General features: G+C 58.8%; 39 protein-coding genes (1 of these 39 running past the window's edge). 22 read left to right on the top strand and 17 right to left on the bottom strand.

The annotated features are described in order from the left end of the window. Positions 1-308 precede the first annotated feature (308 nt). Entirely contained in the window at positions 309-1001 is a 693-nt protein-coding gene (rplA, locus tag GBCGDNIH1_RS15145) for a 50S ribosomal protein L1 (RefSeq protein ID WP_011631252.1), read from the bottom strand. Between the two features lie 4 nt (positions 1002-1005). Further along, positions 1006-1440 (bottom strand): 50S ribosomal protein L11, encoded by a 435-nt coding sequence (gene rplK / locus GBCGDNIH1_RS15140; RefSeq protein ID WP_011631251.1) that lies wholly within the window; start codon positions 1438-1440, stop codon positions 1006-1008. Positions 1441-1880: 440 nt separating this feature from the next. Here rplK and GBCGDNIH1_RS15135 point away from each other — a divergent pair, with 440 nt between their 5' ends. Next, a complete protein-coding gene (locus GBCGDNIH1_RS15135; RefSeq protein WP_011631249.1) occupies positions 1881-7577 on the top strand; it encodes an AIDA repeat-containing protein in 5697 nt (1898 codons plus the stop codon). A gap of 77 nt (positions 7578-7654) precedes the next feature. On the opposite strand, the gene GBCGDNIH1_RS15130 is transcribed toward GBCGDNIH1_RS15135, so the two are convergent. Beyond that, the gene (locus GBCGDNIH1_RS15130; RefSeq protein WP_050748518.1) at positions 7655-9262 is read right to left on the bottom strand and encodes an electron transfer flavoprotein-ubiquinone oxidoreductase; all 1608 of its coding nucleotides are present in this window, start codon (positions 9260-9262) and stop codon (positions 7655-7657) included. Positions 9263-9633: 371 nt separating this feature from the next. Here GBCGDNIH1_RS15130 and GBCGDNIH1_RS15125 point away from each other — a divergent pair, with 371 nt between their 5' ends. The 3 genes from GBCGDNIH1_RS15125 (at position 9634) to GBCGDNIH1_RS15115 (ending at position 12009) form a co-directional block, all read left to right on the top strand. Next, positions 9634-10440 carry an ABC transporter permease gene (locus GBCGDNIH1_RS15125; protein ID WP_155760947.1) on the top strand — a complete coding sequence of 269 codons (807 nt, stop codon included), beginning with the start codon at positions 9634-9636 and terminating at the stop codon, positions 10438-10440. Positions 10441-10443: 3 nt separating this feature from the next. Then, entirely contained in the window at positions 10444-11160 is a 717-nt protein-coding gene (locus GBCGDNIH1_RS15120; protein ID WP_011631246.1) for an ABC transporter ATP-binding protein, read from the top strand. A gap of 63 nt (positions 11161-11223) precedes the next feature. Next, complete coding sequence (locus tag GBCGDNIH1_RS15115) at positions 11224-12009, top strand: ROK family protein (RefSeq protein WP_198353678.1); 786 nt, start codon at positions 11224-11226, stop codon at positions 12007-12009. A 64-nt stretch (positions 12010-12073) separates the two neighbouring features. Here the strand turns inward: GBCGDNIH1_RS15115 and GBCGDNIH1_RS15110 are convergent, their stop codons facing one another. Continuing rightward, the gene (locus GBCGDNIH1_RS15110) at positions 12074-13126 is read right to left on the bottom strand and encodes a glycosyltransferase family 4 protein (RefSeq protein ID WP_011631244.1); all 1053 of its coding nucleotides are present in this window, start codon (positions 13124-13126) and stop codon (positions 12074-12076) included. 203 nt (positions 13127-13329) lie between these two features. On the opposite strand from GBCGDNIH1_RS15110, the gene mntR reads away from it, so the two are divergent. The 3 genes from mntR to GBCGDNIH1_RS15095 all read left to right on the top strand — a co-directional run bounded on the left by mntR (position 13330) and on the right by GBCGDNIH1_RS15095 (position 17285). After that, entirely contained in the window at positions 13330-13785 is a 456-nt protein-coding gene (gene mntR, locus GBCGDNIH1_RS15105) for a manganese-binding transcriptional regulator MntR (RefSeq protein ID WP_043452684.1), read from the top strand. A 214-nt stretch (positions 13786-13999) separates the two neighbouring features. Next, positions 14000-16093, top strand: coding sequence for a DEAD/DEAH box helicase (locus tag GBCGDNIH1_RS15100; protein WP_125911072.1), 2094 nt, complete (start codon positions 14000-14002; stop codon positions 16091-16093). Positions 16094-16217: 124 nt separating this feature from the next. Next, positions 16218-17285: an energy transducer TonB gene (locus GBCGDNIH1_RS15095; RefSeq protein ID WP_011631241.1), complete on the top strand. Its 1068-nt coding sequence runs from the start codon at positions 16218-16220 to the stop codon at positions 17283-17285. A gap of 18 nt (positions 17286-17303) precedes the next feature. Here the strand turns inward: GBCGDNIH1_RS15095 and GBCGDNIH1_RS15090 are convergent, their stop codons facing one another. Beyond that, a complete protein-coding gene (locus GBCGDNIH1_RS15090) occupies positions 17304-18767 on the bottom strand; it encodes an FAD/NAD(P)-binding protein (RefSeq protein ID WP_043452681.1) in 1464 nt (487 codons plus the stop codon). 166 nt (positions 18768-18933) lie between these two features. Here GBCGDNIH1_RS15090 and GBCGDNIH1_RS15085 point away from each other — a divergent pair, with 166 nt between their 5' ends. After that, positions 18934-19968, top strand: coding sequence for an aldo/keto reductase (locus tag GBCGDNIH1_RS15085; protein ID WP_011631239.1), 1035 nt, complete (start codon positions 18934-18936; stop codon positions 19966-19968). A 28-nt stretch (positions 19969-19996) separates the two neighbouring features. On the opposite strand, the gene GBCGDNIH1_RS15080 is transcribed toward GBCGDNIH1_RS15085, so the two are convergent. The 5 genes from GBCGDNIH1_RS15080 to GBCGDNIH1_RS15060 form a co-directional block, all read right to left on the bottom strand. Further along, positions 19997-20746 carry a phosphoadenylyl-sulfate reductase gene (locus tag GBCGDNIH1_RS15080; protein ID WP_011631238.1) on the bottom strand — a complete coding sequence of 250 codons (750 nt, stop codon included), beginning with the start codon at positions 20744-20746 and terminating at the stop codon, positions 19997-19999. A 98-nt stretch (positions 20747-20844) separates the two neighbouring features. Continuing rightward, positions 20845-22383, bottom strand: a complete 1539-nt coding sequence (locus tag GBCGDNIH1_RS15075; protein ID WP_011631237.1) for a peptide chain release factor 3 — start codon at positions 22381-22383, stop codon at positions 20845-20847. 99 nt (positions 22384-22482) lie between these two features. Beyond that, positions 22483-23100, bottom strand: a complete 618-nt coding sequence (gene rpsD, locus GBCGDNIH1_RS15070; RefSeq protein WP_025286076.1) for a 30S ribosomal protein S4 — start codon at positions 23098-23100, stop codon at positions 22483-22485. Positions 23101-23278: 178 nt separating this feature from the next. Further along, the gene (locus GBCGDNIH1_RS15065; RefSeq protein ID WP_011631235.1) at positions 23279-24475 is read right to left on the bottom strand and encodes a substrate-binding domain-containing protein; all 1197 of its coding nucleotides are present in this window, start codon (positions 24473-24475) and stop codon (positions 23279-23281) included. 35 nt (positions 24476-24510) lie between these two features. Further along, entirely contained in the window at positions 24511-24957 is a 447-nt protein-coding gene (locus GBCGDNIH1_RS15060) for a GlcG/HbpS family heme-binding protein (protein ID WP_011631234.1), read from the bottom strand. A 136-nt stretch (positions 24958-25093) separates the two neighbouring features. Here GBCGDNIH1_RS15060 and GBCGDNIH1_RS15055 point away from each other — a divergent pair, with 136 nt between their 5' ends. Both GBCGDNIH1_RS15055 and fae read left to right on the top strand, forming a co-directional pair. Beyond that, positions 25094-26257 carry an alpha/beta fold hydrolase gene (locus tag GBCGDNIH1_RS15055; RefSeq protein ID WP_011631233.1) on the top strand — a complete coding sequence of 388 codons (1164 nt, stop codon included), beginning with the start codon at positions 25094-25096 and terminating at the stop codon, positions 26255-26257. A gap of 84 nt (positions 26258-26341) precedes the next feature. Next, a complete protein-coding gene (gene fae, locus GBCGDNIH1_RS15050) occupies positions 26342-26890 on the top strand; it encodes a formaldehyde-activating enzyme (RefSeq protein WP_011631232.1) in 549 nt (182 codons plus the stop codon). A 72-nt stretch (positions 26891-26962) separates the two neighbouring features. Here fae and GBCGDNIH1_RS15045 read toward each other — a convergent pair whose 3' ends face one another. Both GBCGDNIH1_RS15045 and GBCGDNIH1_RS15035 read right to left on the bottom strand, forming a co-directional pair. Then, entirely contained in the window at positions 26963-28009 is a 1047-nt protein-coding gene (locus tag GBCGDNIH1_RS15045; protein WP_011631231.1) for a hypothetical protein, read from the bottom strand. A gap of 139 nt (positions 28010-28148) precedes the next feature. After that, on the bottom strand, positions 28149-30503 hold the full coding sequence (locus tag GBCGDNIH1_RS15035) for an Orn/Lys/Arg decarboxylase N-terminal domain-containing protein (protein WP_011631230.1): 2355 nt from the start codon (positions 30501-30503) through the stop codon (positions 28149-28151). 222 nt (positions 30504-30725) lie between these two features. Between GBCGDNIH1_RS15035 and GBCGDNIH1_RS15030 the strand changes: the two genes are divergently transcribed. Then, a complete protein-coding gene (locus tag GBCGDNIH1_RS15030; RefSeq protein ID WP_011631229.1) occupies positions 30726-32132 on the top strand; it encodes a homospermidine synthase in 1407 nt (468 codons plus the stop codon). Between the two features lie 15 nt (positions 32133-32147). On the opposite strand, the gene GBCGDNIH1_RS15025 is transcribed toward GBCGDNIH1_RS15030, so the two are convergent. From GBCGDNIH1_RS15025 to GBCGDNIH1_RS15010, 4 genes are all read right to left on the bottom strand, one after another. Beyond that, positions 32148-33758, bottom strand: a complete 1611-nt coding sequence (locus GBCGDNIH1_RS15025) for a cation:proton antiporter (protein ID WP_011631228.1) — start codon at positions 33756-33758, stop codon at positions 32148-32150. 36 nt (positions 33759-33794) lie between these two features. Next, positions 33795-34682, bottom strand: coding sequence for a transglutaminase family protein (locus GBCGDNIH1_RS15020; RefSeq protein WP_011631227.1), 888 nt, complete (start codon positions 34680-34682; stop codon positions 33795-33797). Further along, entirely contained in the window at positions 34679-37207 is a 2529-nt protein-coding gene (locus GBCGDNIH1_RS15015) for a circularly permuted type 2 ATP-grasp protein (protein ID WP_011631226.1), read from the bottom strand. The genes GBCGDNIH1_RS15020 and GBCGDNIH1_RS15015 overlap by 4 nt, the downstream gene beginning before the upstream one ends. A 124-nt stretch (positions 37208-37331) precedes the next feature. Continuing rightward, entirely contained in the window at positions 37332-40748 is a 3417-nt protein-coding gene (locus GBCGDNIH1_RS15010; RefSeq protein WP_011631225.1) for a DUF2126 domain-containing protein, read from the bottom strand. A gap of 239 nt (positions 40749-40987) precedes the next feature. Between GBCGDNIH1_RS15010 and GBCGDNIH1_RS15005 the strand changes: the two genes are divergently transcribed. The 5 genes from GBCGDNIH1_RS15005 to GBCGDNIH1_RS14985 all read left to right on the top strand — a co-directional run bounded on the left by GBCGDNIH1_RS15005 (position 40988) and on the right by GBCGDNIH1_RS14985 (position 47338). Next, positions 40988-41902: an alpha/beta fold hydrolase gene (locus GBCGDNIH1_RS15005; protein ID WP_043452677.1), complete on the top strand. Its 915-nt coding sequence runs from the start codon at positions 40988-40990 to the stop codon at positions 41900-41902. Next, positions 41899-44385 carry a hypothetical protein gene (locus GBCGDNIH1_RS15000; RefSeq protein WP_011631223.1) on the top strand — a complete coding sequence of 829 codons (2487 nt, stop codon included), beginning with the start codon at positions 41899-41901 and terminating at the stop codon, positions 44383-44385. The genes GBCGDNIH1_RS15005 and GBCGDNIH1_RS15000 overlap by 4 nt, the downstream gene beginning before the upstream one ends. Before the next feature lie 5 nt (positions 44386-44390). Next, entirely contained in the window at positions 44391-45359 is a 969-nt protein-coding gene (locus GBCGDNIH1_RS14995) for a protein-L-isoaspartate O-methyltransferase family protein (RefSeq protein ID WP_025318234.1), read from the top strand. Positions 45360-45513: 154 nt separating this feature from the next. Further along, positions 45514-46971: a D-glycero-beta-D-manno-heptose-7-phosphate kinase gene (gene rfaE1 / locus GBCGDNIH1_RS14990; protein ID WP_011631221.1), complete on the top strand. Its 1458-nt coding sequence runs from the start codon at positions 45514-45516 to the stop codon at positions 46969-46971. Between the two features lie 34 nt (positions 46972-47005). After that, complete coding sequence (locus GBCGDNIH1_RS14985; RefSeq protein ID WP_011631220.1) at positions 47006-47338, top strand: hypothetical protein; 333 nt, start codon at positions 47006-47008, stop codon at positions 47336-47338. Between the two features lie 74 nt (positions 47339-47412). On the opposite strand, the gene GBCGDNIH1_RS14980 is transcribed toward GBCGDNIH1_RS14985, so the two are convergent. Further along, a complete protein-coding gene (locus GBCGDNIH1_RS14980; protein WP_011631219.1) occupies positions 47413-48948 on the bottom strand; it encodes a porin in 1536 nt (511 codons plus the stop codon). Between the two features lie 316 nt (positions 48949-49264). Between GBCGDNIH1_RS14980 and GBCGDNIH1_RS14975 the strand changes: the two genes are divergently transcribed. The 6 genes from GBCGDNIH1_RS14975 to GBCGDNIH1_RS14950 all read left to right on the top strand — a co-directional run. Continuing rightward, positions 49265-50563: an O-acetylhomoserine aminocarboxypropyltransferase/cysteine synthase family protein gene (locus GBCGDNIH1_RS14975; protein WP_011631218.1), complete on the top strand. Its 1299-nt coding sequence runs from the start codon at positions 49265-49267 to the stop codon at positions 50561-50563. A 502-nt stretch (positions 50564-51065) separates the two neighbouring features. Continuing rightward, positions 51066-53012: a PrkA family serine protein kinase gene (locus tag GBCGDNIH1_RS14970; RefSeq protein WP_043453564.1), complete on the top strand. Its 1947-nt coding sequence runs from the start codon at positions 51066-51068 to the stop codon at positions 53010-53012. 25 nt (positions 53013-53037) lie between these two features. Further along, positions 53038-54339, top strand: coding sequence for a YeaH/YhbH family protein (locus GBCGDNIH1_RS14965; protein ID WP_011631216.1), 1302 nt, complete (start codon positions 53038-53040; stop codon positions 54337-54339). Then, positions 54336-55859, top strand: coding sequence for a SpoVR family protein (locus GBCGDNIH1_RS14960; protein WP_011631215.1), 1524 nt, complete (start codon positions 54336-54338; stop codon positions 55857-55859). Before GBCGDNIH1_RS14965 ends, GBCGDNIH1_RS14960 begins: the two co-directional genes overlap by 4 nt. An 85-nt stretch (positions 55860-55944) precedes the next feature. Next, positions 55945-57240, top strand: a complete 1296-nt coding sequence (locus GBCGDNIH1_RS14955; RefSeq protein WP_043453563.1) for an ATP-binding protein — start codon at positions 55945-55947, stop codon at positions 57238-57240. Between the two features lie 2 nt (positions 57241-57242). Next, on the top strand, positions 57243-57671 hold the 5' portion of the coding sequence (locus GBCGDNIH1_RS14950) for a response regulator transcription factor (protein WP_011631213.1). 123 nt of this gene lie beyond the right edge of the window; 429 of the gene's 552 nt are visible here — the first part of the coding sequence; the start codon lies at positions 57243-57245; its stop codon lies beyond the right edge, outside the window.

The raw sequence follows: 57671 nt of genomic DNA, 5'->3' as shown, positions 1-57671 counted from the left end.
CCTGTTCAATCCGGCAGGACCACCCGGCCGGATCAGTTACCCATGCATCCCCGCATCAACGGCGATGCATTCGCCTGTCCTTTATCCGGAACCGACATCAGGGGCAGGACATAGTCCTACCCAATGACCGACCCGTCTTCCACGCGCGGGGATTGCCTACGGCTTTCCCCTTTAAGCCAGCCCGGATCATGATCCGACGCGGCACGTGTGGTCTTGGACAGGATATCGGGAAGCCTGAGCTTCCCTGCCCGCTCCGCCCGGCAAATGCCAGGCGGAGCGTATTCCATTCAACCGGATGCTCTATCCGGTCAGACCGTCAGGGACGATACATCCAGACGCATGCCAGGCCCCATGGAGGAGCTGAGCGCTGCTTTCTGAAGATAGGTTCCCTTCGCACCGGTCGGCTTCGCCTTTTGGATAGCATCGACCAGAGCGCGGATGTTCTCGACCAGCTTATCGGCATCAAAGCTCGCCTTGCCGATACCGGCATGGATAATACCGGCCTTTTCGGCACGGAACTCGATCTGACCGGACTTGGCCGCAGTCACCGCACCCTTGACGTCCATGGTCACAGTGCCGAGCTTCGGGTTCGGCATCAGGCCGCGCGGACCAAGGATTTTGCCCAGACGACCAACCAGAGCCATCATATCGGGGGTCGCAATGCAGCGATCGAACTCAATGGTGCCGTTCTGCACCAGCTCCGCCAGATCCTCAGCGCCGACCACATCGGCACCGGCAGCTTTCGCTTCCTCGGCCTTCGGGCCACGGGCAAACACGCCGACGCGCAGGGTCTTGCCTGTGCCATTCGGCAGCGAGACCAGACCACGCACCATCTGGTCCGCATGACGCGGATCAATGCCGAGGTTCAGGGAGATTTCGATCGTCTCGTCGAACTTCGCACGGGCGTTGGTCTTCGCCAGCGCCACAGCCTCGGTCAACGGATAGAATTTTGTGCTGTCGACGGACGCGCGGGCCGCTTTCAGACGCTTGTTATGTGCCATCGGATCAGCCCTCCACCACGGTCAGGCCCATGGATTTGGCGGAACCCGCCAGCATCCGGACGGCACCGTCAATATCGTTCGCGTTCATGTCCTGGAACTTGGTTTCCGCGATTTCACGCAGCTGGGACATGGTCACACGGCCCACAGCAGCGCTCTTGCCGACCGTGGGAGACCCTTTCTGCACCTTTGCCGCCTTCAGCAGGAAATAGGTGTTCGGCGGAGTTTTGGTGATAAAGCTGAACGTGCGGTCCGCATAGGCGGTGATCACCACCGGAACCGGCATACCGGGTTCCATAGCCTGCGTGGCCGCATTGAATTCCTTGCAGAACTGCATGATGTTCAGGCCGCGCTGACCCAGCGCCGGACCAACCGGCGGAGAGGGATTCGCCTTGCCCGCAGGGATCTGCAGCTTGACGTAGCCGACGATCTTTTTTGCCATAATCCTGGCTCCTGTTAGTCATCCAGGACCGTGGTTCGCACGACCGCTTCACTCCGCACCAAAGCACGAAGAACCCACCAGCCCCGATCAGGGCCAGCGAGCGGGTGAACCGGTCTCCCACGTTCCGATTGAGCAGGCGCCTTTAGCGGATCACATCCGGCCTGTCCAGCATCATAACACGCCAGACACGCGCACCCGCCCCGCGTTCGATGGGAGGCTCCCCCAATGCCACTACCAGCCCAAATAAATTAAAGTAACAAAAATAAATTATCTTTTTATAAATTATAAATTTCATAAATTTAAATCATTCATCCAAATTGCTCTCATATATGCCAATTCACTTCCAAATATACGATTAAATCTTTTGATTTTATCGACATCGCACCGCATAACTACTTCAAAGTATATTTACATATAAATTAATTACATGGATTAAGCCATTGTCGCAATTAATTATCAGTTCAGGCCAGACCTCATCGGGCATTGTCGTTGACCAATCCGGCAGCATTAATCAGCTTGCTGTTATAAATGGAGGCATTGCGATTGGCACAATCGTCCAACCACGCGTTACCATTTACACAGAATCGGGTGGCATCACATCAAACAGTCAGATTGGAACATGGGGTGCCAGCCTGATTTTCAGTGGTGGCATTGACCGCAATGCAACCGTATCCGGTTTTGCAGCAGCATTAGGTGTCTTGGAGGGGGGCGCAGCGAATAGAACCATCATTGATGGAGGCGCCAGAATGGATGTCTATGGCTACGCCTCTGAGGCAAGCATAGTTTCTGGCACCGTCAATGTCAGCCAAGGCGGCAGCCTGGACGGTGCCGACTTGATTGCAGGCACTGTCAATGTTTCCAGCGGTGGAATTGCCACCTCCACCGTCATTCATAACGGTGCATTGGAGCATGTTTACACGGGTGGAACAGCGGTAAGCGCAGTCATCAGTCGTGGCGGTTCCCTGGTGATTGATTCAGGTGGTACTATTGATGGTGCAACCAGCATCGTCAGCGGACAACTGACCCTTAACAATCAGGCTGCTCTGGCAAGCGGGTTTTATATTTCAGATTTTGACTCTTCCGACGTCATCGACATCAATAATCTGCAATTCTCATCGGGCAATACATCGGTTACTTATACATCCGGCAACAATCCAACCGCCACCATAACGAATGGCACAGATCGCTTTACGCTCGCCCTAAGGGCCACTCTGAGCGGCACAGAAAAGCTGAAAACAATTGCGGATTCCGACGGTTCAACACTTCTCGTCATACGGGGGAATACCGTTTCTGTTGGCAACAATACGGTCTCAAGCGGATTGTTGCTGAAAAATGACGCTAGCGCCGATTATCTCAACGGTATCGTTATGGGAGGCGGCATCGCCTCCGCCACACAGGTCCAAAGTGGAAGCCTGCTGACTGTCCAATATGGCGGACAAGCGATCAGCACCGTTCTGACGCAAGGAGGCGCGCTGGACAATTACGGTGCTACATCCGGCACAATTGTCTCTGACAGCAGCACAGAAACCATTGAAGGGCCAGGCTTTCATTCGCTCTACAGCCCGATTGCCATCAGCACGATGGTCCAATCAGGTGGTTCCCAGATTGTTCATGGCACTGCGTCCGGCACTCAGATTGAAAACGGAGGCAGCCAAAGCGTCATAGGGCCATCGGCCATTGCACAAAACACCATTATCAGCAGTGGCGGCATTCTTCAGGCCGGCGGAGTTGCCATATGGTCCAGCGGAGGCATTACCAGCGGAACACAGGTTCTGAATGGCGGCATAGAACGCATTTACGGACCTTACAGCACGTCAATCCCTGCCTCTTACGGTGCCTACGCAACAACCGTCAGCAGTGGCGGCATTCAGGAAGTTCGTGGCGGAGGCACGGCTTTTAACACCACCGTTTTGGATGGTGGGGTGCAGCACGTCATGTATGATTCCAGCTGGCGTGTAGGCGGCATAGTATCGGGCACCGTGATCAGCGGGGCAGGAACTCTGATTGTTGATTCAGGAGCCAAGATAAAGGGAGCGATCGGCCTTTCTGGAACCGGATCCAAAATCGTTCTGAACAGTACAGACAGCTATTCTTCCTTCCTGAGCATATACGGATTCTCCGAGGGAGACAGCATTGATTTCAATAATATTTCCTACTCTTCCAATGCTCAGATCAGTTACAACTCAGGTGAGTTGATTGTTTCCGCTTCCGGCATTCAATACACCCTGCTTCTATCCCAGCCGCAGACAGATCCCGGCTGGCAATTCGTTTCTTATGCGGACCAGACAGATGGCAGCACACTGATCAAAGCTCTGAACCGTTATTATTATACAAGCTCCGGCGAAGTATTGAGCAATTTTACTCTAGGCGCCGATCTGTCCACGTCTGCCACGCAACTTTTTGCTGTACAATATAGTATGGTTCAGTCCAGCTATATTTCCAGCGGTGGCATTGCCCATATAAGCAGTGGCGCATCTACGTATAGCAACGTTATTCTTTCTGGTGGCAGCCAGATTATTGAATCCGGAGCATATGCAATATCGTCCCTGGTTTCTGCCGGCGGTATACAGAGTGTTACCGGAATCGCCTCTAATACACAGCTCTATGGAGCGGAAACGGTCTCCGGCTCTTCAGTGGATGCTGCTATTTTCAATGGTGGTGTACAAATCGTTGCCAACGGTGGCTCCGTAGAAAACACTCTTGTTCAAAGTGGTGGGCTCCAGACCCTATCAGAAGGGGGAACCGCTACCAGCGTTTCCATCATGGATGGAGGCAGCCAGACTGTTCTTTCCGGTGGCTCATCATTCTTTACAACAATAAGCGATGGCGGCCATCTGATTATCTCTTCAGGTGGACTGGCTTCAACCACGACAATATCAGGCAGCGGAACCCTTGAAGTCGCCAGCGGCGGTCTGTTAAGCGATATGGTCTATATGGCAGGCTCAGGCAGCCTGCTGAAAATAGATGCGCCTTCCTCTCTAGCCGCCAATCCGCTCATTAGCGGGTTTGATGAAGGGGACAGGCTCGACCTTGGCTCTATCAATGCGACTGCGGCCGGAACACTCGTTTCTATCGATTCTACATCCGCCAACAACGATAATATCAGTTATCTGTCCGTCACCAGCGGTCAGGATACGTACCGGCTGCGCCTGTCCGGTGATTATACAGGCTGGGGTGTATCATCATCCTCCGATGCTCAGGACCAGTCTCTTTTGCTGACGGCCCGTCGTCTTGGAATTATCGTGACGTCTGCCGCTGACAGCCTGTCTATCGGGGGCAGCAACCCACAGAATTATATGTGGGTTATGGGACAGAGCTGGAGCGGCAATACACAGTACACAGGCTTTGCAACCAGCAGCACTGTTGGAGCCAATGGTGTACAGCTTGTTCTTGGTTATGCCGGCCAGACAGCTATTTCCAGCGGAGGAACGCAACGTGTTTCCGCAGGCGGAAGAGCCTCTGCCTCCATTATTCATAGTGGTGGGCTGCAATATGTCTATCAAGGTGGCGTTGCATCGAATTCGGTCATCGATGGAGCTGGTACGCTGACCGTCCAGAATGGCGGCACACTTTCTGGAACCCTGACCATGAGCGGAACAGGGGCGAGGCTTGAGATTGCATCACCCACAGCCCTGGCATCAGGCGCACAGATCAATGGCTTCAGCAATGGCGACATTATTGACCTGAATGCACTTCGATACATGCAGGGCAGCAGAACGGTTTCTTATGATAATACCAGTCATTTACTGACTATTTCCGGATCAGGCCAAGCTTATCACCTCAAATTACAGGGTGATTACAGCGGCTGGGCCTTCAGCGAGACACAGGATAGCGGAGATGGAAGCACCCTGATCACCGGCCGTCAGGAAAGTATCATTGTATCGTCGGGGATCACCTCCAGCAGCGTGTTGCTTGATACAAGCACGGTTTCATCGATGCTGGTTATGAACGGAGGGATCGCCAGCGGGACCACTGTCAATAGCGGAGGCATGCAGATAATCTCCTCCGGTGGCACAGCGGCCAATACGATTGTGTCCGGCAACGGAACCCTGATCGTCTCTTCAGGCGGCCATCTGTCCGGAACAATTGATCTGGAGGGTACAGGCGGCCTGCTTCAAATCAATGATCCGGCAGCCAGTCAGAATGCAATCATCCAGGGTTTTTCCAATGGTGATTACATTGACCTCAACACCCTGTCCTATACCAGCGCCGTGTCAGCAACGATTGATAGCGCAACAGATCGTTTGACGGTCACCGATGGCACGACATCGTATACTCTGCAGCTGACAGGCAACTACGCTGCCAAACGGGTTGCCGTGATCCAGGATTCCGATGGCTCCTCCAAACTTGCTATCGAGGATTCACTGACACCAACAATCACTGGCTTCAATTCCAACCAGTCCGGCACAGATCAGGTTCCGCTGTCCATTCTGTCGGGTGTGGCCGTCTCCCAGCAGAGTGGAGAAGGTATAACAGCCGCGGTCACCATCACCGGTGCCAGTGGCACATTTACCGACCCAAGCCTTTATGGAACTGTCAGCGCTGACGGAAAAACTTTCACTATTTCCGGCAGCCCCGCCCACGTCACCAACGTTCTGAATACACTTACATTCACACAGACCGCAGGGCAGGCTGCAACCGGGCAGGTTACAACCTCAGCAATTAACCTGACTGTGACGAATAACGCAGGCACAACATCCCGCAGCGGAATCATAGCCCTGAGATCCGCGTTACTCCCGTTTGCAGATCAGGTTTTCAGCGCGGTTGATCCCAATACCATTATCACGGCCACAGCAACACTGGGGGCCAATGCTGAAGGAACCTATAGTCATCTTGGCAACGGCACGCTGAGCGCTGATGGAAAAACCTATACTGTTACCGGGACCGTCAGTCAGGTCTCGACAGCCCTTCAACAGCTTGCCTTCTCGCCTCTCCATCCTGAAAGCGTTTCGCTTTCTCCCCAGGTTCAGACATCTGCGTCCGCGCCTATTACAATTCAGAACAACTCATCCACTCCCCGCCTGCTGGTAGGGGGCTCATCCCGTGATCTTATTATGGGAGGCAGTGGAGCGGATACGCTGGTCAGCGGGCCGAATGGCGGTACACTGAATGCATACGGCCGCGGGTCGCAGCTTGTTGGTGGAGGCGGAAGTACAAATTTTGTTGATCATGTTGGTAATACTACAATTTATGGCGGCCAGGGACACGATACGATTGAAGCCGTGGGAGCAGGCAGCAAAATCCTGACTGGTCAGGCGGGGAGCCAAGTACAGCTTGTCGGCGATGGCAATCTGACCTGGAGCCAGGGCGCGGATACAATTTACGCGGCCGGTGCTGCCAATACCGTCGTTGGCAGCAATGCCGGCGTCTATATGACGACGGGGAACTCCACGACTTTCATCAATGGAACAGGTGCCAGCACTGTTGTTGGCAGCATCACGGAATCAGGCTCACCCACACTGTTCGGCGGAGCCGGTGATCTGACATATTATGCCGGTAATGCCCGTGGTCTGGTCATTCTGGATTCCGGCAATGCAACTGTTGCCACGGGAAGTGCCAACACAACTGTCTTTAATGGCAGTGGGCACGTGCTTTATTTTGGCAATACAGGTTACCCCAATACGTCCGATACCATCGAAGGCGGCACAGGTAATGTAACTGTATGGAGTGGCCAGAATGGATATTTCAAAGGAGGTGCCGCAGGTAACAATCTTATCCAGGCAGGCAATAACTCAACAGTCACTGGTGGCGGCAACGGGGATGTTCTGACATCACGGGGCCAAAACAATATCCTGATTGCCGGCAGTGGTCAGGAGACACTGGACGGATCACAAGGTTCCGGAACAATCATGTATGCCGGAACAGGCGATAACACGCTGATCGGCAATGCAAGCCAGGCTAATTCAGCTGTTGATCTGTTTGTTCTGAATGCGGGTCAGGCCGGTGCGCATTACACAATCCAGAACTTCCATACCTGGGAAGATCGCATTGTGCTGAACGGTTACGGGTCAGCAGATATTGATGCTGCCTTTACCAACGCCATCAATACATCCGCAGGCAGGGTATTTACCCTATCCGATCAAAGCACAATCACGCTTCTGGACGTGACAACCATTGAAAGAAGCGCCTTTGGTTAACGCCTTTTTGTATTCTGCTTTTATCAGCCATTAAAAAAAGCGGCCCGATTTTCAGTCGGGCCGCTTTTGCTTTTCCATTACATCCCACCGGGATAATTGGGGCCTCCACCACCCTCTGGCACGGCCCAGTCTATATTCTGATCTGGATCCTTGATATCGCATGTTTTGCAGTGCACGCAGTTCTGCGCATTGATTCTCAGAGCCGGTTGCCCGTCCTCCGCCTCCTCCACCTCATAGACACCAGCCGGACAATAACGGCTCTCTGGTGCACGGAAAATATCCCAGTTAAGCGACTTCCAGAGTCCGGGATCACGCAGGCGCAGATGAACCGGCTGCTGTTCCTCATGATTAGTACCGCTAAGGTAAACTGAAGACAGGCGGTCGAATGTCAGTACGCCATCAGGTTTGGGGTAGTCGATCTTCTGCACTTGCTCCGCCGGGCGCAATGTCTTGTGGTCCGGATGCGGATGATGCAGCGTCCATGGCGCGCGTCCCTTGAAAAGCACAGTATCCACCGCCGAGTACAAAAAACCGCCAATATTGCCGAAACGCGAGAAGCTGGGGCGGATATTCCGGGATGCCGACAGCTCTTCCCACACCCAGCTTTCCCTGATCTTGCCGGTGTAGCTGACCGGCTCTGCCACACGGTCGGCAATGAAGGCATCGGCAATCGCCTCCGCTGCCAACACACCTGATTTCATCGCCGTATGCGTGCCCTTGATCTTGGGCACGTTCAGGAAACCTGCCGCATCCCCGACCAGCAATCCGCCCGGAAAAGTCAGCTTCGGGATCGATTGGAGACCGCCTTCACTGAGTGCACGCGCACCATAGGCGATGCGACGCCCCCCTTCGAAATGCGCCCGCATTTTGGGATGGGCTTTCAGCCGCTGCATCTCATCAAACGGAGAAAGCCATGGGTTGGCGTAATCCAGACCGACGACAAAACCGTAGGAGACCAGATTATCGCCGAAATGATACAGGAATGAGCCGCCATAGGTGGCGCTGTCCATCGGCCAGCCCATCGTATGCACGATAAGCCCGGGACGATGGTTTTCTTTAGGAATTTCCCACAGCTCCTTGATGCCGATCCCGTAGGTCTGCGGGTCCACCCCCTCCCGCAGATTGAAACGCTGCATCAGCTTCTTGCTGAGTGACCCGCGGCAGCCTTCCGCGAAAATCGTGTAGGTGGCGCGCAACTCCATCCCCGGCTGGAAATTCGGACCGGGCTGACCATCACGTCCCACACCCATGTCACCGGTTATCACACCGGCAATGCGGCCTTCTTCCTCAATCAGCCCTGCCGCTGCGAAGCCAGGGTAAATCTCCACCCCCAACGCCTCGGCCTGCTCTCCGAGCCAGCGCACAAAATTACCCAGACTGACGATGTAATTTCCTTCATTATGCATCTGCGGTGGGGTTGGCAGCCGGAATCCCCCCGTTTCGGTCAGATACATCATCCGGTCTTCCGAAGCGGCCGTGTGCAGCGGAGCCCCTTTTTCGCGCCAGTCCGGGATCAGCTCGTCCAGTGCCCGCGGCTCAATCACCGCACCGGACAGGATATGAGCCCCGACTTCGCTGCCCTTTTCCACCACGCATACGGTGAGATCAGAGGATAGCTGCTTCAGCCGGATCGCCGCTGAAAGGCCCGCAGGACCGGCACCGACAATCACCACGTCGAAATCCATTGACTCCCGCTCGATTCCTTCCAGCATGTCAGGATCAGAGCAAAAGACTTCGTTGTGTTGGCTCATGCTTGTTCTCTCCGCCCGCACCACCGCGGCAATGACCCGAACGCATCGGGCAAGAGGCGCGTTCTAACGAAAAAAACCGGAGATACCAGTGCCTCCTGCTCCCAGTGAGCAATGGAACTCACGGATACCCTATTCATCAAATCATACATAAAATACTATCTTAAATAGTTATTAATGTTGACACACGCATGATATGTGATATTTGATCAGAAATCACATCTGTTTGTACATTCAGAAAACAATCAGCCGGACAATAGGCGGGAGACTTCATGTCTGAGTCCGTTTTCACAAGACCAGCCAGAGCAATGTCCTCATTTCCGTCCTGGTCCAGCGTGAGGGACACATTGAGCCGACGCCTTCAGGGGGGACGGCGATATGTTTCTCTTCTTCTGCTTCTGGCGGTTTGGCAGGCGGGTTCAAGTTTCGGATTGATCTCCACCCGGACCATCGCGGCGCCATTCACCATTCTGGCAACTTTCCGGGATCTGCTGCTTGATGGCGAGCTAATCGGCCATATGTCGGTTTCCCTGCTGCGCGTCAGTGCAGGTCTGGTGATCGGGATCGGTGCCGGCACAGTGCTGGCCCTAGTGGCTGGCCTGTCCCGGCTGGGGGAAGAAATTGTCGATACCCCGATGCAGATGGTGCGGGTGCTGCCACATCTGGCGCTGGTGCCGCTGTTCATCCTCTGGTTTGGAATCGGGGAAACGCCCAAGGTGCTTCTGGTCGCGCTGGGGGCGGTGTTTCCGGTCTATCTGAATCTGTTCGCCGGCATCCGGAGTGTGGATCGCAAGTTACTGGAAGCTGGACGCACGCTGGGGCTGAGCCGCCGTGAAACCATCACTGCTATCGTCCTGCCGGGGGCGCTTCCGCATTTTCTGACCGGTCTACGCTATGCCGTGGGCATTGGCTGGCTGAGTCTGGTGGTGGCCGAGCAGGTCAATGCCGACAGCGGGATCGGCTTCATGATGATTGATGCCCGGGAATTCCTGCGTACCGACATCATTATCGTGGGGCTGCTGGTTTATGCGCTGCTGGGGCTGATTGCCGATCAGGCTGTACGATGGATTGAGGCCCGCGCCCTGCGCTGGCGTCCAGTAGGGCTTGGAGCATAAGCCATGACACAAACACCCGTCGTTTCCCTGCACCAGGTCCACCAGCAATTCGGCAGCACAACCATCTTATCCGGGTTGAGTCTTGATATCGCACCGGGAGAATTCGTGGCTCTGCTGGGCCGCAGCGGCTCTGGCAAAACGACTTTGCTACGCCTTCTTGCCGGACTGGATACACCATCACAGGGCCATCTGCGCCTGCCGGAACGCAGGGCTGTGGTGTTTCAGGAACCCCGGCTGCTGCCCTGGAAGAATGTGTGGCGCAATGTCGTGCTGGGCGTAAAGGATCGCCCCACCCGCGACCATGCCGTGGAGGCCCTGCGCGAAGTTGAACTGGCGCACCGGGCTGACGCCTGGCCCTTGACCCTGTCGGGCGGAGAAGCGCAACGGGCTGGGCTGGCGCGTGCACTGGTCCGCTCGCCGGAGCTCCTGCTGCTTGATGAACCTTTCGCGGCGCTTGATGCCCTGACCAGATTGCGGATGCAGAGCCTGGTGGCACGGTTGTGGGAGGTTCACCGTACGGCGGTACTGCTGGTGACACATGATGTCGACGAAGCGCTGTTGCTCGCGGACCGTGTCGTGGTACTGGAGCACGGGCGGATTGCCGCCGAACGAACGATCTCAATTCCCCGCCCCCGCCGCCCCGGCGATGCGGCATTTGCAAGCCTGCGCCTGGAATTGCTGGGATTGCTGGGCGTCAGGGAAGCTCTGGCGGCAGCGTGAGTTGCCATCATGCTCTGAGTGCTTTCATGATTGTCCGCTACAATAGAAAGCGGCAGGACAATCATGCCAGACGACAGTCACGATAAAGCCCATGCCAATCCCCTTCAGGGCATGGCACAGGGGAAAAAAGCTGGGGGAAAAGCTCCTTACACGCTGGCCATCGATATTGGCGGGACAGGGCTGAAAGCGTCAGTACTGGACAGCGACGGCCAGATGGTCGTGCCGCGTGTCTGGGTCAAGACGCCCTATCCCTGCCCACCCGACATCATGCTGGAAACACTGGAAAAACTGGTGCAGCCTTTGCCCGCTTACCAGCGTATTTCCATCGGATTTCCCGGCATGGTACGTGACGGCAAGGTTCTAACCGCCCCCCATTTCGACACCGGGACATGGAAGCATTTCCCGCTTGCCGAAAAACTGGGATCAGCGCTGCATGCTCCAGCAAGGCTGGCCAATGATGCCGATATTCAGGGGCTGGGCGTCATTCAGGGACACGGGCTTGAAATGGTGCTGACCCTCGGCACCGGCGCCGGAACCGCCCTGTTTATCAATGGCAGGCTTACTCCGCATCTCGAACTGGCTCACCATCCGGTTCACCGGAAGAAAACCTACAATGATTACGTTGGGCACGTCGCACTGGAAAAATCCGGCAAGAAGCGCTGGAACCGGCATGTGCAAAAAGTGATCGATATTCTGTACGAGCTGGTCTGCTACGACACACTCTATATCGGCGGCGGCAACGCAAAAGAAGTCACTTTAGATCTGCCGGGCAATGTTCATATCGTTTCAAACGATGCAGGCATTACCGGCGGCATTGCCCTGTGGCGAAACGAGCATTCCGGCGTTTGATCCGTCATCGGACCTACGGCGCAGACCATCATGATCTGCGCCGGGTTCAACCCGATAGAAAGATTTAGGCAACCCGCGCGAGGGGTGCCCCCTGCGCCGCCAGCTCGTACAAGTGTACATAATCACGCGCCATACGGGCAGCGGTAAAACGATCATCGAAGCAGGCGCGCACACCAGCGCGATCCATGCTTTCCACATGGCGCACCGCGGCAACGGCTTCATCCATGCTGCTGATGATCATACCGCTTTTTCCGTGCTGCATGACTTCCGGCACAGAGCCATTGCGCCAGGCGATCACCGGTGTTCCACAGGCCATGGCCTCGATCATCACCAGACCGAACGGTTCCGGCCAGTCGATCGGGAACAGCAGAGCGGTGGCATTGCCGAGGAACTCGGCCTTCTGCTGCTCATTGATCTCACCGATATATTCAGCCAGCGGATTGGCATCGACCATCGGCTTGATGACCGTATCCCAGTAATGCTGATCGGCCTTGTCGACCTTGGCCGCAATCTTCAGTCGCACTCCGGCGCGGGTGGCGATCTCGATGGCCCGATCCGGGCCTTTTTCCGGGGAGATACGGCCCAGGAAGGCGAAATATCCGCCTTTTGGATTAGCCGAGAAAGGCAGGAGATCGGCGGGCAGGCCATGCAGGACTGTTCCCGCCCAATTGACCGGTGGCATCGGCGCCCGCTGATTATCGGAGATGGAGACGACCGGGATTTCACTGAACATGCGATAGAAGCCGGGCAGATCCTTCAGATCCAGCCGTCCATGCAATGTCGTCAGTGTCCGGCTGGAAAAGGGACGCACCACCGGGAAATGGATCAGATCGGTATGAAAATGCAGCACGTCGAACTCGTGCGCCATCTGCCGCACCTGCTCCAGCTGCATCGTATGCCAGGGCAGATCAAGCTTGACCTCCGGGTTCAGCCGCAATGCAACATCGCAGGGGGAAACAAGGCGGGCCTTGGTAATCGAATCACCGCTGGCAAACAGCGTGACTTCGTGGCCCTGCGCCACCAGCTCCTCCGTCAGGAAGGAAACGATTCTTTCCGTACCCCCGTACAGCCTGGGGGGAACGCGCTCATACAAAGGTGAAATCTGCGCGATCTTCATGGACGATTATGATCCCTGGCTCTGTCTGGCACGCTGGCGGAATGAAATATAGCTTGCGGCGATGCTGGCTGCATCGGGTCTGGCTACCGCTATCATCTCATCTTTGTGGCAAGATAAGGGCAATGATAGCGACCCTTTGATGTCTATTGCTATCTTTAACCTTACCCTTGCGGCACAAGACGGGTTCGGAGACACTCCGGCCCATGAGTGTTGAGCCTGCCCCACCCGTTTCTGCTGACTTGGAGGCGCCCGAGAATCGCTTCACACGTGCGCGTGAAGCGCGGCAGACCGAGATTGCCGAAGATTATGTGGAGCTGATCGCCGACCTGATCGCCCACCATGGACAGGCCCGCGCCATCGATATTGCCCGCGCACTGGGGGTGACCCATGTCACCGTGAACCGCACCATTGCCCGTCTGGCGCGGGATGGTCTGGTCAATAGCATACCGTACCGCTCCATTCTGCTGACCCCGGCGGGAGAAGCGCTGGCACAACGTGCACGCCACCGGCATCAGATTGTGTTCCGCTTCCTGCGGATACTCGGCATCTCACCCGAAGTTGCGCTACAGGATGCGGAAGGTATGGAACACCATGCCAGTGACGAGACTTTGGCAGCGTTCGCCGCCTGGACCAGACGGCTGGAACCGGGTCAGGACTAATCCGCAACACCCGGCCATAACCGCCATTCACGCGGGGCTGGGCAGCGCGCTTTATACTGGGATCAGCGTGAAGAATGTTGCTATAGGATCGGCTCTCGGCCGCTGATGACGGATGGGCGTGCGGCCCGTTGAAGAAATGCCCTCCATCATCTCCCCGACCGGATTTTATGCATTGATGTTTTCCGATACCGCCGCGACGCACGCGGATGCCGACATGAACACCCATGCCGAGGCATCAGCCCCGGCCCTGTTTCCCGCGCTGCATCCAACCCTGAAGGCAGCGCTGGATGCCAAGGGCTATACGAGCCTGACCCCTGTGCAGGATGCTGTTCTGACCGCTGATGCCGCCGAGCGCGATCTGCTGGTCTCCGCCCAGACCGGTTCCGGCAAGACCGTTGCCTATGGTCTGGCTCTGGCCGACACGCTGCTGGGCGCTGACGAACGGCTCGGCCAGGCCGGTGCACCGCTGGCGCTGATCGTGGCCCCGACCCGCGAACTGGCCATGCAGGTGCAGCAGGAATTGCTGTGGCTGTATGGTCCCGCCGGCGCCCGTGTCGTCTCCTGTATCGGTGGCATGGATGCCAGACGGGAAGCGCAGGCGCTGGAGCGCGGCTGCCATATCGTCGTCGGCACGCCGGGCCGTCTTTGCGACCATCTGGGACGCGGGCGCCTGAATCTTTCCCGCCTCCGCGCCGTGGTGCTGGACGAAGCCGACGAAATGCTCGATCTCGGCTTCCGGGATGAGCTGGAGGAAATCCTCGACGCCACCCCCGCAGAACGCCGTACCCTGCTGTTCTCCGCCACCATCGCCCGTGAAATCGCCGCGCTGGCCAAGCGTTACCAGACCAATGCGCTGCGCATCGACACCGTTTCCCGCAACAAGCCGCATGCCGATATCGACTATCGCGTCGTGCGGGTGCTGCCGCATGAGGCGCGTCATTCGGTGGTGAACGTGCTGCGTTTCTACGACGCTCCCATCGCCATGGTGTTCTGCGGCACGCGTGAGGAAGTCCGCCATTTTCAGGCCAGTCTGATGGAGCGCGGCTTCTCCTCTGTCGCGCTGTCCGGCGAGTTGAGCCAGACCGAACGCAGCCGCGCCCTGCATCTGCTGCGCGAGGGACAGGCCCGCGTCTGTGTCGCCACGGATGTGGCGGCCCGCGGCCTCGATCTGCCCGCGCTGGATCTGGTGATCCATGCCGATCTGCCGACCAATTCCGCCACCCTGCTGCATCGCAGCGGTCGCACCGGCCGCGCCGGACGCAAGGGGGTCAGCGTGCTGATCGCCCCCGTCAACCGTCAGCGCAAGGCCGATCAGCTTCTGCACACGGCTGGCATTCGCGCTGAATGGACCCCGGTTCCAACGGTCGAGGAAATCTCCATCCGTGACCGGGAGCGCATGCTGGAAAGCCCGGCCCTGAGTGCCCCCATCTCTGACGATGAGCGTGAAGCGGCGCGTATCCTGATGGAAGGCCGCGATGCGGAGGCTCTGGCGGTCGCCGTGCTGCGCCTGCATCGCGGACGCCTGCCGGAACCGGAAGACGTTCAGGTCGTGCATGAGCGCCCCAGCAACAGCGAGCGTGGAGACCGTCCGCAGCGTGAGCGGGTCCGTGACAGAGACCGCAGCGATCAGGACCGCCCGGCCCGCGCGCCGCGCCGGGACAATGACGGCGAAGCACGTTCCACACGCTGGTTCAAGCTGAGCGTCGGTCGCAACGACAATGCCGATCCGAAATGGATCGTACCGCTGCTGTGCCGCGCCGGTCACATCCGCAAGCCGGATATCGGTGCGATTCGCATCATGGAGACGGAGACCTTCTTCGAGATAGACTCTGCCCGTGCCGACACGTTCAGCAGCGCCATTGAGGGCCGTGAGGCCGATGAAGTGGCCATTTCCGCCGCTTCGGCTCCCCCCGCAGGCGTTTCAGGTGGCTACACACCGCGCCCCTCAACCGCGGAACGCGGCAAAGGCGGCTTCGACCGTGCCATGCGCGAAGCCGATCACGGGGGTGACGAGACCGGCCGTCCACGCCGCACTTCCAAAACTGCTCCCCGCTCCGGCGAACGTAAAGCATATGACAAGCCCTATGAGGCGAAGTCCTACGATTCGAAAGCCGGCGGTAAACCCCGGACCGCCCGCAGCGGCTCATCCGCCTATGCAGGTGACGCCCCCCGGCGTGGCGCGTCGAAAGACAAGCCGTCCTACGGCAAGTCCTCTTCCACCGCACCCTCCGGTCGTCACACCGCTCCCCGTGGTCGGACCGCGGGACCGGGTGGCAGCAGCAGCCGCAAGAAAACCAGCCGTAGCTGACAGGATGGAGGCTTTCTCCCTCTCACCCGAGGGAGAAAGCCGATTTCCCTGCCAATCCGGCGGCATGGCAGGTTTTCCTGCCGCCTGAATTCGCCCATAATCGCAGGAACGATAAGGATCTTGCGTGGCGTCTGACCGGACAACACCGTCGCCCGACATGACAGAACGGCAGCTCACCGCATGTGGTCCCTGGGGAGAAGGGGAACGGATGGGGCGAGACCGCCTGTCGGTTACGCTCGTCCTGTCGATTGCCGTTCACGCCCTGCTTCTGGCGGCGCTGCTGTTCCTGCATGTCGGGCGGCCCCCACAGGATCTGTCAGCCCCCAGCGATGTCGCCATGGTGTTCGAGGCCGGAGGAGAGAAAGCCCCGTCCAATACCAGCCCTGACAGCAAGACCGATTCGGCTGCCTTGTCCGACAAGCCGGGAACGCCTCCCCCCACGCCGGAGGACAAGCCTGATACCTCCCAACCCTCTCCATCATCAGCCCCGCCCAACCCGCCTGCACCTCCTCAACCGCAGGAGGCTCCGCCGCAGGTCGCTCCCGTGCCGCCCGCTCCGCAGTCTCAGGCGCCATCAACAACACCGGCGCAACAGCCGCCTGCACCCGTGCCTGATATCCCCTTGCCGCCAGAGCCGGCGCCCGATGCCGTGCCGCTCGCCCCACCGCCGCCAACGACCGAGTCCCCTCCGGCGCCCCCCTCCCCGCCACAGCCCCGGACCATGCCGCAACCCCCGGTGCGCGCGCCCAAAGCGACGCCCCGAACATCATCGCGTCCGCCGGGCAAGGTCCGGGAAGCACCCGGCAGTTCGCTTTCCTCTCCCTTGAACTATTCACTGGGGGGAGCCGCACGCGGTTTGCGGCATAATAATCCGTTCGCCTCGATGCCGAATAATCTGGCCCTTGGAAATGACTGGAAAGCCGCGCTCCGCCGCTGGGTGCAGGAACACGGCTACTACCCGCGTGACGCGGCTATGCGCGGGGAGGACGGGCCTGTGACGCTTCAGCTGACAATCAACCGCTTCGGCGTGGTGACGGACGTGCAGATGCTGGAAAGCTCGGGATCGCAAGCGCTGGATATGGCCTGGACCTCCGTCTGGCGCGGCTCCCGCGTGCCGCCTTTCCCCCCCGGCACCAAGGAGGATTCCATCACCATCACCTATACCGGCAATTATATTCTCCAGCGGCGCTGATCCCATTTCCCGTTGCAGCTACGCAGCGCGGCAGGGGGAGGCCTTGATAAGGGCGGCGAGATGCCCGGCCACAAACTCGGCCTGTCGCCGGATATCTGGCACAGCGGTCATTTCCCAGAATGCCCCTTTGGTGATCGGTCCCACGGCAAACAGCCGCCGTGAAATACGCCCGGCCTTGTCCAGCAAGGCACAGTTCCCAGTGACTTCCAGCCCCAACCCGAGCGGGTCCGGCCTGACCGATCCCCGATCGAGCAGGGCACGAATCAGTGGATGGCCGATCCGGGCATAATCGGCACAGGGGCCGGAGCAGTTGATGACTCGTACCGCACGGGTCGACGTCAGATCGGCCTCCCCCCGCTTCCGCCAGCGGATCAGAACCTCGCCTTGATCTGTGATATCGAAAGCCCTGATTCGTCCGGCCGCAATCCTCAACTGCCCCCGTGCCCTGGCATCGGTAATCCGGTCAGCCGTGGCAGGCGGTACGCGATGACGGTGAATATCCCACCATGGTCGCAGATGGCGCAGAAATCTGGCCCTGTCCCGCATCGGCATGGTTTGCCACACATCGATCGTAAAAGGACGCAGGCTGTCCACCACCGGCTGCCAGCTTTCCCCCGACGCGATGGAACGGGCGGCTTCCTGACGTAAAAAGCGGAGCAAATCGTTGATGGTGGTCGGAAAGGCAGCGTCATCCGGTGACAATTCAGTATCCGGATGGCTCTGCCGGGCGCTGGAGCGCAGAGGCGGCAACGCCCCTCCACCATGACGCAGCGGAACCAGCCCTCGTCTGGACACAGCCATGATCGGACCATGATGGCCCTGATCCAGCAGGGAAACTGCGACATCCACCATGGTCAGGCCGGTGCCGATCAGGAAAACCGGAGCTTCCGGCTCCAGCCCTGTCAGTGCATCCGTGGCCCACGGATCAGGACTGTAGAACGGCGTATCGAAAAAAGAAGGATCCTCGACCGGCGGTGGTGCCGGCGGGAAATTACCGGTGGCGAGAACGACACGATCCGCCTCGACCACGCGCTCGGTTGCGCCCTGCCCGAGCATGATCTGCAACCTGCCGTCAGGACCACAGCACAGATCATGCGCATCGCCCCTCACCAGTTCGAGCCGCTCATCCTCCTTAAGCTCGGCATTGAGCAGGGAGCGGACATAACTACCGAACAGGGAGCGCGGCACAAAAGCGCCTTCTTCGGTGCCCGGTGCCACACCCAAGGCTGCGGCCTCCTGCGGATGCTCCCGCAACCAGGCAACAAAATGATGGGGATTATCGTGAAAGGCGCTCATGCGTCCGGCAGGGACATTGAGCAGATGGCTCGGATTGCCAGTGGCGTAAGCCTGACCCCGCCCGAACTGGCGGTTGCGTTCGATCAATGTGACGGTGGTATTATGGGGACATCGTCGGAGGGCATGCAGGGCCAGTAACGTCCCGCTGAAACCCGCGCCGATGACAGCGATTTTATCAGGACTCATCGAGACCTCGATTCCGCTTATCGACAGGAAACCCAAGCCTAGACGCATTTTGCCCAAAAAAGGAAAGCAATCATGCCGTGGCGCTGCAAATAGCTGAATTTTAGAAGGTGACTATATAATAACTTACGTTATTATATGATCCCGATGATCTCTTATCGACAGGAGAATGCGTGTGGAAACCAGACAGCTTGGCCGATCAGGGCTTTTTGTTCCCGTGCTCAGCCTTGGTACCGGCACTTTCGGCGGCAAGGGAGCGCTTTTCAAGGAATGGGGCGATACAGATGTTCAGGCAGCAACGCGGCTGGTCGATATCTGCCTGGAGGCCGGTCTGAATTTTTTTGACAGCGCCGATATTTATTCAGCCGGTATCGCTGAAGAAGTACTGGGCGGTGCCATTGCCGGGCGACGGGATCAGGTTCTTATTTCCACCAAAGCCACTTTTCGTGCCGGGAGTGGCTATAACGATGTCGGGTCATCACGCCTGCATCTGATCCGCTCGGTCGAAGCATCCCTGAAGCGTCTGGGAACCGATTACATCGACCTGTTCCATCTGCACGGTTTCGACGCGAAAACCCCGGTCGAGGAAGTGCTGAACACGCTGGATGATCTGATCCGGGCAGGAAAAATCCGCTATGTCGGGTGCTCCAATTTCTCCGGCTGGCATCTGATGAAATCACTGGCCTATGCGCAGGCCTATAATCTGCCACGCTATATTTCGCATCAGGCCTATTACAGCCTCGTCGGTCGGGAATATGAGTGGGAATTGATGCCGCTCGGTCTCGATCAAGGAGTGGGCTGCATGGTGTGGAGTCCACTCGGTTGGGGACGGCTGACGGGTAAAATCAGACGCGGTCAACCTCTGCCTGAAACCAGCCGGCTGCATCGTGCTGCCGATCCGGGGCCGCAGGTCGATGACAATTATCTGTATAAAGTTGTCGATGCGCTGGACGAAATCGCTCAGGAAACCGGAAAAACCGTCCCGCAGATCGCCCTGAACTGGCTGCTGCAACGCCCGGGGGTCGCCAATGTGATCATCGGTGCCCGCAATGAGCAGCAGCTACGCGATAATCTTGGCGCCATCGGCTGGCATTTGACGGAGGATCAGGTTGCCAGACTGGATGCAGCCAGCGAGGTACCGAAAATCTATCCCTACTGGCATCAAGCCCACTTCTCAGAGCGTAACCCCTTCCCTGTCGGCTGATACCTCCTGGATGCAACGGGCTGCACTGTCAGCCCGTTGGCCGATGAATACCGCATTCAGTTTTGGCGCGGCCTCTCCATCGACCTGATCTCGGATCGGCTCCGGGTGCCACCGGCTGGGTGCAGGGGGCACAACCAATTGACGGGTATCCTTTTGCCACCAAAGGATGACGCGGCAACTGGCGCCGCGTCATTTCCGCCTCGATATCGGCAGCCCCCCAGTCGGCCAGCGGATTGAATTTGGTAAACTTGCCCTCGACCTCCCGGAAGGGCAGCGCCGCGCGCGTGCTGGCCTGATGGCGTTTGCGCCCACTGATCCAGGCATCGAAACCGGATAAAGCCTTTTCCAGCGGACGCACCTTACGCAGGGCGCAACATGCATCGGCATCGAAATACCATAACTCGGCATCAGGGTCCTGAGCCGCTGCCTCTTCCGGATCCGGGTGGATATCGCGGATGCCGGTCAGACCAAGCAGGTTGGCCAATTGCTGCCGATAGGCGAGAGTCTCCGGAAAATGGCGCTCCGTTTCCAGAAAGACAATCGGTGTCGCAGGGTCTATCTCCGCCACCAGCGCGAGCAGCAGGGCGGATTCGGCCCCGAAGGATGAGACCACGGCAATGCGACCGGCGAATTCTTCCATGATGGCCTGACGCAACAACGGCAGGCCCGCGCCATGAGGGACTGAAACCGCCTCCGTCACCGGATGCAACGAGGCCTCCCGAGCAGCCGTAGCATCATCCTGTAACTGCTTTTCCAGCGCGGCATCCTGCATCTGCATCGTCCTTACCCGGCGGAGTCTGAAACACCTACATAATCAGGCAGGGCCCTAGCTTGAAGAACCACCAGCATTCTCATTCATCAGATCAGCACATGTGCTTATGCAGAAACAGCATCCGCATGCATGTCCTTGACGTCCCGGAACGTAATATCGGGACTCAGTTCCGCCGTACGCCGCATCATAAAGGCGGAGCTTGCCAGAAAGACCGGATCGCCGTCGACATCATCCGCCATGGCGCTGCGTTGCGCATCAATGAATTTTTCCAGTGCCGCTTTCTCCCCGGACACCCAGCGCGCCAGCGAAAACGGTGTCTGATCGAAAGTAATCGGCACCCCGTACTCATTGGCCAGCCGCGCCATCAGCACATCCAGCTGCAACACCCCGACCACACCGACAATCGGCTGGGAGCCATCGCGCGGGCGGAACAGCTGTACGACGCCTTCTTCGGCCAGTTCCTGCAAAGCCTGCTTGAGCTTTTTGGCTTTCATGGCGTCCTTGATCTGCACGCGGCGGAGGATTTCCGGGGCGAAATAAGGGACACCGGTGAAGTTCAGCCCTTCTTCCTCCGTCAGCGTATCGCCGATGCGTAGCGTGCCGTGATTGGGAATTCCCACCACGTCACCGGCAAAGGCTTCTTCGGCCAGTTGACGGTCGCGCGCGAAGAAGAATTGCGGTGCATGCAGCGGAATCTGTTTGCCGGTGCGGGCCTGCTTCATCCGCATGCCGCGCACGATCTTGCCGGAGCACACGCGGGCAAAGGCAATCCGGTCCCGATGATTGGGATCCATATTCGCCTGAATCTTGAACACCAGCGCAGTGGCTGTTTCTTCTTCCGCCGAGACGATACGGGTATCCGCCGGTTGCGCCCGGGGCGGCGGCCCGAAGGCGGACAGCGCATCGAGCAGATCGGTCACGCCGATATCCTTGATCGCCGCACCGAAGAAAACCGGGGTCAAATGGCCCTCCATGAAACCTTCAACCTCGAATTCCGGCAGGGCGGCACGGACCAGCTCCAGCTCCTCCGCCACCCCCTGCATGCGAGGATCGGATTCCGGAACCTGCTGCGTCAGACGGTATTCCTGCAAACGCAGGTCATAGGTGCCGATGAAATCCGCCGCCCTGCCCACCGGCCAGGTAACCGGCGCGGTATCCAGCGCGAGCGTATTCGCGACCTCGTCCAGCAACGCAAACGGGTCCTGCGCCTCACGATCCATCTTGTTGATGAAGGTGATGATGGGAATATCGCGTAGACGGCAGATCTCGAACAGCTTGCGTGTGCGGGCCTCGATACCTTTCGCAGCGTCAATCACCATCACCGCCGAGTCCACCGCCGTCAGTGTGCGGTAGGTATCTTCCGAAAAGTCCTCGTGGCCCGGCGTATCCAGCAGATTGAACACGCAATCCTTGTATTCGAACGTCATCACCGAGGTGACGACGGAAATGCCGCGATCCCGCTCAATGGCCATCCAGTCCGACCGGGTGCGGCGCCGCTCCCCTTTGGCGCGGACATTTCCTGCAAGCTGAATGGCCCCACCAGCGACCAGCAACCGCTCGGTCAGGGTGGTTTTACCCGCGTCAGGGTGGGAAATGATCGCAAAGGTGCGACGGCGGCGGATTTCATTGGCAAGCGCGGTCATAACGCGAAGCGCACCCCATCAGGACAAGCAGCGGCAGAAACGGCAACGCCGGACATGCTGCCATGCCCGGCGTTGAAAAACGTACCGATAAAAACCGGATCAGCGAGAATAGTATTCGATGACCAGATTCGGTTCCATCTGCACCGGGTACGGCACATCGGACAGTTTCGGATAGCGGGCATAGGTGCCCTTCATCAGGCGATGATCGACGTGCAGATATTCCGGCACATCGCGCTCACCGCTCTGGGTGGCGTCCAGCACCATGGCGAGCTGCTTCGACTTCTCACGCACTTCCACCACGTCACCGACCTTCACCAGATAGGACGGGATGTTCACGCGCTTGCCGTTCACCAGCACATGGCCGTGGTTCACGAACTGACGCGCCGCGAACGGGGTCAGCGCGAACTTCATACGATAAATGACGGCATCCAGGCGGCGTTCCAGCAGCTCAATGAGGTTCTCGGAGGTATCACCCTTGCGACGGACCGCTTCCTCATAATACTTGCGGAACTGCTTCTCGCTGATATTGCCGTAATAGCCCTTCAGCTTCTGCTTCGCCATCAGCTGAATGCCGAAATCGCTCGGCTTGCCTTTACGGCGCTGACCATGCTGGCCGGGTGCGTAGTCACGCTTGTTCAGCGGAGACTTGGCGCGGCCCCACAGGTTGACGCCGAGGCGGCGATTGATCTTGAATTTCGATTCTGCGCGTTTGGTCATCGCAGGACAGCCTTCTTTATGTGACCCGGCATGCGCCTTGAGTCTTTTGTTGCACCGGTAGTCCGGATGCAGCTGCATCCGGCGGGCGCGAACCCCGAAGGTCCGTCCGCGTTCCCGGCCATGAGGGCGGCCCTATAGAGAGCGTTCATCCAAAAGTCAAATTTTCCCGCCCTCCTCATCACGGTCTGGTCACCGGTTTCGGATGCCCCGCCGGACGGTGGGGCGAACGCACGGGCCGGGCATCAAAAATGGCAATCCACTGTTTCCACAGCGCCATCATCTCTCCTGCCAGATAGGAATAAGCCGGCCACTGGAACCGGTCCCGCTGATAGGTGGAAAAACCATAGGCCCGGATCGTTTCGTGATCTTCAAGCAGGGAGGTTACGGTCGGCAGGAAACCGGTACGGTGCATCAGATCGGTCTGCACCGGCGGTTCCAGCAACATATTACAGGCCAGGGCGGCAGCGGCAGGGTCGGCATCATTGCGCAGCATGGCTGCCTGCATGATAACGGGAATGACCCCCTCCTCTGCCGCATGCCAGGCCAGGTCGCCTACCATCTGCTGCCAGATCACTGCATTGGCCTGCAAGGTCAGGGCGGCAACGATCTCTCCGGTACGGAGGGCATTGCCCAATGCTTCATCGCTCGGATAGCTCCGCGCTCCATGGTGACGCAGGCGGCGCAGCCAGGTCAGACCGGGCGCGTAATATGTCATGCTCCCACCCATGGCCAAGGTGGCAGCGCCCATGACCTGAAGATACTGCGCATCCGAAAATCCGACCCGCCCATGCAGCCGCGGTGAAGCCAGATCACCATAGCGCAACAGCACCATGTCCTTTGTCAGGGACGCACGGCGGACGATGACCAGACCGCTCTGCATCTGCGGAGCAGCATAGGGCAGCCGAAGATCCGGTTCGACACCGATCAGAGCCGGAAGAAATTGCGGTGTGGCGGGGCGAAAGGGCTGGATCAGGGACAGGGTATACATGGCGATGTCGTCCAGCAGCAGCACATCGCAAGGCGCCGGCCGTGCCAGAATGCGGGCCTGCCGGATACTTTCCATCCTCGGCAGCGTATCGGTGACATCGACCACCAACCTCGTCTGAAGACGCCCCAGCCTCTGCCCTGCCACCGCCTGCACGGCGCTGGCATAATCCTCACCGCTGCATCCCATGACCACACGGTGCAGCAGGCTGGCGGTCGCATCAGGCGCAACAGCAGCCGGGGCAGAAGGTGTCCGGGGAAGAGCATGCCGAATACCGGAATGCCCTTCCTCCCGCCCCCATGCATTGTGAGCACCCGTCAACAGGGATGCCGCCCACGCAAGCGCCATCCGACGCCCCGGCAGAGATGATCCGGTCTTATGCCCCGCCATGAACGCCGCTTATGGCCTCCCTGTCCGCATCACTGTTAACGGATGCGCGCGGTGTATCCTGCGGCCTCGATCCCCGCGACCACAGCCGCCTCGTCATTGTCGGATGTATCGCCCGACGCACCAACCGCACCCAGCAGGGTGTCGCCCGCCATGATCAGCACCCCGCCCGGTACGGGAATCAGGGAGCCGCCAACGGCATGAGTCACCGCCGCCACAAAACTCGGATCCGTTGCGGCACGATCAGCAATTGCCCGGCTGCCCATACCCAGCGCCACCGCGCCATGTGCCTTGCCAATCGCAACCTCACCCCGGCGCAGGCTGGTACCATCCGACGCCCCGAAAGCCTTCAGCGCTCCGCGTGCATCCAGCACCGCAATCGCCAGCGGCTTCATCCCGGCAGAGGCCGCCTTTTCGAGGCTGGCCGTAACGATTGCCTGCGCCTTGTTCAGTGTCAGCACTGTATCTTGTCCTGTATCGCTCATGATATCCGACTTCCTCTTTCAGCATGGGTGACCAGCCTTCACGACTCTGTCGCCGCGTCATTTTATTGGCCCATGCGTTGCATGAAGCATCGCGGCAAGTCCAGAACGGCTTCAGCATGGAAGAGGATAAAGACGGATGTTTCTACGCACCGGGGAATTGGCTGGAGATCTGAACATCCATCTGACGGTTGATGGTCCGGAGGGAGCACCCGCTTTCCTGCTCCTCCATGCGCTCGGTGCGACCGGAGCAGCCTGGGACGGCATGGCAGCGGAACTGGCCCGAAGCTATCGCGTCATCCGCCCCGATCTGCGCGGACATGGGCTGACGGAGGTGACGCAGGGACCATACAGCATCGACATGCTGGCACGGGATGCGCTGGCGGTGCTGGATGCGCTGGGCGTGGATGAAGCGCATGTTGCGGGCATTTCTCTGGGCGGGATGGTCGCACAGATGCTCGCAGCCATCGCTCCGGCCCGGGTGCGTTCGCTGATTCTCTGCGATACCGGTCTGGCGATGGCAGAACCGTCCCGTTTTCTGGACCGCGCCGCGCTGGCGAGAGCGGAAGGGATGGCATTGCTGGCAGATCAGGTGCTGCCCGGCTGGGTGACGGAGGAGTTTCTGACTGATCCCGCCTCGCACGGCCTGTATACAATGCTCTGCCGGACCGATCCGGAAGGATATGCCGCGGCGTGCGAGGCCCTCTCCGTCGCCGATCTGTCGGATCATGCCGAAGCCATTCTGGCACCGTCGCTTGTACTGGTGGGGGATCAGGACCGATCCACCCCGATCCCCATGGCTGAAGCGCTTCGCGATCGGCTCGGAGCGGCCTTCACCATCATTGAAAATGCTGCCCATATGATCTGCACCGAACAGCCCGGACAGGTTGTGGAGGCGATCCACCGCTTTATCGGTGCACAGGCACAGGCCGATGCACTGACGCGAGGACTGGCCACGCGCCGCGCTGTCATGGGGGAGGAATTCGTTCAGGGTGCCTTCGACCATGCCTCCCCCTTCGAGCGGGATTTCCAGACATGGATGACGGAGGCCGCCTGGGGCGGGCCATGGTCACGCCCCGGCCTGGATCGTCGCACCCGCAGTCTGATCACTCTGGCCGTCCTGGCCACTCTGCGTGCTGAGGAGGAGTTCAAAGGCCATTGCCGCGCCACAAGGAATACCGGGGCCTCCCCCGGCGATGTCGCAGAAACACTGATGCATGTCGCGTGTTATGCGGGCATACCGGCGGCAAATGCTGCTATGCGCATTGCCCGGGCCATACTCCCCGATCATTCTGGCGCGTGATATCTCTGAGGCGGGCAGAATTCGATACGGCCAATCTGTCAGCCCCCTCATTTCCTTCCCCTCATCCGATAAGGAGACCCCTCCATGAGCGAACGTATTATCCTGCGTACCGGTGAGGCTCTGGTCGCTGGCGGACCACCCGGCACCGCGGCAGAACCGGAAGTCGTCATCGGTGCGCTGGACGGGCCGGTCGGCACTGCTCTCGCCACTCTGGTAGGCGATCAGGTTGCCGGTCACAGTCGTGTTTTCGCCATTCTGAACACCGGGATACAGGTTCGCCCAGTGACTCTGTGCGTGTCCAAAGTAACCGTGAAAAGCCAGCGCTACACCAATATCCTGATGGGCACGGTTCAATTCGCCATCGCCAACGGTGTTCTGGATGCCGTACGGGAAGGCTATCTGCCGAAAGATCAGGTCAATGATCTTGGCATCATCTGTTCCGTGTGGCTGGCGCCGTCTGTGATCAATGACGACAATCTGGATCATAAGGCGCTGTTCGAAATCCAGCGCAAAGGCACAACGGAAGCCATCCGCAAGGCCATGCAGAACGAACCGTCAATCGACTGGCTGCTCGAAAACCAGGACAAGATCATTCACAAATATCATCAGATGGGACTGGACGGGAAAATCTGATTCTCTATCCCGATCATAGCAAGCGCCGCATGCCCGGTAACAAAGCATGCGGCGTTTTTTATAATCTCTCTCTTACTGCATAAATCCCAATCGGCCATTCTGTGCGTCATAGGCAACCGCCATATAGCGGAACGGCGCAGAACCAATATTGGAAGATGTGGCCGTTTTAGAGACACAAAAAACCGTGTTCGCGGTCGTCATCAAAGCCAGATGAAAAACATCCTTGAAATCAATCTCGAATTTCTGCCCCTGTGACAGGCAGCCTGTCCTGCTCAGTTTCGGATTTGCATTTCCTATATTGAAAACCCCATAGGAAGCACCGGTATCAAACAAAATCGGTGTGCATGAGGCAGCCTCCCCATTGACGGTATAACAGCCTGTTAAAGATGTTCCCGTCCATGACGGCGCACCAGATGGGCCTGCTTTAGTAGGTTTAAGCGCTGCAAAGCTGAATTTTGCCGTATTTTCCTGGGTCAGCCCGACTGTCAGAGTCGGTGTTTTTCTGTCCCGGACATCAATAATATACCCATTCGATAATGGAGTAGGCAGCTGCGCCAAGGGGCTGACCAGACTGGTGCTTGTGTTCATGCTGATTCCCATAATGCCGGGCTTGTTGATACTGCCCGGGCAATTGGGTTGGGTAGCCGCGCAGTAAACCCGCGTGATCACACCGACGACAATCGGCTGCCTTGTTGTCACCGGTCCTTGAGAATCCGGAAATGCAATGGTTGTCTTGGCCCAGTATCCATCGAATCTGGTGCCATCCGTATAACCCTGCCGGACCCGTGTCGGAAGTGCCACGAGATCAGGCCCGGCATCCTTCTGCATGACGTAAAGACCTGCCGAGCCTGTATCCACCGAAACAGATGTTGTCGGTCCGCCACCGATAGAAATATGGACCATAACAGGAACATTGCCTGCCCTGATCGGGAAAAGAGGAATGCCGACACTCTTCGGCATAGGAGAGGAAGATCTGGTAACAGAGACAGAGCGACTTACTTTGACAGATGAGGAAGCCTGCCAAGACTGGGCATGTGCAAACTGGGTATATGCCAGCGGGGTCGTTGCCAGAAACAAACCTGCTAAAACAAAGGATCGGTATAATTTATTCGTAATCATTTCAATTTTCCTGAATAAAAATTTAGGAAAATTAACGCAGAAAAAAATATGGAAATCAAATATTCAATGCGGCCTCAAACTTATTTTTCAAAATGTCCATCAGGAGAAGGCCTGACATCAGATGTCAGGCCATGATCAGTCAGCGCTCCCTTACAAAATATGTATAAAAACGAATCCTGCCATCTTTATTTTCTCGATATAAGCCCTGAATCTCATTTTCAAATCCGGGGAACTGATTTGCCGCATCTTCAAAAGCTTTCAGATAGGCGACCATAGGCTCCGCATTGGGACCGAGCCTTTCACCGGGAACGATGGTCGCGATACCCGGCGGATAAACCAGCCACAATGTCGCGGCGATTCTTCCCTGCGCTTCTTCCAGGGGCAGGTAATCGACATTGTTGCGCACCAGTTCGCGCATGGCCTCGTGCGGCAGCATGGCCATCTCGGGCAGGTGCTGCGCCATGAACTGTTCCGCCTGTAACCGGCTGACCTGCCGGTCTCGATAGAAAGCGTGCATTTCCGCGCAGAGATCACGCAAACGCACGTTCTTATAGCGCTCCCGTCGACGTGCCACGAAATCCGGAATGGCGTCGGACAACAGCACGTTCTGATCATGCAGGTTTTTGAACGTGACAAGATAGGACAGCAACGTTCCCGCCTTGCTGCTTTCAATACCGGGCGTCAGAAGAAACAGCAGAGAATTCAGATCGTTCTTTTCCGGCACGATGCGGTTCTGACGCAGATATTCCGCCACCACCGGCGCCGGCACGCCATGATCGGCGTAGTTGTCCTCGTTGCGTCCATCAAAACCGGGTGTCAGCAAGGTCAGTTTGTTCGGATCGGTCATAACCCAGCCAGGATGCAGGTCGGGGAAGCCGTGCCAGTCATCACCGGGGCGCAACATCCACTGTTCCGGATCCGAAGCCAGCAGATCCGTCGGCGCATCTTCCCAACGTAATCCGGCGAAGGCCTCCGCCTTTTCCGAGGGCTGCACACGCTTGGGGACGAACGGCTCAAAAAACCACTGCAGATCGGGGCTGGTCTGCGCCTGTTTGTATTCTTTCCGCGTCAGCCTGATCTTTTTGCGCAGTTCGATCCCCAACCGGACCGTATCGTCCCACAATACCTCGCCGGAGCGGCCTTTCATCATCTGCGCACCGACATCAAGGGAGGCGAACAGCGGATAGAACGGGCTGGTGGAGGCGTGCAGCAGGAACATCTCGTTGAAACGGTTGTGACCGATCTGACGGTCCTGCCCTTTCAGATGACTGTCCTTCACATGGATCTGTGATGCCTGAGAGAAAGAAGCGAGCTGCTTGTGCGTGCTCTGTGTCACGATGATACCGGGATCGTTCTCACCCAGATTGCGCAGACCCATGCCGAAGCGCCCCCGGAACAGCGGGTGGAACTTCATGAAACCGGCCCATGCTTCATCGAACAGGATATAGTCACACAGATGGCCGATCGTCGCCAGCACTTCCTCAGCCGAATGGATAGTGCCGTCATAGGTGCACTGCTCGATCATCGCCACGCGGAACGGGCGAGGCTTGCGCCACGCTTCCGGATCGCGCACCAGCGGATGAGTGCGGATCGCTTCTCTCAGCGCCTCTTCATTCAACGCATCCCGCCGCATCGGACCGATCATGCCATGCGGGTTGCGGGCGGTATCAATATAAACCGGCACAGCCCCACTCAACAGCAAAGCGCCATGATGCGCCGCCTTGTGGTTGTTACGGTCGAACAGCACCAGATCGCCTTCCGCTAACAGAGCATTCAGCGCGATCTTGTTGGAGGTCGAGGTGCCATTCAGCACGAAATACGTCCGCTCGGCTCCGAAAATCGTGGCGGCTTCCCGCTGGGCTTTCAGGGCCGGACCTTCATGGGTCAGCAGATCACCCAGCTGAAGCACGGAATTGTCCAGATCGTCACGAAAGATCGCCTCGCCCAAATGCTCAACGAAAATGCGGCCGATCGGGCTGCGGCGATAGAACACGCCGCCATTATGCCCCGGACAGGTCCACAACATGTTGCCCTGCTCGGCATAGTCGACCAACTGGCCGAAAAAAGGCGTCTTCAGCGTATCGGCATATTGCCGCAGGCGTGCGACTAGGTTTTTCGCGATAAAGTCAGGCGTTTCGTCAGCCAGGAAGATAAAGCTGTCGATATTGTCCAGCACAGCGACCGGGATATCTTCCAGCCTGTGGCGACGTACCAGCACGATGATCGGCACATCCAGACCGCGCTTGCGGATCAGTTCAATCAGCCCGGCCGCCTTACCAGCCGCCCCTTTCTTGCCCCAGTCAACGATGACGCAACCAATGGCGGCGTCGGTACGGATGGCCAGCTCCGCATCGTCATCCCGGCGGGCGCGCAGCACGAAATATCCGTCCTGCTCGATCTCCTCCAGAATCTGTTGAAGGCGGATACCTTCCAGATCGTCCGGGTTAAAGGTCGGTGCGCAGACCAGAAATTTGAAGCGGCGTCCGTATTCCATTCCAGGCTCCCTTGAGTCGTCATGTGGCTATAGCGGTCCGGGCCAGTCTTCTGCAGGGGGAAAAGGCTCCAGAATGCAAATGTCTTTAATATTTCTCTTGAGGGAAAAAGCAGGCTGGCAGACGTTCCCCAACGGTGCCTTTGTGCCTGGACAAAATACAGCCTGATGACTCTGGCTGTTCAGGTATGGCCCGCATCATAGTATCCGGGGATTTTCTTATTTATGGTCTCTCTCAGCTTCGACGGTCGGATGGTCATTCTTGGCTTCGGCAGTATCGGCCAGGGCGTACTGCCCTTGATCCTGCGTCATGTCGCGATGCCCTCAGATCGGATCACCATTGTCACCGCCGATGATCGCGGTGCGGCTATCGCGGCTGAATATGGGATCGCTCATCATGTTATACAGCTGACCCGTGAAAACTACCGGGATATCCTGTTGCCACTACTCGGCAAAGGGGATTTTCTGGTCAATCTGTCGGTAGAGGTTTCTTCCGTCGCCCTGATCCTGCTCTGCCGTGAACTGGGGGCGCTTTATACCGATACCTGCATTGAGCCATGGCCGGGCGGATATACCGATCCCGATCTGACACCCTCCCAGCGTTCCAACTATGCGTTGCGTGAAAGTGCTCTGGCGCTGCGTGAAGGCTGTCCGGAAGACGCCCCGACCGCGCTGATCGCCCATGGTGCCAATCCCGGTTTCGTTTCCCATCTGGTCAAGGACGCTTTGTTAACCATTGCCCGCGATACCGGCCACGAAATCACCGCCCCGACCACGCGCGAAGGCTGGGCGGCCCTGGCGCAGACACTGAACATTCAGGCGATCCATATCGCCGAGCGCGATACCCAGGTCAGCAACCGTCCCAAAGCAGTCGGCGAGTTCGTCAATACCTGGTCCATTGACGGTTTCGTCGGTGAAGGCTGCCAGCCTGCCGAGCTGGGCTGGGGCACGCATGAGGCGGAGTTGCCGTCCGGCGGGCGCCATCACGATTTCGGCTGCGGTGCGGCGATCTACCTGATGCGCCCCGGCGCTTCCACCCGGGTGCGTAGCTGGACGCCGCTGGAAGGCCCGTATCATGGCTTCCTGATCACGCATAACGAAGCGATCTCGATCGCCGATTACTTTACCGTGCGGGAAGGCAGCTCCGTTCGCTATCGCCCGACCGTTCATTATGCCTACCATCCCTGCGATGACGCAGTTCTGTCGGTGCATGAACTGGCGGGCAAAAACTGGCAGATGCAGCCCCGCCAGCGTCTGATGATGAACGAAATCGAAAGCGGTATGGACGAACTCGGCGTCCTGCTGATGGGTCATGAGCGCGGCGTCTACTGGTTCGGCTCCCGCCTGACCATTGAGGAAGCCCGCAAGCTCGCCCCCCATAACAACGCCACCAGCCTGCAGGTGACGGCCGCGGTGCTGGCCGCGATCGTCTGGGCGATCGAAAATCCGGCCCGCGGCGTGGTCGAAGCCGACGAAATCGACCATGTGCGCGCCCTGGATATCATGCGCCCTTATCTGGGCGAAATGGCAGGTGCCTACTCCGACTGGACGCCGCTTGATGGCCGGGAAACGCTGTTCCCGGAAGATCTTGACCGCAGCGAGCCCTATCGCTTCAAAAATATCCTGGTCTGACTACTGCAACGACACCTATGCGGGGAGGATCAATTCCTCCCCGTCCTTAGTGACCCGGGCCTCAGCAACCAATTGCTGTAAATCAAGCTCCTGCTCCATGTCGTGGAGCACGGCGTCAGTAATTTCTCCGGCGCGGTGCAGGCGCAGAACCTCATGCCGCCCTGCCTTGATGGCTTCCAGTATCGCCATGAAATGGTCAATTTCATGCGGGCGATGCTCGTCCGGATTTTTCGCATAGATAGACGCGACACTTGCCCGATGGGCATATTGCTCCAGCAGACGGGGATGACGTTCCTTGCCATCAGGGGTGTGAGAAGCCCTCTGGATGGCCCGGTATTGCGCCGCTGTCATAGAAGCCCATGCCCGGTCTTCCGAGTGACGCTTCATTTCCAGTTCCTCGGCGCCACTCAGACGCAGCAGCCGGATAAGCGGTTCCAGTGTGGTACCCTGCACCAGGACCGTCACCAGAATAACCAGGAAGGTAGCGATCAGGATGAAATCACGGCCCGGCATGGTTTCCGGGACGGATAATGCCGCGACCAGACTCACCACCCCCCTCATTCCCGCCCAACCCATGATGGTAGACGCTGCCAGAGAAGGCGCCGGCCCATGTCTGACGCCAATAACCCGCATCAGAGAATAAAATCCGTCCGCCGCATATAGCCAGACAAACCGGGAGACAACAACAAGGGACACTACCAGAAGGGAGGGGAGCAGAAAGGCTTGAACGGCGTTCCCCTGATCTTCCAGCCTTCCCAGCACGCCTCGCAGGGAAAGGCCGATAAACATGAACAGGACAGATTCCAGCAGAAACACCAGACTGCCCCACACGGCATGGGCACGCATCCGCGTATCGGCCGAAAACACCTCATGCTGTCGCCAGCCGACGATAAGGCCAGTTGTCACGGTCGACAGAACGCCGGAAACATGGAGTTTCTCTCCGCCGATATAGGATATGGCGGCCATCAACAGCGTGACCGTCACGACGGCCTCACCATGGCCATGCAGCCAGCGGATCGCCAGCAATCCGGCGTACGCAATCACAGCCCCCAGCGCCACACCACCCACCGAGAGAACACAAAACGAGGTCAGTGCGCCAGACAGGCTGAACGTTCCCGTCAATGCCGCGACAATCGCAAAACGGAACAGCACCAGCCCGGCGGCATCATTCAGCAGGCTTTCGCCCTGCAACAGCACGGTGATGCGGCTCGGCAGACTCACCCGTTCCAGTACCGCGTTGGCCGCAACCGCATCCGGGGGCGACACAATGGCGCCAAGCGCAAAACACACCGCCCATGGCAGGTCGGGCAGCAACCATTTGACGCCGATACCCACCACCATAGTGGTGAAAATTACGGCTCCCACAGCCAGGAGCAAAATACCCCGCAGATTCTGCCGGAAATCACGCCACACAGTCATATATGCGCCGCTCATCAGCAGAGGCGGCAGAAAAATCACCAGAATCAGGTCGGGATCAACATCCGGCATCCCTATCCCGGGTATGAGTGCCAGCGCACCACCACCCAGAATGAAAGCCGCGGCGGCGGGCAGATGCAGCCTACGGGCCAGCACCTCCAACCCGACAATGGCTGCCAGCAGAAGAATCAGAAACTCGAACTGTTCCAAGCGTATCCTGCTCCTGCTGACAGGAGGACAAAGAAGTCAGGTGACCTCCTCCTCCAGCGGTGCCAGGTCAACACTGACCAGCATATCATGGCGGCCGCCGCCAAGAATGATGCCACGTACCGGGCTGACATCATCATAATCACGGCCCCAGCCGACCACCACATGTTCATCGGACACGATCAGGTTATTCGTGGGGTCGATATCCACCCAGCCATGCGCAGGACCAAGCCAGCATCCGACCCAGGCATGGGATGCATCCGTTCCCTCCCGCCGTTTCTGTCCCGGCGGAGGATAGGTACGGATATATCCGGAGACATAGCGGGCCGGCAGGCCGAGCCAACGCAAGCCAGCAATCACCATATGGCTGAAATCCTGACAGACACCCGCCTTTTGGGCTACCACCCGCGAAACCGGCGTGTGCAGATCGGTAATGCCGGCCCGAAATTTGAATTCTCCCCTGATCCGCGCCAGCAGATCGCGCAGCGCAGCCAGAACAGGCCGTCCAGGAGGAAAGCTGACAGCGACATAGCGGCCTGCATCGGGATCAGCCGGGGCCATCACACTGGGAAATACATATTCCGCCGCCTCCATAGCCGTACCACTGCCCGCACGGGCCAAGGCCGCGACCTCTTCCCAGGCAGGCGTCTCTTCATCGGGTGGAGGAGGCGGGAAAAAGGCTTCCACTATACTTTCCGCCATGACGGAAAAAACCTGATGCGACTGATCCAGTGAAAGCCATGAGAGATGGTTGCCGAAATGGTCCCGCCCATCCACGCGACGGGAAGGGGCAGGTTCGATGTCCAACCCTGTTGTCAGAACCTGTTGCCCGCGACAATCACGCGGCGTCAGATGCAGGATATGGCTGGCAAGATCGACCGGATCTTCATAGTGATAGCGGGTCAGATGGCGGACACGGAATTTCACGATACCACCCCATCTTCCTCCGCCAGCCGCGGCTGTCCGACGGACTGGCTGGGCAGCAGGGTGAAATACTGACGGGTAATCTGGTCGGAAAGAGCGGCCACACCTGTTTCCAGCCCCCGCAAACGCTTCGCCGCCGTCAACGTGGCAGCATATGGATCATCCGCCTTGACCACATCTCCGGCAATGGCGACAGCGTCCTCACCCAACGCGTTTGCGGCCGCAATCAAACCGGCTGCCTCGTCCGGCTGCTGTGCGGCCTCGGCGACCTGCATCAACCGCTCCTTGATCGCAACGAGCTGAAAAAACAGGCTGCGTGGATTGTCGGGATCGGCAATCACCAGATCCAGCGCCGGATCAGGCTGGATCGCCGTCAGATACCGATTCCGGTAGGTTATGGCGCTGTCGCATAATTCCAGTGCGATGCGCAGACCTGTCTCCAGCCAGGACGGGCGCGTATCCAGAACTGTTGCGAGCATACCGGCGGATGTCCATGCCCGTTCGATCCGACGCCCAAGCTCCAGAAACATCCAGCCGCCACCGCGCACCATATTTTCCGCCGCAGCACCGGAAACGGCCGTGCAGAAGCGGGATATTTCCGCCATGGCCTGCGCCATCTGATCCAGACTTTTGCCGGTGATCAACGTCTCTGCCCGCGCACTGCGCAGGGTGGTGGTGAAGGTGGCATACATTTCATCGGTCAGGCGATCCCGCACCAGCTCCGTCAACCGGGCAACCCGACCCAGCAGAATCCCCAGCGCGCCATCATCCCGTGTTGCCGAGAGCAATCCGCTGGCCAACAGACCATGCGCCCCCGCCCCCACCGGCGATGAAAGCAGGCCGGAGGTCGCCAGACATTGACCGAGCGTATCCAGCTCCACCATCTCATGCGGCAGCAGAAGGCCACGATTCAACCGGATCAATACGGCACGGGCCAGCCTCGCATCACTGTCCAGCCGCTCCACATAACGCCCCAGCCAATAAAGATTATCAGCCACCCGGCTCGGCACGGCAGCCGCCGTGCGGCGGGGTGCCAGTCGCGTGACAACGCGCAAAGCAGGACCGGCCAGATCCTGATGATCATCCGCCAGAACCCAGACATCCTTGCTCATGCCATGGGAAGCCAGACGCGCACCTCCCGCCTGCCCCTCCTGCACGACATAAGCAAGCCCACCCTGCATGGCACGCCATGCTGTGCCATCCCAGGCCAGAAAGACACGCAGCGTGATGGGCCGTGGCGTCAGCCCATCAGGCCCGGCGCAAGGTGCCCGGGAAGGTACCATATGCGCGAAGGCGGACCAGCGGCCGGGATTCACGGCAATGGTCTTTTCCAGTGCAGCCCGCTCATCCTCCGACAAAGCACCGGCAATAATGGGGGTCTCACTGCTATCCATGGCCGAACGAAGCACCCAGCGGGACAGATCCTGCCGGACCTCCGCCCACGCCGTTTCCTCCCCCAGCCAGAGCGAAGGCACCTGGGGAATATGCAATGCCTCGCCCAGCATTTTTTCGGCCAGCAACGGTATGAACGCGGCAAGGCCCGGGGCCTCCGCCATATCCGTGCCGGGGGAATTGGTGATGGTGACACTGCCGCTGCGCGCCGCTTCCAGCAGACCGACCGTTCCCGGCCCCGGTGCGAGCTCCAGCGGATCTACCGCCATCCCGTCTGTCCGGCGGATGACGACATCCACCGGCTGCAACCCACGCAGGGTTTTCAGAAAAACCCGACCATTGCGAACGGTCAGATCGCCGCCCTCAACCAGCGCACAGGACAATTCCCGCGACAGAAACATATGCTCGAACCATTGCGGCGAGCGATAACCGGGTGTCAGCAGCACGATCATCGGATTATGCTGCGGCTGCCCATCCTCGCTGTGCGGCGCAATTTCCTGCAACCGGTCAAGCCAGAAATCGAAGAAAGGCCGCAACCTGCGCACATGCGCGACGCGGAACGATTCCGGCATCACACGGGCCAGAATGCGCCGGTTTTCCAGCGCATAGCCCAGCCCCGCACAGCCGCATGTCCGGTCTGCCAGCACATGCCATCGCCCATCCGGCGCCCGGATCAGATCGGCGGAGTAGAAATCGAGCCTCTGACCCGAGGCAGTGCCATTATGCCCGTCGGAAGGACGATCCATTTGACTGCGACAGGCGCGCAGAAAAGCCCGGTTTCCATAAATCAGTGCGGGAGGCAGCCAGCCTTCCGACAAAACCCGTTGCGGTCCATAGACGTCCTGCACCATGGCCGACAGCAGGGAGGCACGCTGTGCCAGCCCCCGCGCCAGGGTCGAGAACTCCCGCGCCGTGATGGGCAAAGGCACCGGATCGCACCGCCACCCCTCACGCTCGACCGTGCCGGGAATCAAGCTGGAGACGCCCTCCTGCTCGAACATGCGGTCCAGCCGGCGGGCGCGCTGAGCGATGCCTCCATCCCCCAGCGCGGTCAGGGTTCCAAGGATGGAGCGCCAGTGGGGGCGTATGCTCCCCTGGCCATCGACCATCTCATCCAGCCCTTCGACGACGCTCACATGCCTTGTCCATCTGCCATGAACACTGGTTTTAGCGGCGCATCAGGGGGTGTCCACCTTCTTTCGACAGCACATGCACAGTTCGGCATGCACCCACCCCCTCTGTCAAACAATCCCACCCTGTTCAGTGTCCCCGCCGCAGATCGAGCGTCCGCGGCTGTTCCGGGTTAGGCAGAAGGCGAGGACGCTCCATCGGCCCGGATGTATGGCCGAACGGGAAGAAACGGGCGCGACGCCTCGCCTCGGCCTCGTTCGCATTTACAGGGAAACGATCATAGTTCCGTCCGCCCGGATGAGACACGTGATAGGTCATGCCGCCCAGCGAACGCCCGGTCCAGCTGTCATACACATCGAATACCAAGGGCCCATGCGCCGGAATGGTGGGGTGCAGGGAGCTTGGCGGTGACCAGGCCTTGAACCGGACACCTGCCACGTATTCGCCCTGCGTTTCGGTTTTCTGCAACGGCACCTCTGCGCCATTGCAGGACAGGACGTAACGTTCCGCTGACCATCCGGTGACCCGTGCCTGCAAACGCTCGACCGCGCTGTCCACATAGCGTACGGTGCCGCCGGCAGCAGGCTCCTCGCCCAGAATGTGCCATGGCTCCAGGGCATGCCGCAGTTCCACCACCATGTCGCGCACGGCGATTTCACCGACCAACGGGAAGCGGAACTCCTGATGCGGCAGGAACCAGTCCGGATCCAGACGCTGCCCGGCACCCGCCAGATGTTCCAGCGCATCCTTCAGATCCTGCGCGACGTAATGCGGCAGCATGAAATCATCATGCAGGCGCGTACCCCACCTGATCAGACGGCGCTCATAAGGGAACTGCCAGAATGCCGCCACAGCCGCCCGCATCAGCAAAGCCTGCGCCGCGGACATACGCGCATGAGGCGGCATCTCGAACGCCCGGAACTCGACCAGACCACGACGGCCGGAGCTGCTCTCCGGCGCATACATCTTGTCGATGCAGAACTCGGTACGATGCGTGTTGCCGGTCACATCCGCCAGAATGTTGCGGAAAATCCGGTCGGTCAGCCAGGGCGGAGTGGGGCTGAAGGGGGAGACCCGTTCGCACGCGATCTCCAGCTCCCGCACGCTGTCCTCCCGCGCCTCGTCGATGCGGGGATGCTGGCTGAACGGGCCGATGAACAATCCGCTGAACAGGTAGGACAGGCTGGGATGGTTATGCCAGAAACCCAGCATCGACTTCAGCAGGTCGGGCCGCCGCAGGAACGGACTGTCGGCAGCATGGGCCGCACCCATCACCACGTGATTGCCGCCACCCGTGCCGACATGGGTGCCGTCAAGCATGAATTTTTCGGTCGCCAGCCCGACCGCGCGCGCTTCTTCGTAGAGCTGTTCGGTCCGCTCCACATGCACCGCCCAGTTTTCCGAGGGATGCACGTTCACTTCCAGCACGCCAGGGTCAGGGGTGATGGAGAAAGACAGCAGACGCGGATCTTCCGGCGGCGCATAGCCTTCCAGCACCACGGGACGGCCTTCGGCGCGGGCCGTGTCCTCCACCCGAGCGACCAGTTCCAGCCAATCCTCCGCATCGTAGAGCGGTGGCAGGAAGACATGCAGCACACCACCACGCGCCTCAACCGCCAGCGCGGTGCGGACCACATCGGGTTCATCGCGCCCGATGACCGGCGCTTCCTGCCGGACCGGACGTTCCAGCCATGCACCGGGAGAGACATAGGCCGTCGCGCCCTGCCGATAAAGGGCACCCTGCCCGCTGCGGGTCGCATAGGCGGCTTCCATACCATCCCGTGACGGACCGCCCTCACGGGATGGACCACCATGTCCCCAACTGTAGGCGGCACGGGGCGCGAATGGATTTCTGGGCGCAAACGGGTCCAGCGGAAAATCGGTATCCAGACTGGACGGATCGGCCCATGGCAGACTTTGCAACGGCAGACGGAAGCCGATCGGGGCATCGCCGGGGATCAGGAACAGCGTATCCCCCCGGAAGAACCAGCGCCCGGACTGCCAGATACGGCGCCCATCGAGAATGGCGCGGCGCAGCGGCAGGATACTGCCGACTTCCGCATCCAGCCCCTGCCCGAACACACGCGCCAGCCTTGCCCGCTCCGCCGCATCACGCAGTTTGCTGCCTTCCGCCAGAACATTGGCGGGCAGACGGGATTCGCGCCACAGATAGTAATGGATATCCTCATAAGCAGGTGCGACCAGACCGGCATCGACCTCCAGCCGCTCTGCCAGCGCCCGGGCAAAACGACGCGCATCCTCCGGGGTCGCGTGATCGACCGTGTCGTCATCCGCCAGCAGGGCCGGATCGGTCCAGACCGGCTCCCCATCCACCCGCCAGTGCGCATACAGGGCCCAACGCGGCAATTGCTCACCCGGATAATGCTTGCCGAGCGCCAGATGCATCGCAGCCCCCGGTGACCAGAGGGCCGTCAGGCGACGCATCAGACGACCGGCATAAGCGCGCTTGGTCTCCCCCAGCGCATCCGTTTTCCACTCCGCAGACTCGAAATCGGTCGCAGAGACGAAAGTCGGCTCGCCCCCCATGGTCAGGCGCACATCACCGGCGTTCAGCGCACGGTCGGTCCGGGCACCAGCGGCCAGAATATCCTGCCAGGTTTTCTCGATATAAGGTTTGGTGGTGCGCGGTGTTTCCTTGATCCGCGTCACGCCCATAGCAAAGTCGAATTCGGTTTCCACCTTTTCGATCAGGCCGGAGATCGGGGCTGCCGAAGCCGGTTCCGGCGTCGCGGCCAGCGGGATATGCCCCTCCCCCGCCATAAGGCCGGAGGTCGCATCCAGCCCGATCCAGCCCGCGCCGGGCAGGTACACCTCGGCCCAGGCATGCAGATCGGTGAAATCCTCATCCGGGCCAGCCGGGCCATCCAGCGGCTTCACATCCGCCGTCAACTGGATCAGATAGCCGGAGACGAACCGCGCCGCGAAACCGAGATGCCGCAGCACTTGCACCAGCAACCACGCGCTGTCACGGCAGGAGCCAAGCTGCTTTTCAAGCGTTTCCTCCGGCGTAAACACGCCGGGTTCCAGGCGGACGACGTAATTGACACGCTCCTGCACCCGGCGGTTCAGATCGACCAGCATGTTGATGGTGGGCAGTCCATCGCCCTCCCCATCCGGCTTAGGCAGTTCATCCAGAAACGCCTTCAGCAGAGGGCCGGCTTCTTCCTGGCGACGGAAGGGAGCCAGCTCATGCTCCAGCACCGGATCATAGGCGAAGGGCCAGATTTCCGCTTCCGGTTCCAGAAAGAAGTCGAACGGATTGATCGTTGCCATATCGGCAACCAGATCGACCGTCACATCGAAATGAGTGACTTTTTCCGGAAACACGACCCGCGCCTGAAAATTGCCTTGGGGGTCCTGCTGCCAGTTGATGAAATGCGGCTGAGGCTCGACCTTCAGCGCATAGGACAGCACCGGGGTGCGGGCATGTGGTGCGGGGCGCAGCCTGATGATCTGTGGCCCCAGAGCCGCGGGCTTTTCATACCGGTAGGAAGTGCGGTGGGTAAGAGCGACATGGATCGACATGGGGTGTCCAACTGTTTCACCGGCGGAATAGGCGGCGTGAAGTGCCGTGCTTCCGGTTGTAAGATGGAAGCAATCCTTGCGCCACCGCGTAACCAAACTTTCTGTAGACTTCCACAATAGCCGGCAGACAGCAGCACAGGTTGACACACCGGGCCGCCCGGTCTTGCCTGATCGCCTCATGCGCAAGACTTTCCTTTGGCGCCTCTGCTGTCCGGTATGGACATGAAAAGGCATCCGGCATGGCTTTCCTGTCACGCAGACCGTTTCTGAACGCGTTGCTCGGAGCAGGTGCGATCAGCCTCTGCGCACCCCGCGCTGTCCGGGCGGCTGATTATAACCGGTTCATTTCGGCCAGTGATGGCATCCGTCTGCACATGATTGAGGCAGGCTCTGCCTCCGCACCATCGATCCTGTTTGTGCCGGGCTGGTGCATGCCCGCCTGGATCTGGGACCGGCAGCTCACCTTCTTCAGCAGACGCTTTCACGTTGCCGCTCTGGACCCGCGCGGACAGGGGGAAAGCGACATTCCCTCCACCGGCTATGATCCATGGCGACGCGGGCAGGATATTGCCGATGCCATTGCCCAACTCGGCGGAGACACAGGCGCGGGCGTGTTGCTGGTGGGCTGGTCGCTCGGTGTGCTGGACGTGCTGGCCTATCTGCATGAGCATGGAGATTCGCATATTGCCGGGCTGGTACTGATCGACAATTCCATTGGCGAGAACCCAGCCCCCGGAGCAGTCTCCGGCAAGCGACGAGGAGGCAGGAAAGCGCACCCTCTCAATCGGCAGGCTTCAATGCAGGCTTTTGTGCGCAGCATGTTCCATAAGCCGCAATCAACTGCTTTTCTGGAACAGCTGACCCAGGATGCACTCCATACCCCTCCCGATGTCGCGGCGGCCCTGCTGCGCTATCCCGTTCCCCGCACCTACTGGAAAGAAGCCGTGTATGCGACTGCCAAACCGGTTCTGTATGCCGTGCGCCCGGCTTTCGAAGGACAGGCCATGAATCTTGCCGCCCGCCACCCCAATGCGGAAATCAGCATCTTCCGCACCGCAGGTCACGCGCTGTTCATCGATGAGGCCGACCGATTCAACAGGCTGATGGAATCATTTATCACTCGAAAAGTCTGGCCGCGGACAGTCCTGAAATGAGTGTCCCTCTCTCCTCCGATCACAACACAGGATTAAGACCAGCACCGCTGTTGGCACTGGCCCTGATTTCCGGGGCGGCGGTCGGGTATGAAACCGCCCTGACCCGCTATTTTGCCGTCGCGAAATGGTCGGAATATGGGTACTGGGTCATTTCCATCGTCATGGCCGGTCTGGCCCTGTCCGGGGTTGCGACCGCGCTGGCTCGACAGACTCTGACGAAATACGGGACTGCCTTGCAAGCCATCTTGCCGCTGCTGCTGCTGCCCGCAGCAGTAGGCGGTTATCTGTGTGTGACGGCCAATCCGTTCAATCCGCTCCAGTTGCAGAACCCGGCCACGTACGGACCACAGCTCTGGCTGATCGGGCTGTATTATGCGGCCTTGCTGCCGTTTTTCTTTCTGACCGGGTTGTATATCAGCCTGTCTTTCATCCTCGGCTCGGCCAGGCTTGGCAAGACATATGGCTATGATCTTGCCGGAGCGGGCGGCGGGGCACTGCTGGTGCTGGTGCTGATGCAATATGTGCATCCATTTCAGCTGATGCCCTGCATGCTGCCTTTATTGCTGCTGGCCTGCTGGCTGGCCGGATCACGTTTGCCCCCACGGCTACGCGCTGCCCATACCGCGCTGGCGCTGCTGTTGTTTGCAACAGGTATAGGAGCGCTGCATTACGACAGCGCGGCGTTTAACGATTTCAAGCCGATCTATGCCCCCCTGCATGTCGAAGGCGCACGGATGGTGCAGGAAGTCGACTCCCCGCGTGGTCTTTACAATGTGCTGGCGGATTTTACGGAACGGGTCGATACCGATATCTCCAATGATGCCGGCATGCTCAATCTGCCCGGACCGCCCAGGACCCTCGGCGTCTATCGCGACGGCAACCGGATCGCCGCCCTGCCGCTGAGTGGCCCGGGGCAGCCCGGGCTTGATGCACGCTATGCTCCTGCTGCCCTGAATGCATTGCCCTACATACTGGAAAGCGCAGCCCTGAAAGCAGGCGGACAGGTGTTGCTGATCGGCAGTGGCGGAGGATTCAGGATCGCCGAGGCCAAAGCTCTCGGAGCCGCCCATGTCACGGCACTGGAACCGGACCCGATCCTGCGCAAGCTGATGCCCGGAGGTTTCGAACTCTCCGGCGCCAATCCCGTCGGCGTGGCACGCCGCCATCCGGCGACCTTTGCAATGATCGATGTCTCGTCGGATTTTCTCGACGAACAGGAAGCCAATGCCCATGTCTTTACCCGTGAATCGCTCGATACCCTGATCGGAGCCCTGGCACCGGGCGGGGTGCTGTCCCTGCCTGTTTCGATCCGTGAATTTCCTGCCTATGCCGTGCGATTGCTGGCCACAGTACGGGATGCGCTGCGTGCACGCGGGGTCGATCCCATGACGCGGGTGATCGTGTACCGCTCGGCATGGAACCTGCGCATCCTGGTCAGTAATCAACCATTCTCCGCAGGCACGATTACCACTGCGCGCCACTTTGCCGATCAGCGTTCTTTCGACGTCCCCTATTTCCCCGGCATTGATCTACAGGCCGCCAAAGCCTCGATTTACAATGATCTGCCACCGGTTTCATTCGAGGATGGGTCGGTGGGCAGTGGAAGCGGCCCGGCCGATGCCGTGGCAGAGGAAGCCTTGCCCGTCCTGTCAGAGCGGGATGATGCCGATCTGCGAACCGGATCGCAACGTGCCTTCAACCTCTCGCCTATCACGGAGGATCGGCCCTTCTTTTATTCGGTGCTGCGCCTGTCGCATCTCGGAACCATTCTCCAGCGTCTGGAAATGCTGCCGCAACAAGAGATCGGTCCTCTGGTCAATCTCGCCGTACTGGCCCAGGCCGCCTTGCTTGCCATGATCGTGCTGGTGCTGCCAATGATCCGTCCCCGCCGGATCGGGATGAGCGCCGGAGGCACCGCCCGCGCCGTTGCCTATTTTGCAGTTCTGGGTCTTGGCTTTCTGTTTATTGAAATCGTTCTGATCGACAAGGCCGCTTTCTGGTTGAATGATCGGGCCACCGCCTTTGCCGCCGTGCTCAGCATGATGCTGATTTTTTCCGGGATCGGCGCGATGCTGTCCGGGCGCTTTACCACGGAGGCGGCTCGCACCCTGCGCATTGCGGCCGGACTGACCATAGTGTGGTGTGCCGCTATCCTGTATGGCCTGCCCGCGCTGGTGCTGAACACGCTGGACTGGCCGATCATGTTGCGACTGCTACTGCTGGGTGTCGTGCTGGCGCCGGTTTCCATCCTGCTTGGTCTGTTTTTTCCGCTGGGCCTGCATGGTACGCCGCCGGGGCTGCTACCTTGGGCCTGGGGCGTGAATGGCGCTTTTTCGGTTGTTGCAACGCCCCTCGCGAATTTGTTGGCTTTGCAGAAAGGTTATTCCGTGCTGCTGATCGGGGCCGCTATGCTGTATGGGCTGGCTGCCCTTCTGTTCCACACGCCTTCCGCCACCCGGGCGGAATTCAGGCAAGGATATTGACCCGCATGTTTTCCCGCCGCTCCCTGATTGTTGCAGGAGCCGCCACCGGTGCTGCTCTGCCCTTCTCCAGTAAAGGGCCGCGCCTGTTTGCTCAGGCCCGTGCAGCCGATGCCGCCGCAGCCCAGCCATGGACGCTCGAACGGTTTGAGAAGGCGATGGCCGAGTCCGGCCGTCCCTGCAAGATCGATCAGAAGACGTTCGATGCCATTCAGGCCCGTAAACCTGCGGCCCTGCAACGGATTGAATCCTATCTGAAGGAAAGGCTCGGCCATGCCGATCCGGCGGTGATGGAAGCTTTCCGCCAGTTACCGCGCGAGTATTACCACTATCACTATGACACCCATACGCCGACCCCAAGCGCGGCTTATGAGGCCGATCCGAAACCCTGGGCGCTCGGCTACGGATCGGCGCTGTCCGACTATCTTGGACAGGCCTACATGTCTCAGGTCTGCGAGGCGAAGCCCGAGCATGTGACGCTGGAAATTGGCACGGGCAGCGGGTTCCAGAGCTCTCTTCTGTCCCGCATCGTCAAACACAGCTATTCGATCGAGATTATCGAGCCGCTGGGTAAGGCGGTCGGGAAAATCTTCAGGCCGCTGGGCTATGACAATATCTCCAGCCGGGTCGGTGACGGCTATTTCGGCTGGCCGGAGGTCGAGGGAGGATTCGATGTCATCATCGTCACCTGTGCCGCCCAATATGCTCCGCCGGATCTGCTGAAGCAGTTGAAGCCCAATGGCCGGATGATCATTCCCATCGGGCAGCCCTTCAAGCGCGGGCAGATTCTCTACATCTACACCAAGGATGCCGAGGGCAAGGTCCATTCCCGGCGCGATGTCGGTGTGTTCTTTATCCCGATGACCGGCGCGATGATGAAAACACCCCGCCCGGGCTCCGATAATACCCATATGGAGAAAGCCACTCCGACGGCATCTCCCACAGCAATGCCAGCGAATGGGTCTCACGTCGAATAAAGAACGGCGGATATATTTGCAGCCACACGCACGCTTTTGTGCCTGATGAGCAAGCGGCCCGCTTGATTTTTCAGGCGGGCCGTTTTCTCTTCGTTTTCATCTCTGGCCGACACGGTCGGAAGAGAAAACGGTTTTTCATACGAGCGGAATTTTTATGGATTTTTCGAGCACGCGCGTCCTTTGCATCGGTGATGTCATGCTGGACAGATTTATGCATGGCAGCGTGGAACGCATCTCCCCGGAAGCGCCTGTGCCGGTCCTGCGTATCACCAGCACCCATTCCATGCTCGGCGGCGCAGGCAATGTGGCCCATAACATTGCCGATCTGGGCGGCACAGCCATTCTGGTCGGGCTGATCGGCCATGATGACACCGCCATCGCACTCAGAACTCATCTGGAGCGTGTCCCCGGTATCGTCAACGCCCTGGTGGAAAGCCCCCATCGGCCGACCATCTGCAAAACCCGCTTTCTGGCCGCGCAGCAGCAGGTTGTTCGCACTGATGATGAAAGCCACCTGCCAACCCAACCCGCAGAAGAAATGCTGCTACAGACCATGGTCGCCACGCATATCACAGAGTGTGGCGCGGTCATTTTATCGGATTACGGCAAGGGCGTACTGTCGCCTGCCGTGATCAAGCATGTGATCGGACTGGCTCGACAGGCCGGTATTCCGGTTTTCGTCGATCCCAAAAGACTGGATTTTTCGGTTTATGCCGGTGCGACCTGCATCACACCGAACGTCAAGGAGCTGTCCGCCGCCGCCCATCAGCGTGCCGATGACGAGGCATCCGTTATTGCCGCGGCCCGGATTGTCATGCAGCAGGCTGAGGGCGCATCGATTCTCGCGACACGTTCCGAAAAGGGCATGATGCTGATAGAAGCCCCTGCGGAAGGGCGGGACGACATCGCCATTCACACCGTGCCCGCCCGTGCGCGGGAAGTATTCGACGTCTCCGGGGCTGGCGACACCGTGATCGCCACCCTCGCCCTGGCGCATGCCAGCGGCCTCACCCTTGAAAGTGCCATGCGAATCTCCAATGCCGCCGCAGGCGTTGTGGTCAGCAAGGCGGGAACTGCCACGCTCAATGTGGACGAACTGCGCGCAGAACTGGATGAATCCGCCATCTCCAATGGCAGCACCGGCTCTGCCCGTAGTCTTGGTGAAGCACGGTCTCTCGTCAAGAAATGGAAGCAGCTTGGTCTGACCGTCGGCTTTACCAATGGATGCTTTGATATCCTGCACGCGGGCCATGTCAGCCTGTTGAATGAGGCCCGCACGCGTTGTGACCGGCTTATCGTCGCTGTCAATACGGATGCGAGCGTTTCGCGCCTCAAGGGACCAACCCGTCCCATTAATGGATTTGAAGATCGCTGCACTGTTTTGGCTGGGCTGAGGAGCGTGGATTGTGTCGTCGGATTTCAGGAAGACACGCCCCTCTCCGTGATCTCCGTTCTGCTTCCTGACCGGCTGTTCAAGGGTGCTGATTATCGCGAGGAAGATGTGGTCGGCGGCGATGTCGTCCGCGCAGCGGGTGGGAAAGTGGAGTTGATTGATCTGGTACCGGGCCGTTCAACCACTGGAATCGTGAAGAAAATCTCGACACTCACCTGAATCGCCCCCATCGGCGGGGGAACGCAGCGGGGCCATGATCGTTGAGCCTGATGAAAACCCGGCACCATCCCGGCCGGATCATCAGGAAGGAATGGCCATGAAACGCCCTGCCACCCTTGGTACCGCTCTTGTTCTGTGCCTCGGTCTCACTGTGCCCTTGTCAGTGCATGCCGAGGACACGGTCACTGAAAGCAATCACCAACAAACGCATCATAAACATCATAAAGCACGTCCGGACGCAAAAACCGGCACTTCATCCAACACATCGGATGGTGCCATGGGCACCGGCACAACCAAAGATGACAAAGCCGGCCTTCAAACGAATGTGCCCGGTGCCGTGAAAGAAAAAACGCCCAACGCGCAATAAGACTGACCCAGACATGGAAAAGGGGAGGAGCGTTCCCGCTCCTCCCCTTTTTTGTAGATCCGAAACGCTGTCGATTAGAAGAACAGCATCGTGCCGGCGGTGAAGTTGTTGGAATGCAGGGCGGTATCGCCATGCGACTTCGCCTGCACATAGGCATATTCGCCAACCAGTGTCATCCAGTCGGTCAGGCTGTAATACACGCCACCGATCGCGGCTTCGTTGGTGCGAACCAGATCCGGGTTCACTTCACCCGGAGCCTGATTCAGATTGCTCTGACCATAGCTGGCGACCAGACGGAGCTTCTTGGTCACACTGTAGGTGCCCTGCACATAGTAGCCTTCGGAATCACGCTTGCGGCCATTGGCGGCAATCGCGTCGAAGAACAGACCGGTCGTGCCGAGGCCTGACCCACGGTAGTAGTAGCCGACCATACCGAACGGGCCATAATTGGCCTTGATACCGCCATCAATTGCGGCAGACAGCACGCTGTCACGCGCGTTGGCACCGACAATGCCCTGCATCTTCTGCTGCGGCTGCACCAGGAAGCTGCTCCATAGACGGCCATTGAGCGCACCGAAGGCATAGTCATAGGTGACTTTGCCCTGGAACATCAGCGTATCGCTGGATGTCTTGGTTACACCCGGTTCGCCGCTGAAAGCGTTGGTAACGGAGTAGGGGGACATGGCACCCACGGTGATCTGCACACCACCGAAAGTCGGGGAGGCGTAGCTGATCTGCGGCAGCCAGTCGGCATACACATAACCGATACCGATACGGCCCAGCGCGGTATTGCCAGGCATCGTGTTGCCACCGGCGGCACCGACACCGAGCAGCGTCGCATCGCTCAAGATCGCATCAGAACCGAAGATGCCCAGGTCACGACCAACTTTGACCGTGCCGAATTTCTTCGTGCCAGCGGTGACATAGACCTGACGGAAATCAATACCGGCTGTGCTGAGGCCATAGGCAGACCCACCACCATTGGCACCGAAGATCGTGCCGGTATTGGAGCTGTTAATGCCCGGGTAAATACCAAACACGGCAGACATATCGATACCGGCCTGAGTGGTGCTGGCCTTGAAGATCAGAGCTGCGGGCAGCAGGCCGTCACGGATGGCAGAGGAGTCGCCATTGGGGGCTGCAAGACCGCCACCCACCTTGCCGCTGCCTGTCGCGCCGGCGCTGTAGGTATAGTACCCGTTCACAAAGCCGGAGAAGTTCAGGTCGATGTCACCGGCACGGATGGTGATCCCCTTGCCCGGCACATAAGGCTTGCTGCGGATGATGTTCGATGCCTGCAGGGAGGACTGGGCAGACTGGGCGGCGGCCTGAGCAGCAGCAGCGCTGGCGGCGGCGCTGGCGGCAGCAGCCTGCGCATCAGAAGCTCCATCCGCCTGGGCGGCGCGGGATGTACGGCCCTTTACAGCGCGGGAGCCTGTGCCATGCTTGGCCATCAGGGCGCCATACTCGTTCTGGGTCAGGCTGCCCTTGGCACGCAGAATGTTCAGCAGATCGGTATAATCATCTGCGAAGGCCGGGGTAACTGCAAAACCAGCGCCCACGGCAATAACAGTGCTCACTTTGAGCCATGTCGAGAACTTTATCGACATTTAAAGACCCCCCAAATTTCGGTTTATTATTATTTCGTGATCCGACCATACCGCTTAGGCATCGTCAAGATTAACAGAAGGTCATTCTGCGGTAATCACGTTACTGTGGCATTTTTGCACAACACATTGTGCTGAAGTGATGTAAGACCGTGGCCCAAACCTTGTTTTTTGCTGCACCGCACAAATAAATAACCCGACCGATGACTTGTGTTGCACCTGCGCAACACAAGCTTTTGACTCATGAGGCTGTTAAGCATTGCAACGGATAAACCATGATGTATGGTGATATAAAATATTAACCATAAAATGGTGTAAAATGAGCGGAAAAGACGAACAGCTTCATCCGGCTACACTCGCCTTGCATGCGGGCTGGCGCCGTGATCCGGCAACCCGTGCGGTTGCCGTCCCGATCTATCAGACGACATCCTATCAGTTCGATGATACCGCCCATGCTGCCGATCTGTTCGGGCTGAGGCAGCTCGGCAATATCTATACGCGCCTCGGCAATCCGACCAATGACGTGCTGGAACAGCGCATTGCCGCATTGGAAGGCGGCGCTGCGGCTCTCGCCGTTGCCTCCGGTCAGGCTGCCTCGGCTTACGCAATCCAGAACCTTGCGAGAGCAGGCGACAATATCGTCAGCTCGACCGATCTTTACGGGGGAACGTGGAATCTGTTTGCCCATACCCTGCGCGATCAGGGTATTGAGGTACGCTTTGTAGACCCCACCGAGCCGGCCGCTTTCGTACGTGCCAGCGACGATCGTACCCGCGCCTGGTATGCGGAAAGCCTGCCCAATCCAAAGCTGGACGTTTTTCCAATTGCAGAGGTGGCCGCACTGGGCCGTCCGCTGGGCATTCCCCTCATTATTGATAACACGGCGGCCCCACTGCTGATCCGCCCGCTGGAGCATGGAGCAGCCATAGTCGTCTATTCCGCCACCAAATATCTCGGCGGTCACGGCACCAGTATTGGCGGGCTGATCGTCGATGGCGGGCAGTTCGACTGGGCCGCTTATCCAGAGCGCCAGCCCGCACTGAACCAGCCTGATCCCAGTTATCACGGCGCGGTGTGGGTGGAAGCAACCAAGGCGCTTGGCCCGGTCGCCTACATCGTCAAAATCCGCACGACCCTGTTGCGCGATCTGGGGGCGGCGATCAGCCCCTTCAATGCGTTTCTGCTGCTACAGGGTGTGGAAACACTGCCTCTGCGGATCGACGCACATAGCCGCAATGCCTCCATTGTCGCAGACTGGCTGGCCAGCAGAAAGGAGGTGATTCGTGTTATCCACCCGAACCATCAGACGGGAGCCGCACGGGCACGGGCTGATAAATACCTGCCTGGCGGCAAAGGTGGCCTGGTCGGATTCGAACTGGCAGGCGGTGCGGAAGCAGGGCGTCGCTTCATCGACCGGCTGAAGCTTTTCCTGCATGTCGCCAATATCGGCGATGCAAGGAGTCTGGCGATTCACCCGGCCACGACGACCCATTCCCAACTGGATGAAACGGCTCTTGCCGCAACCGGCGTCTCCCCCAGTTATGTGCGCCTGTCGATCGGACTGGAGCATATCGACGATATTCTCCGCGATCTCGATCAGGCCCTGGAAAAGGGCTGAATAAAGCCGGCCATAGACAATCGCCCTTGTTAAAAACCGTGTCCCAAAGACCACAGCGCCGACGTGACACAGTGATTGCAAAAAAATGTGGAATGTCTCCGATTATAGTTGCGAAATGCCTCTACCGGACTGCTAGGCTGTGTTTCAGAAGTTCCATGATGCGGGACGATCCGGCGGTCCATCAGTTCAGGAGTTCGGCGGAGCAGCCCTGACGGGTGCGATCATTCTGCAAGCGCAGAAATCGCTTTTTTTCCTCCTCCCTCCCCTGCTGCAGGACAGGCCGCGCTCCCACATATGGGATGTTGAAGTACAGCCTGCGCCGTCCGGAACAGAGACATGCGCGATTGTTGCGGACGACGTATGGCGGTTCGGTATCGCCGTTTTCTGCATACCGTTCCCTCCCACGGGATACGGCATCTCAGGCAGGCTGATACCGGACGGACTGCACAGTCCCACGCGGGAGCGTCGGACTGTCACCCGAAACGTCACGGAGCCGCCCTTCATGAGCTTGCTGGACGATCTGTTTTCCAAATCCAGGCACACTTACGAAACCCGTCGTGAAGTCGACATGTCGCTGAGCGAATATCTGTCGCTCTGCCGGGATAAGCCCGATACCTACGCAACCGCCGCCGAACGCATGGTGAAGGCGATTGGCGAGCCGGACGTGATTGATACGTCCCGGGATGCGCGGTTGGGACGCGTCTTCATGAACCGCACCATCAAGGTCTATCCCACCTTTGCCGAATTCTACGGCATGGAGGAAACGATCGAGCGGATCGTCAACTTCTTCCGCTATGCCGCTCAGGGTCTGGAAGAACGGAAACAGATACTCTACCTGCTTGGTCCGGTAGGCGGCGGCAAATCGTCGCTCGCCGAGAGACTGAAAGCCCTGATGGAGCAGGAGCCGATCTATGTGCTCAAAGCAGGAACAGCGATCAGCCCGGTTTTCGAAAGCCCCCTGGGCCTGTTCGATCCAGAGGCGATGGGACCGCTGCTGGAAGACAAGTTCGCCATTCCCCGCCGCCGTCTGACCGGGCTGCTCAGCCCGTGGGCACTGAAGCGGCTGGACGAGTTTGACGGCAATATCGACCGGTTCCGGGTTGCCAAGCTCTACCCATCCCGCCTGCGCCAGATCGGCGTTGCGAAAACCGAGCCCGGCGATGAAAATAATCAGGATATTTCCAGCATGGTCGGCAAGGTCGACATTCGCATGCTGGAGCATTTCAGCCAGAACGATCCCGATGCCTACAGCTTTTCCGGCGGTCTGAACCGCGCCACGCAGGGGATGCTGGAATTTGTGGAGATGTTCAAGGCACCGATCAAGATGCTGCATCCGCTGTTGACCGCCACGCAGGAGGGCAATTACGTCGGCACGGAAAATATCGGCGCCATCCCGTTTCAGGGTGTGATCCTGGCCCATTCCAATGAAAGCGAATGGCAGAGCTTTCGTAATAACAAGAATAATGAAGCCTTTATCGACCGGATCTGCGTGATCAAGGTTCCCTACTGCCTGCGCGTCACCGAAGAGGAAAAAATTTACGACAAGCTGATCCGAAACAGTGATCTGGCCAGCTCCCCCTGCGCACCCGGCACGCTGGAAATGCTGGCGCGCTGCGCAGTGCTGTCACGTCTGACGCCGCCCGCTTCCGGCAGCCTGTTTTCGAAACTGCGCGTCTATGACGGAGAGAGTCTGAAAGAAACGGACCCTCATGCCAAATCGGTACAGGAATATCGTGATGCTGCCGGGCTGGATGAAGGTATGGACGGAATTTCCACCCGCTTTGCCTTCAAGGTGCTGTCCGCGACTTTCAACCACGATACGCAGGAGGTCGCGGCCGATCCGGTGCATCTGATGTATGTGCTGGAACAGTCGATCCGGCGTGAGCAACTGGCCCAGGACACTGAAAAACGCTATCTGGAGTTCATCAAGGCCGAACTGGCCCCACGCTATGCCGAGTTCATCGGTCATGAGGTGCAGAAAGCCTATCTGGAAAGCTACAATGATTACGGCCAGAACCTGTTCGACCGGTATGTCGATTACGCAGACGCCTGGATCGAGCATCAGGATTTCAAAGACCCTGATACCGGCCAGATGATGGATCGTGAGCTGCTTAATCAGGAGCTGACCAAAATCGAGAAACCCGCCGGGATCGCCAATCCCAAGGATTTCCGTAACGAAGTCGTCAAGTTCTCCCTGCGTGCCCGTGCCAATCATGGCGGCCGCAATCCGTCCTGGACCAGCTATGAGAAAATCCGGGAGGTCATTGAACGGCGGATGTTCAGTCAGGTGGAAGATCTTCTGCCCGTGATTTCTTTTGGCTCCAAGAAAGAAGCGGAGACAGAGAAGAAACATACCGAGTTCGTCCAGCGCATGATGAGCCGCGGCTATACAGAGCGGCAGGTCCGGCGCCTGGTGGAATGGTATATGCGCACGAAGCAGGCGGGCTGAGACGCCCGCCGATCGGAGGCAGGATTTGAATATTGTTGATCGCAGGCTGAACCCACGTGGCAAAAGCCTGGCCAACCGTCAGCGTTTTATCCGCAAGGCACGGCGGCAGATCATGGAGGCAGTCCGCGATGCCGCCGCCCGTCAGGGTATCCGGGAAACCGGCGTCGGCGAAGGTATCCGGATCAATACCGATGCCCTGCGCGAGCCGACCCTGCACCATGCATCCGGCACCGGAAACCGTACCCATGTGCTGCCCGGCAACAAGGAGTTTGTGGAAGGTGATCAGATCCGCCGTCAGGGCGGCGGAGGTCGTGGAAAAGGGCGGGAGGGAGCGCCTGATGGCGAGGGAGAGGACGCCTTCACCTTTGCCCTGTCACAGGACGAATTTCTCGATCTTTTTCTGGAAGATCTGGAACTGCCCGATCTGCTGCGCCGTCAGTTGCGCTCGGCAGAGGAAGCGACACCCCGCCGGGCGGGATATGCGATCAGCGGATCGGCCACCAATGTCAATCTGGTCCGCACCATGCGCAACAGCCTCTCTCGCCGCATTGCGCTGGGCCGCCCCCGCCTTGAGGAAACCGAGGCAGAAGAACGTGAACTGGCAAGTCTGCTCGAAAACGGGACCGATCCGGAACGACAGGCAGAACTGCGGCACAGGATCGAACAGGCACGCTCCCGCGGGCGGCGTATCCCGTTTATCGATCCGATCGATATTCGCTACAACCGCTATCAAAGCGTGCCGCGCCCGGCTGCCAGCGCCGTGATGTTCTGCCTGATGGATGTCTCAGGCTCCATGACCGAACATATGAAAGATCTGGCCAAGCGGTTCTACAAGCTGCTCTATCTTTTCCTCAGTCGTCGCTACAAACATGTCGATATCGTCTTTATCCGGCATACCCATGTCGCGAAGGAAGTGGATGAAGAGGCCTTCTTCACCAGCACTGAATCAGGGGGTACCGTCGTTTCCACCGCGCTGGAAAAAATGCTGGCCATCATGAAGGACCGATATGCAAAGGAGGACTGGAATATTTATGCTGCACAGGCATCGGATGGCGATAATTTGCCTTCCGACAACAGCCATGCCTGCGCCCTCTTAACGCGAGAGATTTTGCCGCAATGCCAGTATTTCGCCTATCTTGAGGTGGGTGCCGAAAACATGCCCGGTGGAGACACGGAGTTATGGCGCGCCTACAAAACCGTGGCTGAATCAGACCAGCCACTGGCCATGCGCCACGTCAGCCACCGCGGGCAGATTTATCCCGTGTTCCGGCAGCTGTTTACCCGTGACAAAGCCACACGCGACAGCATCAACGAGGTGGAGGCATGAACGCTCCCGAACCAGGCATCGCCTCCGGCCGTGACTGGAGCTTTGATCAGCTTCAGCGCAGCTATGACAGGATCGAAAAGATCGCCCTGCATGAAATGGGTCTGAACGTCTATCCGAACCAGATCGAGGTGATTACCTCTGAACAGATGCTTGATGCTTACAGCTCTATCGGCCTGCCGCTGATGTATCGGCACTGGTCTTTCGGCAAGCGCTTTGCACGGGACGAAACATTATACCGTAATGGCCAGCAGGGGCTGGCTTATGAAATCGTCATCAATTCCGATCCCTGCATTGTTTATATCATGGAGGAAAACTCCATGGCGATGCAGGCGCTGGTCATGGCCCATGCCGCGTTCGGGCATAACCATTTCTTTAAAAACAATGCGCTGTTCCGGCAATGGACCGATGCGGGCGGCATTCTCGATTATATGGATTTTGCAAAAAGCTATATCAGCCGCTGCGAAGAACGCTATGGCGAGGAAGAGGTCGAACGGCTTCTGGATGCGGCCCATGCCCTGATGACACAGGGCGTCAGCCGCTATCCACGCCGCAATCTTCCGACCCTGCAGGATGAGGCCAGGCGGGAAGCGGAACGCCGTGCCGAGGCAGAGCGTACCTTCAACGATCTCTGGCGCACTTTGCCCGGTCGCTCCGGGGGAACGTCAGGATTGAGCGAACGGGCGGCAAGACAATCTCTTCTGGGACTACCAGAGGAAAACATCCTTTATTTTCTTGAGAAGAAAGCACCTCTGCTGAAAGACTGGCAGCGGGAGATTCTGCGGATCGTGCGTCATGTCGCACAGTATTTTTATCCGCAGAAACAGACGCGCCTGATGAATGAGGGCTGCGCCACCTGGACCCATTACAGCATCATGAACCGGCTGCATGAACAGGGCTTTTTGCAGGAAGGTGCGTTTCTGGAATTTCTGCATTCCCACACCAGTGTCGTATTTCAGCCGGATTTCGATGATCGCCGCTATTCCGGCATCAATCCTTATGCGCTCGGCTTTGCCATGATGGAGGATATTGTCCGCATATGCGAAAATCCCGATGAGGAAGATCGTGCATGGTTCCCGGATATTGCCGGAAACAAGGCCGGTCTGGAAACGCTGAAAGAAGCATGGGAAAATTATCGGGATGAAAGTTTTATCAGACAATTCCTCAGTCCGCGGCTGATCCGTAAACTCAAGCTGTTTGCGCTGCATGACGATAGCCGATCTGACCTTCTGGTCCGCTCCATTCATAACGAACGTGGATATCGCACCATTCGCAGCACGCTGGCTGATCAGTTCGATACGGTGCGGATGGAACCGGAACTGGAAGTCGTGGATGTCGATCTCGTCGGTGACCGCCGCCTGATCCTGCAACATCGCGTGCATAACGGAATCCTGCTGGAGAGTGGGGATGCAACCCTCGTGCTTCAGAGGCTGGCGGATTTGTGGGGTTACGAAGTCAGGCTGGAGGAGATAGATGCCGTCACCAATGCCGTGCTGCAGACCCACGAAGCCGGAAGCCGCTGACATGTTCAACAGGGAGTGATCTTGCGCTGTTCCTGCTCTAGCCGGGATAATGCACGCTTTGCAGATCGTCGGGACGGGAAAGCGCGTGAGCAGGGGCCATTTTGCAGATACCACGAACAGACGCAATTTCCTGCTGCTGATCCAGCTGCGTTGGCTGGCCATTATCGGACAGATTGTGACTATTGTCTTTGTGCATCGCCTGCTCGGTATTGCTTTACCGGTGCGGGCGATGAGTGCGGTGCTGATCTGCCTGCTGCTGCTTAATATCACCGATCTGATACGCTACCGGTCACAGAAAATCCTTAGCAACACAGAGATTTTCTTGGCCCTTCTGCTGGATGTCTCGGCCTTGACCGCACAGCTTTATCTCAGTGGCGGCACTGATAATCCGTTTATCTCGCTCTACCTGCTTCAGGTCATTCTCGGCACCGTCTTGCTGGATGCATGGTTCGCCTGGGCGTTGGTGGCCGTCACCAGCCTCTGCTTCATCTTTCTGACAATGCGGGCCATTCCGTTTCATCTGTCCGGCTCCGGAGATGTCCTGCCCTTCCACCTCCGCAGTCAGGGGATGTATATCGGCTTCGTGCTGGCAGCCTGCCTGCAGGTTTTTTTCGTCTCACGCATTCAACGCAACCTGAAGCAGCGTGACGCCTATCTGGCGGAATTACGACAGCAGAATGCCGAAGAAGCCCATATCGTCCGCATGGGCCTTCTCGCCTCCGGCGCGGCGCATGAGCTGGGCACACCGCTTTCCACCCTCTCCGTCATTCTGAATGACTGGCAGCATATGCCCCGCCTGCATAATGATGCAGAGCTTGGCGACGACATTATCGAGATGCAGGCTCAGGTAAACCGCTGCAAATCCATTGTGTCCGATATTCTGCTCTCCTCCGGCGATGCGCGCGGCGAGGGCACGCTACGCACCACAGCCTCAGCCTTTCTGACAGACACGATCGAGGAATGGCGGGAAGCATGTTCCCCTTCCCGGCTGGATGTGCGTATCGGCATCACCCCCGACCCCGCCATTGTTTCTGACATCGCGCTGAAACAGGTCTTGTTCAACCTGCTCGATAACGCCCTGGAAGCGTCACCTGGCTGGATCGGCGTCACCGCCAGAAAACAGGATAACACCCTCACCATTGTCGTGCAGGATGAAGGGCCGGGCTTTACCGACACGATCCTTGCCGATTTCGGCAAGCCTTATCGCAGCACAAAGGGAAAGCAGGGCAGTGGTGTCGGGCTTTTTCTGGTGGCCAATGTCATCCGCAAACTGGGTGGCACCGTGCATGCCACCAATCGGAAAGGCGGAGGAGCCTCCATTACCGTGCAGCTTCCCCTGGCGGCCATGGTGATAGAGGATAAGGCCGACGGAGAGCACTGACTATGAACACTGAACCGATCGAGATTGACCCTGCCCTGCTGATTATTGAGGATGATGCGACCTTTGCCAAAACGCTTCGGCGTTCTTTCGAGCGGCGGGGCTACCGCGTCTTCCATTCAGAGACTCAGGACGGAATCGACCGCGCGCTGGATGGCAACAAGCCTTCTTACGCGGTGGTCGATCTGAAGCTGAGCATTGGCTCCGGGCTTGAATGCGTCCGGATTCTGCATGACCGTTTCCCCGACATGCGCATCGTCGTGCTGACGGGCTTCGCCAGCATCGCCACCGCCGTCGAGGCCATCAAGCTGGGTGCCTGCCACTACCTGCCCAAGCCGGCCAACACGGATGACATCATCGCCGCCTTCGAACGGGAAGAAGGCGGTGATTCCTCCGTTCCGGTCAGTGCCCGCCCCACCTCCATCAAGACACTG

The organism is Granulibacter bethesdensis CGDNIH1, assembly GCF_000014285.2.
GTDB classification, from domain to species: domain Bacteria; phylum Pseudomonadota; class Alphaproteobacteria; order Acetobacterales; family Acetobacteraceae; genus Granulibacter; species Granulibacter bethesdensis.
This window is presented reverse-complemented; position numbering and strand designations above follow the sequence as displayed.

Bases quoted from the DNA above. Each gene is read 5' to 3' on its own strand.
- rplA (WP_011631252.1), bottom strand. From the start codon at position 1,001: ATGGCACATAACAAGCGTCTGAAAGCGGCCCGCGCGTCCGTCGACAGC.
- rplK (WP_011631251.1), bottom strand. From the start codon at position 1,440: ATGGCAAAAAAGATCGTCGGCTACGTCAAGCTGCAGATCCCTGCGGGC.
- GBCGDNIH1_RS15130 (WP_050748518.1), bottom strand. From the start codon at position 9,262: ATGGATTTCGACGTGGTGATTGTCGGTGCCGGTCCTGCGGGCCTTTCA.
- GBCGDNIH1_RS15125 (WP_155760947.1), top strand. From the start codon at position 9,634: ATGTCCTCATTTCCGTCCTGGTCCAGCGTGAGGGACACATTGAGCCGA.
- GBCGDNIH1_RS15120 (WP_011631246.1), top strand. From the start codon at position 10,444: ATGACACAAACACCCGTCGTTTCCCTGCACCAGGTCCACCAGCAATTC.
- GBCGDNIH1_RS15115 (WP_198353678.1), top strand. From the start codon at position 11,224: ATGCCAGACGACAGTCACGATAAAGCCCATGCCAATCCCCTTCAGGGC.
- GBCGDNIH1_RS15110 (WP_011631244.1), bottom strand. From the start codon at position 13,126: ATGAAGATCGCGCAGATTTCACCTTTGTATGAGCGCGTTCCCCCCAGG.
- mntR (WP_043452684.1), top strand. From the start codon at position 13,330: ATGAGTGTTGAGCCTGCCCCACCCGTTTCTGCTGACTTGGAGGCGCCC.
- GBCGDNIH1_RS15100 (WP_125911072.1), top strand. From the start codon at position 14,000: ATGAACACCCATGCCGAGGCATCAGCCCCGGCCCTGTTTCCCGCGCTG.
- GBCGDNIH1_RS15090 (WP_043452681.1), bottom strand. From the start codon at position 18,767: ATGAGTCCTGATAAAATCGCTGTCATCGGCGCGGGTTTCAGCGGGACG.
- GBCGDNIH1_RS15085 (WP_011631239.1), top strand. From the start codon at position 18,934: ATGCGTGTGGAAACCAGACAGCTTGGCCGATCAGGGCTTTTTGTTCCC.
- GBCGDNIH1_RS15080 (WP_011631238.1), bottom strand. From the start codon at position 20,746: ATGCAGATGCAGGATGCCGCGCTGGAAAAGCAGTTACAGGATGATGCT.
- GBCGDNIH1_RS15075 (WP_011631237.1), bottom strand. From the start codon at position 22,383: ATGACCGCGCTTGCCAATGAAATCCGCCGCCGTCGCACCTTTGCGATC.
- rpsD (WP_025286076.1), bottom strand. From the start codon at position 23,100: ATGACCAAACGCGCAGAATCGAAATTCAAGATCAATCGCCGCCTCGGC.
- GBCGDNIH1_RS15065 (WP_011631235.1), bottom strand. From the start codon at position 24,475: ATGGCGGGGCATAAGACCGGATCATCTCTGCCGGGGCGTCGGATGGCG.
- GBCGDNIH1_RS15060 (WP_011631234.1), bottom strand. From the start codon at position 24,957: ATGAGCGATACAGGACAAGATACAGTGCTGACACTGAACAAGGCGCAG.
- GBCGDNIH1_RS15055 (WP_011631233.1), top strand. From the start codon at position 25,094: ATGTTTCTACGCACCGGGGAATTGGCTGGAGATCTGAACATCCATCTG.
- fae (WP_011631232.1), top strand. From the start codon at position 26,342: ATGAGCGAACGTATTATCCTGCGTACCGGTGAGGCTCTGGTCGCTGGC.
- GBCGDNIH1_RS15045 (WP_011631231.1), bottom strand. From the start codon at position 28,009: ATGATTACGAATAAATTATACCGATCCTTTGTTTTAGCAGGTTTGTTT.
- GBCGDNIH1_RS15035 (WP_011631230.1), bottom strand. From the start codon at position 30,503: ATGGAATACGGACGCCGCTTCAAATTTCTGGTCTGCGCACCGACCTTT.
- GBCGDNIH1_RS15030 (WP_011631229.1), top strand. From the start codon at position 30,726: ATGGTCTCTCTCAGCTTCGACGGTCGGATGGTCATTCTTGGCTTCGGC.
- GBCGDNIH1_RS15010 (WP_011631225.1), bottom strand. From the start codon at position 40,748: ATGTCGATCCATGTCGCTCTTACCCACCGCACTTCCTACCGGTATGAA.
- GBCGDNIH1_RS15005 (WP_043452677.1), top strand. From the start codon at position 40,988: ATGGCTTTCCTGTCACGCAGACCGTTTCTGAACGCGTTGCTCGGAGCA.
- GBCGDNIH1_RS15000 (WP_011631223.1), top strand. From the start codon at position 41,899: ATGAGTGTCCCTCTCTCCTCCGATCACAACACAGGATTAAGACCAGCA.
- GBCGDNIH1_RS14995 (WP_025318234.1), top strand. From the start codon at position 44,391: ATGTTTTCCCGCCGCTCCCTGATTGTTGCAGGAGCCGCCACCGGTGCT.
- rfaE1 (WP_011631221.1), top strand. From the start codon at position 45,514: ATGGATTTTTCGAGCACGCGCGTCCTTTGCATCGGTGATGTCATGCTG.
- GBCGDNIH1_RS14985 (WP_011631220.1), top strand. From the start codon at position 47,006: ATGATCGTTGAGCCTGATGAAAACCCGGCACCATCCCGGCCGGATCAT.
- GBCGDNIH1_RS14980 (WP_011631219.1), bottom strand. From the start codon at position 48,948: ATGTCGATAAAGTTCTCGACATGGCTCAAAGTGAGCACTGTTATTGCC.
- GBCGDNIH1_RS14975 (WP_011631218.1), top strand. From the start codon at position 49,265: ATGAGCGGAAAAGACGAACAGCTTCATCCGGCTACACTCGCCTTGCAT.
- GBCGDNIH1_RS14970 (WP_043453564.1), top strand. From the start codon at position 51,066: ATGAGCTTGCTGGACGATCTGTTTTCCAAATCCAGGCACACTTACGAA.
- GBCGDNIH1_RS14960 (WP_011631215.1), top strand. From the start codon at position 54,336: ATGAACGCTCCCGAACCAGGCATCGCCTCCGGCCGTGACTGGAGCTTT.